The organism is Micromonospora fiedleri, from assembly GCF_016774385.1.
Lineage (GTDB): Bacteria > Actinomycetota > Actinomycetes > Mycobacteriales > Micromonosporaceae > Micromonospora > Micromonospora gifhornensis.
On sequence record NZ_JAETXL010000001.1, the window covers coordinates 802,908 to 860,578 of the forward strand.

Consider the following 57,671-nt stretch of genomic DNA (forward strand, 5'->3'; position numbering starts at 1 on the left):
ACCACGGTGGTCGACAAGGAGACCGGCGAGGTGACCACCTGGCCCCGGGTGCCACCCGAGGTGGTCGAGCAACTCTTCCGCCGTGGTCGCCCCACCGGCCCGCCGGTCCCCCGCACCGTGGATCCGGCCGGCCAACTGCTGCGCGAGATCCGTCGGCTACCGACGCCGACCACCGCGGCACACCTGACCATCGAGGGCCGCATCTTCACCGCGCACGGCGCGAAGGGCGACGTCGAGCTCAACCACCATCCACTGGTCCGCGCGTACCTCGACGGGCTGCCCGCCGGGCACCTGGTCCGTGGCGGCGACCGGCACGCCGAACTGGTCGTCGTCTCCGACGTCCTGCACGAGTACGACCACCGCCGCGCCGCCGAAGGCATCGCCCCGATGGAGGCCAGCGACGCGGAGGCACTGCTCAGCGCGGCTCGATTCGACTGCTACCTCGTCCGGGAGGAGGGCGACCCGGCGGGTGGGCGGGTCGAACGCCCCTGCGACACCTGCATCAACTTCCTCGTCCACTTCAACGTCCTGCCCTGGTCCGAACGCGGCTGGACGGCACCGTGGTATCCGGAGCCCGCACCCGATCCCGAGCCGGGTCGCTTCCCGACCGATGTGACGAACGCACTCGTCGCCGCCGGCTGGCGCCCACACTTCGGCGACGAGGTGGTGGCGACGTCAGCCATCCGAGATGTCAGAGCGGTGCGGGGCAAGACCCATGAACACGCCGTCCCTCCGGCCGCTCTGCGGACTCTGACCGCTTTTCCGAGCCTGGTCGGCGCCAAGCTCGGCCCGGGGCAAGAGGTGTGGATCTCCCGGTTCGACATTCGGCCTCGGCAGGTCGCGCACACCGCTGACACGCTTGCCGACTTCGGGGCGGTGATCGGGGCACGGCTGTTCCCCATCGGTACGGAGAACCAGCACAGCATCATCGCCGTCGACGAGCACGGCCGGATCTTCGCGCTGGATCAGGCCGGCGAGTGGTTCCTCGGCGCGAACATCGACGAGGCCCTCGTCACCCTGCTGCTCGGCCGCGCCCCGGCTCGGGTACGCGACGATGGCAGTTGGTGAGCCGCACCGCGAGCGGACCGCCTACAGCGCCACGCCGGTGAGGACGGTGACCCGGGTGTCGGTGTAGTCGTCCATGGCGCTGCGCAGCCCTTCCCGCCCCACGCCGCTGCCCTTCACTCCGCCGTACGGCATCTGGTCGGCGCGGTACGACGGCACGTCGCCGACGATGACCCCGCCGACCTCCAGGGTGCGGGCCGCCGCGAAGGCGACGTCGAGGCGGTGGGTGAAGACACCGGCCTGGAGCCCGTACGCCGAATCGTTGACGGCGGCGAACCCGGCGGCGTCGTTCTCGACCCGGTCCACGACGAGCACCGGGCCGAACACCTCCTCGGTGCACACCTTCGCCCCCGCAGGAACTCCACTCAGGACGGTTGGTGGGTAGGTCGCGCCGTCCCGTTGGCCGCCGGTCTCGATGGTGGCGCCTGCCGCCACCGCCTCGTCCACCCACGCCTCCACGCGGCGGGCGGCGTCGACGGAGACCAGCGGACCGACGTCGGTCAGCGGGTCGGTCGGGTCGCCGGTACGCAGCTCCCGTACGGCCGCGACCAGGCGGGGCAGGAACCCGTCGTAGAGCCACTCGTGCACGTACACCCGCTGCACCGCGATGCAGGACTGGCCGGCCTGGTAGTTGGAGAAGGTGGCGATCCGCTGCGCCGCGAAGGTGAGGTCCTCGTCGCCGGAGAAGTCTTCGCAGATCAGGGCCGCCGCGTTGCCGCCGAGTTCCAGCGTCACGTGCTTGTCCGGTACGGACCGGCGGATGCTCGCGCCGACCGGCCCGGAGCCGGTGAACGAGACGACCGGTAGGCGGGGGTCGGTGACGAGTTCGGCGGCGCGGTCGTTGGGCAGCGGCAGCACCGCGAACATGCCGGCGGGCAGCTCGGTCTCGGCCAGGATCTCGCCGAGCAGCAGCGCCGAGAGGGGGGTGGCCGGGGCCGGTTTCACGATGATGGGTGCGCCGACCGCCAGCGCCGGGGCGACCTTGTGGGCCACCAGGTTGAGCGGAAAGTTGAACGGGGTGATGCCCAGCACCGGCCCCTTGGGCACCCGCCGGACCAGGGCGATGCGGCCGGTGGCGGCCGGGTCGGTGTCGAGTCGTTGCAGCTCGCCGGAGTAGCGCCGGGCCTCCTCGGCCGCCCACCGGAAGGTCGACACCGCTCGGCCCACCTCGGCCCGGGCCCACTTGACCGGCTTGCCGTTCTCGGCGGTGATCAGAGCGGCGATCTCCTCGGCCCGTTCGGCGAGCCGACGCGAGACGTGGTCCAGCGCCGCCGCGCGGGCGTGCGCGGGCAGTGCGGCGGCCTCCGCCGCCACCTCGGCCGCCGCCGCCACGGCAGCCTCGACCTGGCCGGCGGTGGCAACGGTGGTACGCCCCACCGGGCGCCCGTCGTACGGATGGTGGACGGTCACCTCGTCGGTGCCGTGGCTGGGTCGACCGGCGACGAAGAACGGTGTGAGCTCCACGTTCCGTAGCCTAATCCAGAGCCGAGCCGACGGATACGGTCGCCTAGACCCTTGTCTGCCGCGAATTCAGTAGCGAAGATGGCACGAAGGTTGCGATAACCGCCGCAGCGCGCCCCCGGACCCTTCGGAGTGATCCTGTCATGAGTGACCAGCAGAAGCTGCGCAACTTCGTCAACGGCGAGTACGTCGAGCCGGTCGACGGTGGCTACGCCGACCTGATCGACCCCTGCACCGGGGAGGTCTTCGCCCAGGCCCCGGTCTCCGGGACCGCCGATGTCGACGCGGCGATGCGGGCCGCCGCCACCGCCTTCGAGAGCTGGCGGGACAGCACCCCGGCGGAGCGGCAGAAGGCCCTGCTCAAGCTCGCCGACGCGGTCGAGGCCCGGGCCGCCGACCTGGTCGACGCCGAGGTCCGCAACACCGGCAAGCCCCGACAGCTCACCGCCGACGAGGAGCTGCCGCCCGCGGTGGACGAGTTCCGCTTCTTCGCCGGCGCCGCCCGGCTGCTGGAGGGCCGGTCGGCGGGTGAGTACATGGCCGGGCACACCTCGTACGTGCGGCGCGAGCCGATCGGCGTCTGCGCCCAGGTCACCCCGTGGAACTACCCGCTGATGATGGCGGTCTGGAAGATCGCGCCCGCGCTGGCGGCCGGCAACACGGTGGTGCTCAAGCCGTCGGACACCACGCCGGTGTCGACGCTGCTGCTGGCCGAGATCGCCGCCGAGGTCCTGCCGCCGGGCGTGTTCAACGTGGTCTGCGGTGACCGGGACACCGGTCGTGCCCTGGTCGCGCACCCCACCCCGCAGCTTGTGTCGATCACCGGTTCCACCCGGGCCGGCATGGAGGTCGCCGCCGCCGCCGCGCCCGACCTCAAGCGCACCCACCTGGAACTGGGCGGCAAGGCACCGGTGGTGATCTTCGACGACGCCGACATCGCGGCGGCGGCCGAGGCCATCGCGATGGGCGGCTACTTCAACGCCGGCCAGGACTGCACCGCCGCCACCCGGGTGCTGACCACGCCCGGCGTACACGAGGACTTCGTCGCCGCCCTCACCGAGCAGGCCCGCAACACCAGGACCGGCGCGCCGGACGACGCCGACGTGCTCTACGGCCCGCTGAACAACGCCAACCAACTGGCCCGGGTACGCGGCTTCGTTGACCGGCTGCCCGACCACGCGAACCTGCAGACCGGCGGTGCGCAGGTGGGCGAGCGCGGCTACTTCTACGCCCCGACCGTCGTCGCCGGTCTGCAACAGGCCGACGAGATCATCCAGCAGGAGGTCTTCGGCCCGGTCATCACCGTGCAGCGCTTCTCCGACGAGGACGAGGCGGTGCGCTGGGCCAACGGCGTCGACTACGGTCTGTCCGCCTCGGTCTGGACGCGCGACCACGGCCGGGCGATGCGGATGACCCGCCGACTCGACTTCGGCTGCGTCTGGGTGAACACCCACATCCCGTTCATCTCCGAGATGCCGCACGGCGGCTTCAAGCACTCCGGGCACGGCAAGGACCTCTCGATCTACAGCCTGGAGGACTACACCCGGATCAAGCACGTCATGCACAACATCGAGGGCTAGTGAGCGCGAGGAGTGAGCCGGGGTTGCGAGCCCCGCAGTCGCGAACGAAAGAAGGCACAGCAATCTCATGACGTCTTCAGCGGAGTTGCACAAGCGGCGGGGTTCGGCCGTCGCGCGGGGTGTCGGCAGCGTCATTTCCTCCTATGTCGACACCGCCTCGGGCGGCACCCTCACCGACGTCGAGGGCCGCCGGTGGATCGACTTCGCCGCCGGCATCGCGGTCACCAACGTGGGCAACTCCGCCCCGAAGGTGGTCGAAGCGGTACGCGCCCAGGTCGAACGCTTCACCCACACCTGCTTCATGGTCGCGCCGTACGAGTCGTACGTGGCGGTCTGCGAGCAGCTCAACGAGCTGACCCCGGGCGGCTTCGAGAAGCGTTCGGCGTTGTTCAACTCCGGTGCCGAGGCGGTGGAGAACGCCGTCAAGATCGCCCGACACGCCACCGGGCGGCCGGCGGTGGTGGTCTTCGACCACGCGTACCACGGTCGGACCAACCTGACCATGGCGTTGACCGCGAAGAACATGCCGTACAAGCACCGGTTCGGGCCGTTCGCCGGGGAGATCTACCGGGTGCCGATGTCGTACCCGCTGCGCGACGGTGGCCTGGACGGGGCCACCGCCGCGGCTCGGGCGATCGAGTTGGTGGAGAAGCAGGTCGGTGCGGAGAACGTGGCGGCGTTGCTGATCGAGCCGATCCAGGGCGAGGGCGGTTTCGTCGTACCGGCGGCGGGTTTTCTGCCGGCGTTGCGCGAGTGGGCGACGGCGGCCGGGGTGGTCTTCATCGCCGACGAGATCCAGACCGGCTTCTGCCGCACCGGCGACTGGTTCGCCTGCCAGCACGAGGGCGTCGAACCGGATCTGATCACCCTGGCCAAGGGCATCGCCGGCGGGTTGCCGCTGGCCGCGGTGACCGGCCGGGCGGAGCTGATGGACGCGGTGCACGTCGGCGGGCTCGGTGGCACCTACGGGGGCAACCCGATCGCCTGCGCCGCCGCGCTCGCCTCGATCGACACCATGCACGAGCTGGACCTGGCCGGTGCGGCCCGGCGGATCGAGGCCGTACTGGGTGCCCGGCTGCGGGCGATCGCCGAACGGGATCCGGCGATCGCCGAGGTACGCGGTCGCGGCGCGATGCTGGCCGTGGAGATCGTGCAGCCGGGCACCCTCACTCCCGACCCGGCCGCCACGACGGCGGTCTCGGCGGCCTGCCACGCCGCCGGCCTGCTCACCCTCACCTGCGGCACCTACGGCAACGTGCTGCGTTTCCTGCCCCCGCTGGTCATCGCCGACGACGAACTGTCCCGTGCGATGGAGATCCTCGACGCCGCCTTCGGGTGACACGAGACGGCCGGGTGACTGCCGCGTCCGCACCGCGCGACAGCCACCCGGCCCGGTCTCAACGCAGCAAGCGACATAGACCGTGCAAGCGCCGAGGTCCAGCCTGAGCGGAGCAGACGGCGGGACAGTCGCCGGCCTGATCAGCGGCGAGCGGACATCGCCAGCCTCTCGGAATTGGCAGTTCGCAGAGACCCGACTCCTTCTAGGAAAACGCGCACTTCTTGCCGGCATTCACCGGGGCATGCTAGTCAGCAACCGTGAAAACCAAATTCATTCCACTGCTTGGGTGATAGCTCCAGTTTGCACGGATGTCGCCCCAGTGGCCCGATCGCCTACCATCCAAAGCCCTCGTCGAATCCATTTCGGCAACAACCGAATCTGGCGTCCCCAACTCGGTCAACAGGCAGGCAATTGACGCAATCGGCAGACCCGCATCCTCCTTCCCCTGGCCTCTCACCGTAAGCGTCCGCCCTTCGTCGCCAACCACAACGAACGCAGAGTGGGGGGCGCAGCTCTTTTTGGCCGCCGCGAAGGGCAACGACTCGCTGGAAGAACCTGAGATTGAACCCAGAGGGCTGTCCAGTCCACCGAAGTCGATGACTCCGCCCAGCGCAACTCCAGCGACGAAAATAAGCACTCCGGCTGCACCAGCAATTAGGGCCTTCCTCTGGCGGGGAAATAGTCTTCCTTTGACAGGAACCTGGACCGGATCCCGCATGAGATCGGTGTCCTCTCCGTCAATTTCCAGGTTTCTTACCTGACACTCATTCAAGCCCGAACCCGAGTCAGCCATCTTCGCCCCTGAATTTGATAGCAATTGGGAAAGTCGGCGCGCAAGGACCTTTGTTTCAGCCAATATTCGCTGGGCCGGCCGCAACCGCGTGTCCGGATTCAGCCAAAACGGAACTCTCGCATCACCATCAAGAAACATAGAGACCGGCAGCCCGACTCGCCAATTGGAGAGGGCCACGCCAGCGGGCGGACGTGTCGGCAGCCCGACACTTCATCGTTGCGCTCGCCAGGAACAAACAGCAGCTTGGTGCCCTGACCAGCGGATTCTCGACAACCCTCCCACATACGGCTCCCCTTCGTCTACTTTTCGTCACCTTCGGTCGACCAGACAGCGGAATGTCCGGTCAGATAAGTTGATGGCGATCTAAGAATGCTCGGGCAGGGTCATCGAGGCGTTCGTTGTGGGGACGGACGCGCCATTTCACCTGTGGAGTTTCTTGTGAGTGTTCCGGGACACCCCGACCAGCAGCCGCCATACCAGGTCAACCAGCCGCCTTCTGCGGCGCACTCGTCAGTCCATCACTCTTCGACACCATCGGCTTACCCTGCCCCTGGCAGTCAGCCGGCAATGGGCCAGCCATTCCCGGGCGCTCCGGTCGCACCGGCCCGAAAGAAGCGGTGGCTGATCCCGACTCTGATCGGCGTTGCGGCAACGCTGGTGCTTTGCTGCGGCGGGTCGATGATCGTCGCCCTAGTCGGCGATCCGGCCACCACCGACACCTCTACGGCGGCGGGCTCAGCGCCGCCACCGGTCACCGAGGCGAAGCCGTCGCCAGCTCCTCCGACCACCCCCGATTCCAAAGAGCCGGAGCCGGAGCCAACCGAGGACGAGCCGAAGACGTACAAGATCGGCAAGCCTGTGCGAGGCGGAGACTTCGAGTTCGTTGTGCACGGAGTGAAGTGCGGAATCAACTCGGTCGGCGATTCGTTCCTGAACACGAAGGCGCAAGGAGTGTTCTGCCGAGCCGACATCTCGGTCAAGAATGTGACGAAAAAAGAACAACTCTTCCACGCCGATGGCACGGTAACCGCGCAGGACGGCAGCGGACGCGAGTACGGCGCCAATGGCACCGCCGGCATATACGGCAACAAGGATGGCGCGGGCTTCCTCAACGAGATCAACCCCGGCAATTCAATCCGGGCGTTCGTATACTTCGATGTACCGAAGGGCACCAAGCTGACCAGCATCACCTTTGACGCCGGGCTCTTCACCTTCGCCGAGGACGCCGTCGTCAAGCTGTGACGCGGGTGATATCAGCCGGATCCCAAGGCTGGACATCCTGGACGCCACCATCGCCTGACTTGGGTGGGTTCCGCAGACGCTGCGGAACCCACCCAACTCTTTCCGCATCGACCGTCTCAGCGCAGCAGTTCGACGGTGTTGTTGCGGACCAGGTTCTTGCCGGGTTCCCGGATCTGTTCCATCGCCGCGGAGTTGAGCAGCACGCAACTGCCCGACGGACCGGTCACCGTCACCGTGGTCGACCGGTTGTTGTCCAGGTTGGTCACCCGCAGTCGGGTGCCGACCGGGAACCGGTCGCTGGTGGCGGCCGGGGCGGCGGCTTCCTCGAAGAAGGTGATCGCGCCCTGACAGGCCGACCCGTCGACCGGGCGGACCGCGGGCGGTGACGCGACGCCGGGCCGGTCGGCGACCTGGCCCGGCTGCCTGGGCGGTACGGCGACACCGCCCAGCCGCTCGACCACGTTACGCCGGATGACGTTCTTTCCCGGTTCGCGGACCAGGTCCATCGCGGCGGAGTTGAGCAGTACGCAGCTGCCCGACGGCCCGACCACTGTCACCTCCGCCGTCTTGGCGTTGTCCAGGTTTGTCACCCGTAGCCGGGTCCCGACCGGGAACTGGTTGCTGGTGGCGGCGGGGGCACCCCCTTCGGCCGAGAAGGTGATCGAGCCGGAGCAGACGCTCTGGGCGGTCGGCGTACTGTCGGCGAAGCCGAGTCCGGTGCTCACCGCCAAGGCCCCGGCGGCCACCACCGCCACCCCCGCCGCCAGCATGTGCTTGCGCTGCACCTTCACCTGTCGCCTCCCGTACCTCGGCATCTGCGTTCGGATGCTGGTACGGCGTGGGAGCGCTGTCGGGTTCAGGTGGACCGGAAACAAACCTTCACATCGACGCTCCGACACCGCGCCCGCACAGGATGACGCCACCCCTCACCCGATGCCACGCCCTCACAGCGGACCGTAGCGGGTGTGCGGTGCCCCGGTCATCAGTGCCCAGTAACGGTCGCCGTAGGACCAGTGCCACCACTCGGTGGGGTAGTTGACAAGTCCCGCGCAGGCCAGCGCGGCACCCATGATCCGGCGGTACCGGCGGGCAGGCGCGCCGATCGACGTGGCGGCCGTGAAGCAGGCGTTTCCGCTCGCCTCGGGGGTGGCGTCCACCGCGGTGCCCATGTCCACCTCGATCCCGTCGGCGGTGCACAGGGTCAGGTCCACCGCCCCGCCGGTGCTGTGCGGCGCCACCTCCACCGGGGAGACGAACTTGGTGGTTTCCTCGTACACCCGCTGCGGCGACCAGTCCGGATGGTTGCGGCGCAACTCGTCGCGGTAGGCGGTGAAGATGTTCAGCTGCGCCTCGTACGGCCGGTATCCCTCGATGACCAGCAGGCGCAGGCCGTCGGGCAGGGTGCGCTGCGCGGCCAGCAGCCGGTCCACCACCTGATGACGCAACCGGGCGTACGCCCCGGCCGGATCGGCCGCCCGGTCGTCGAGCCGCAGTTCGGGTACGTCCCGCAGGTCGACCAGGGGGTCACCGTCGTCCACGCCGGGCACCGCCGCCACCCGGGGATCGCAGAGCAGGATCACGCCTGGCCCTCCTCGCTGGTGGGACGGCTCGCCTGCCGTTCGACTGCGAGCGCGACCAGCCGGTCGACGATCTCCTGGTAGCCGACCCCGGCAGCCGCCCACACCTTCGGGTACATCGAGTGCGCGGTGAAGCCGGGCATCGTGTTCAACTCGTTGACGTACAACTCGCCGGCCGACTCGTCGTAGAGGAAGTCGACGCGGGCCAGCCCCCAACCGCCGATCGCGGCGAACGCCCGCAGCGACAGGTCCCGGATCCGCTCGGTCACCTCGTCGGGCAGCACCGCCGGCACCACCATCGGATCGGCGTCGCCGAAGTACTTCTGCTGATAGTCGAACCAGCCTCCGGTGACCCGCACCTCGCCCACGGTGGACGCCTCGGGACGGGTCCCGCCGAGCACCCCGCACTCCAACTCCCGGCCGGTGACACCCTGCTCCACCACCACCAGGTTGTCGTGCCGCAGCGCTTCCTCCACCGCCGCAGCCAGGTCGTCGTCCTCGGTGACCCGGGAGATGCCGATCGACGAACCCATCCGCGCCGGCTTGACGAACAGCGGTCGGCGCAGCCCCACCACCAGCTTCTCCACGTCCTCGGTGGTGCGGTAGGTGTGCTCGTCGAACCAGACGTGCGGGGTGATCGGCACTCCCTCGGCCCGCAGCGCCCGCTTCATCGCCACCTTGTCCATCCCGACGGCGGAGGCGAGGATCCCGCAACCCACGTACGGCACACCCAGCGATTCGAGCAACCCCTGCACCACGCCGTCCTCGCCGTACGGGCCGTGCAGGACCGGAAAGACCACATCGAGTACGGCGTGCACCTCGCCCGGCGACTCCGCCCCGGTGACCAGTGCCGTGCCGGGCCGCTCGCCGGCCCGCAGTTCCACGGCCGCCCCGGTCACCGACAGTCGGTCGTCGATGGCCCGCGCCGCTGCCGTACCGTCGATGTGGGCGGCCAGTGTCTCCTCGGGGACGAGCCGCAGCCGGCCTTGCCGGGTGACGCCGAGCGCCACGACCTGGTACCCGCCGCCGACCAGCGCCCGCGCCACCCCGAGCGCCGAGGCACAGGAGACCTCGTGCTCCGCGGACGGCCCACCGAACAGCACCCCGATCACCTGCGGCCTGCCGCCGTCCCGTCGCGCTCCCCCGCTGTGACGCTCGCTCATGCTGCCGCCCCTTCCTCGATCCGATGCGGGGTCGCCAGTCGGGCGACCAGGTCCGCTTCCACATTTCCGCCGGTCAGCACCACACCGACCGTGTGCAGCCGCCGCGTACCACTCCCGCCTGCGCCCTCTGCCCCGCCCTGACGCTCCGCGTCCCGGCCGCCGGGTTGGTCGGCGGTGCGGCCGGTCAGTCGGAGTACGCCGGCCAGGCCGGCCGCCCCGGACGGCTCGGCCAGCACCTTCAGTTCCAGCAGGAGCAGCCGGAACGCCTCGGCTATCTGCTCGTCGTCCACCCGAATCACGCCGCGCAGGCGGTCCCGGACGATGGCGAACGGCAGCGCACCCACGCAGGACGGCCGAAGACCGTCGGCGATCGTCGGTGCGGGCGTGACCGGGACCGGTCGACCGGCGTCCAGGCTGCGGGCCAGCGAATCGCAGCCGTACGGCTCGACGCCGTACACCTCGATCGGCCGCCCGGCGGCGGCCAGGCACGCCCCGGCCACGCCGCCGCCCCCACCGACGGGCAGCACCAGCGCGTCCAGCGGAGTGCCGGCCCGCTCGGCCTCCTCGATCAGTTCGAGGCTTGCGGTGCCCTGCCCGGCCACCACGTCCGGATGGTCGTACGCGTCGACGATCGGGTGGCCGGTCTCGTCGCTGATCTGCCGGGCCACTGCCAGCCGCTGCTCGACGTCGGTACCGGCGAACACCACCCGCGCACCCGCCGCCCGGGCCCGCTCGACCTTCGTCGTGGGCGCGTCGACCGGAAGCACCACCGTGGCGGCCACCCCGTGTCGCCGCGCCGCCAGCGCCACCGCGACCGCGTGGTTACCGGTGCTCTGCGCAACCACCCCACGGTGCCCGGCCGCCACCAGCCGACCGACCGCGAACAGCCCGCCCCGCATCTTGTACGAGCCGCCACGCTGCAGGTTCTCCGCCTTCATCAGCACCCGCACGCCGGCCAGCCGGTCGATCGCCGGAGACCGCAGCAACGGGGTACGCAGCACCCGGCCGTCGAGCCAGCGGGCGGCCTCCGCCACATCGACCCGGGCTGGGTCGACCTCCGGGGAAGCTGAGCGGGACATGTCGTCTCCTTCTGATTCAGCCGGCGAAACGCCGGTCAGGTGGATGGCAGGCCGGGTGCTGATCACGTCGACGCGGCCTCCCGCCGGGCGGGCAGGTCGGCGCGTCGCCGGGCGGGCAGGTCGAACAGCCACCACGCGCGGGCGGCGAGCAGGGTCCGGTGCACGCCCAGGCTCAGCGCCAGCACGGCGACGGTGAGCGTGAACGGGAAGCCGAAGGCCAGCGCCAGCCGGGCGGGCTCGTCCAGGTCGGCGACCCGGTCGGCGATCAGCAAATGCAGCAGGGCGAGCACCGGCATGTGGATCACGTAGATCGGCAGTGTGTGCCGGCCGAGGGCCGCCAACGGTTCGGCGACCACCGGCCACCGGGTGAGGCGAACCGCCCCGGCGATGCCGAACAGCACCGCGACGGTGGACACCAGCACCGCCACGCCGGGCAGCCGACCGACGTCGGTGGCGAGCAAAACCGCAGACCCGATGCCGTACGCCGCCGCCGCGAGCAGCAGCCGTCGGCCGGTCACCGCCTGCGCCCACCTCAGCACGTACGGCCGCAGGTGCAGACCGGCAAGGAAGAACACCAGATTCTGGTAGAGCCCACCCCGGTTGCCCGGGGTGTCCAGCAACCCGGTGGCCGCGACGGCGGCGAGCGTGCCCGCCGCGCCCAGCAGCACCGCCGGGTGGACCCGACGCAACGCCTTGGCCAGTACGAAGTAGAGCGCCAGTGCGTACAGGTACCAGAGGTTGGACGGGGTGATGGTGAGCTGGGCCAGCAGTTGGCCCACGCTGCTCGCCCGATCGGTGGGGAAGTCCGGGGCGAAGGCCAGCACGGCGGTGTGGATCAGCAGCCAGAGGGCGTACAGGTAGAGGAACTTGGCGACCCGGGAGCGGGCCACCGCCCGCCAGGGCCGGTGCACGGCGGCGGCCGCGAACATGCCGGAGATGGTGAAGAACAGTGGCATCCGCATCGGCAGCAACAGCTCGCCGAAAGCGCCCCAGGCGCCGGGCACCGGCACGGCGAGCCGCCACTCGATCTGCAGGTAGTCCTTCATGATCACGTGCCAGAGCAGGACCAGGACGATGCAGCCACCCTTGGCGACGTCCGCCCAGGCCAGCCGCCCACCGGCGGACCCGCCGTGCCGGTCGTGCACCGACCCGGAACGCCCGCCGTTCGCCGACTCGGCCTCCCCGACCGGCACCAACCCGGACTGTCCGCTGTGGGCCGACCCGGACTCCCCGACCGGCACCGACCCGCACCGCCCGTCGTGGGCTGCCCCGCACCGCCCGTCGTGGGCTGCCCCGCACCGCCCGTCGTGGGCTGCCCCGCACCGCCCGTCGTGGGCCGGCCCGGTCGGAGCCGGGGCAGCGCTGGTGGGCGGTGCCGTGTGCTCTCGGGTGGTCACGATGGTGGTGCTCCTCTCTGCCGGGCAGCGCCCGATTCCGGGCACGCCGAAGGCCGAGTTGCCGCGCTCGGCGGTCGATGTGGGGTGCGGTGCTGTCGGTGTGGGTGCGGTGCGTGGTCGGCTGAACCGGGTCAGGGCGCCTTGGGAAGCTGGACGTCGACTCGTAGACCGCCGTACTCGGCCGGTCGGGCGGCGATCAGGCCGTCGTGCGCCTGGGTGATCGAGCGGGCGATGGCCAGGCCGAGGCCCGCCCCGCCGCTGTGGTTCGTACGGTCCCGGGCGAGCCTGCGGAAGGGCTCGAAGAGCCCGGCCACCGCCTCGGCTGGCACCACCTGACCGCTGTTGACCACGGTCAGCGCCGTTTCCCGGCCGACCGTCACGGTCAGCGTCCCGCCCGGCCGGTTGTACTTGATCGCGTTCTCCACCAGGTTGCTGACCAGGCGTTCCAGCAGTACCCGTTCGCCCATGACCACCCGGGGTGTGAGGTGGCTCTGCACGGTCACCCCGGCCTCCTCGGCCCGTTCCTGGTATCCGGCGAGGACCGTGCCGACGATCTCGTCCAGCCGCTGCGGGAGCCGCGCCCGCAGTCCCTGGTCGCTCTCGCTGAGCGCCAGCAGACCCTCGATCAGCCGCTCGTTGCGCTCGTTGGTCTCCAACAGTTGGCTGGTCAACAGTTCGAGTTGCTCGCCGGTGAGCGAACGGGCCATCCCGACCTCGATCAGCGTCCGCTGCACCGCCAACGGCGTACGCAACTCGTGCGAGGCGTTCGCGGCGAACCTGCGCTGGCCCTCGTAGCCGGCCGCGATGCGTTCCATCATGTCGTCGATGGCACGGGCCAGCCGGGCCATCTCGTCATTGCCGCGCGGCCGGATCCGGTAGCCGAGATTCTGCGGCCCGACGTGCGCGATCGGCCCGGCGAGATCACTCACCGGACGCAGACACCACGCCCCGGCGGCCCAGATCCCGACCAGCGCGATCACCAGGACCACGAGGCCAGTCAACAAGCTGAGCTGGCCGACGACGCTCCCGGCCGCCCCGCACGCCGTGCTCACCCCGGGCACCCCGGCGTCGCAGAGCCGCTGGCCGAAGATCCACACCAGGTTCAGCACCCTCTTCACCACGAGGGGCATGGCGATCCCGACGACCAGGGCGGCCGCGCCGACCACCAGGATCCGCCGACGTGGCGTCATGCTTTCGTACCGCCGATCCGGTATCCGGCCCGCGGCACGGTGTGGATGATCTGCGGCGTGCCGAGCTTCTTACGCAACGTCATCACGGTGACCCGGACGGCGTTGGTGAACGGGTCGGCGAACTCGTCCCAGGCCTGTTCCAGCAGTTCCTCCGCGCTGACCACCCGCCCCTCGGCGCGCATCAGCACGTGCAACACGGCGAACTCCTTCGGACTCAGGCTGACCTCACGGTCGTCCCGGGTCACCGTGTGCCGGGCCACATCCAGCGCCACACCGTGCTGGCGCAACACCGGCGGCACCGCCGGCGCCGAACGCCGCCCGAGCGCCTGCACCCGCGCCACCAACTCGGCGAAGGCGAACGGCTTGGTCAGGTAGTCGTCCGCACCGAGACCGAGCCCCTCCACCCGGTCCCGGATGCCGGCGGCGGCGGTGAGCAGCAGCACCCGCGTGGTGGCCCCGGATTCGGCGAGGCTGCGGCACACCTCGTCGCCGGTGTGTACCGGCATGTCCCGGTCCAGCACGGCGACGTCGTAGCGGTTCACCCCGATCCGCTCCAGGGCACCGCCGCCGTCGTAACAGACGTCGACCGCCATCGAGAACTGGCGCAACCCCTCGGCGACCGTGTCCGCCAGCAAACGCTCGTCGTCCGCCACCAACACCCGCACGTGCACTCCCCCGTGATCCGCAACTGTCCGGCACACGTTCGCAGGCCGGAGTTAAGGGTTCTGTAAGCGCCTGCCGCCGCAATCCTCCACGCCACCGCCCCGACCACAAGTCCAGGCCCTCCCACCCCCTCCAGCCACCCACCCAGCAGCCCCAACCACCCCCAAACACCCCCTCCCCACCCCCTCAAAGTGACCCACCCCACACCCACCACCCCACCCCCGCCCTGCCACTCCGCCCGACCCCGCCCCACTCCGCCCGACCGCCCAGGCCCAGCCCGCCCGGGCTCGGCCCCGCGATCTTGCACTTTGGGTCGCCCATTGGGCTAGTTACGTCCCCTTTACGGCGACAGGAAGTGCAAGATCGCGGGGGCCGGAGCGGCCGGAGCGGACCAGGGCGGGCTGGCGCAGGGCGAGGGGCGTGGTGAGCCGACGGGCTGGGCGCCCAGCGGGGGGTCAAGACCCGGCAGAGGGCGGAAGCGCGGCGGGAGGCGGAAGCGCAGCAGGAGGCGGGGGCGGTCAGGAGAGGGCGGCTCGGATGGTGGCGACGATGTGGGCGGGGCGGCGGTAGAGGTCGCGGTCCGTGAAGTAGCGCATCCGCCAGCCCTGCGCGTCGAGCCAGTTGACGCGCTCCCGGTCGTACCGCAGGGCATCGCGGTCCAGGTGGGTGAGGCCGTCGTACTCGATGCCGACCCTGCGCTCCCGGTAGCCCAGGTCAAGGCGGTAACGCAGCGTGCCGTAGCGGTCCGGGACCCACAGTTGCGGCTCGGGTGGAGGCAGCCGGCCGTCCAGCAGCACCAACCGCAGTTGGCTCTCCTGACGGCATTCCGCCCGACCGTCCGCCAGCGGCACCAGTTCGCGCGCCTGCCGCACCCCACGTAGCCCGCGATGTGCGCACACCTCGGCGAGCAGATCGTCCGGCGTGACCGCCTCGGCGCGCAGCGCCGAATCCAGGACGGGAAGAGCATCGAACCGCGCACCGTACGCGCGAGGTCGACCGCACAGCGCGCCGCCGGTACGCACGGCAGCCCTTGCACGAGCACCGGCTGCACCGGCAGCACGCAGTGATGCACCACCAGCCCCGGCAGCCGGGGCTTCGGTACGGTGGGTGGCACCTGGACGTGCACGAGATCGTCGCGCAGTACGCCGAATCCGTGCCGCCGGGCCGCCGTCTGCCGAGCCAGCATGGTCCCCGCCGGCAGACACAGCAGGAGCGCCCGCAGTTCGTCCTCGTCGTCGACGGGCTGATCGGCGTAGACACCTCGCCGCACCCGGCGCAACTCCTCCCGACTGAGCCGGGTACGAAGCCGACGAGCGGTCAGTGTGCGCATCAGGGTTTCCACCCGCCACAGTTGAGCAGCCATCCCGGCACCCTGCCCCGCACCCCGCCCACCCCTCCACCCCACACCCACCCCCTGTGGACAACCACCCACCCTGTGGATAACCCCCACCCACCCCCTCCCCCGTGCTAGACACGCCCACCCCCACCCTCACCCCACCCACCCCCCACCTCGTCGATCTTGCACTTTGCGTCGCTAATTCACGTCTTATGTCCCGTATGCCCCGACCAAAAGTGCAAGATCGGCGGGGCTGGAGCGCGGGGCGCGCGGGCGTGAGGGGGGCGCAGGGCGCGAGGACGCGCGGGGCGTGGGGGTGGGGTCAGCGGGAGTCTAGGAGGGGTTGGGTGGGGGTCCAGGGTGGGGTGCCGGTGGCGTCGTGGCGGCGGCGGGCGATGGCGGAGAGGGCTTCCAGGACGATGCGGTTGCCCAGGTAGGCGGTGATGTCGGCGTGGTCGTACGGTGGGGCGACCTCGACCACGTCGACTCCGACGATCGGGAGTTCGTAGCAGGCCCGGCGGACCGCGTCGAGCAGTTGGCGGGAGGTGAAGCCGCCGGGCTCGGGGGTGCCGGTGCCGGGTGCCATGCCCGGGTCGACCACGTCCACGTCGACGGAGAGGAAGACTCCCGCGCACTCGTCGGTGGCGATGTCGAACGCCTCGGACAGGCAGTCGTCCAGGCCCCGGGCCACGATCTCGGTCATCTCGTACGAGCGCATCCGCTGCTCGGCCATCCACCGCAGAGTCGAAGGCCCCGGCCAGTAGCCGCGCAGTCCGATCTGGAGGAAGCGGTCGCCGCGTACCGCACCGGATTCGATGAGTCGACGCATCGGTTGGCCGTGCCCGTGCAGGGAGCCGAACTCGATGTCCCCGGTGTCGGCGTGCGCGTCGAAGTGCAGCAGCGACACCCGGCCGAGCCCGTGGTGGCGGGCCACTCCGGTGGCGTCGGGCAGGGCGATGGAGTGGTCGCCGCCGAGGATCACCGGGATCGCGCCGGCCGACGTCACCGCGTACACGGCGGTTTCCAGGGCGGCCAGGGAGCGGTCGATGTCGCCGGAGAACATCTCCACGTCACCGCCGTCGTACACGCACAGGTCCTTGAGGGCGTCGACGCGCATGGCCAGGGACGGGCGGGAGCCGTCGTGCGGCAGGTAGCAGGCCTGGCGGATGGCCGACGGGCCGAACCGGGTGCCGGGGCGGTGGGAGGTGCCGCCGTCGAAGGGCGCACCGATGATGACCACGTCGGCGTCGGCGTACGTCACCGGTTCCTCGATGGTGCACGGCGGCACGCCGAGGAAGGTGACGTCGGGGCCGAACATCGGGCCGTAGCGAGTCATCGTTCCTCCATGCCCCAGGGTGAGCCGTAGTCGGTGAGCAGGTCGAGGAAGGGTTTCGGTGCCAACGCCTCGGGGCCGAGCACTCCGACGCCCGACCAGGCGCCACCGGCCAGCAGTTCCAGGGCGACGACGGGGTTGATGGCGGTCTGCCAGACCACCGCCTGGTGGCCGTACTCGCGCATCGACCATTCGTTGTCGACCACGTGGTAGAGGTAGACCTCGCGGGGGCGGCCGTCGAGGCCGGTGCCGCGTACCCAGGTGCCGGCGCAGGTCTTGCCGCGCATCCGGTCGCCGAGGGTGGCCGGGTCGGGCAGGCAGGCGGCCACCACGTCGCGCGGCGACACCGACACCCCGCCCACCTGTACCGGCGACGTCGCGGAAAGGCCGAGCTTGTGCAGCGTCTTGAGCACCTCGATGAACTCGTCGCCGAGGCCGTACTTGAAGGTGACCCGCTTCGCCGGCACCCAGCGCGGGATCAGCAGCACCTCCTCGTGTTCCACGTTGACGCACTCGACCGGACCGATGCCGGCGGGGAAGTGGAACACCTCCGGCTCGCTGAACGGCTCGGTGGTGAACCAGCCGCGCCCGTCCTCCCAGATCACCGGCGGGTTCAGGCACTCCTCGATGGTGGTCCAGATCGAGAACGACGGCGCGAAGGCGTAGCCGTCGACGGTCAGGTTCGCCCCGTCGCGTACCCCGATCTCGTCGATCTCGGCGAACAGTTCGTCGGCGGCGTAGCGGGCGAAGACGTCGGACAGGCCCGGTTCCACGCCGATGCCGCACAGTGCCAACCGGCCCGCGTCGGCCCACCGCTGCGCCACCGCGAACTGCTCGTCGCCGAGCTTGACGCCGGTCTCCCGGTAGGGCCGGGTCGGGTGCGGCTTCGACAGCGACATCGCCATGTCCAGGTAGTCGGCGCCGGCCGCGTACGCCCCCTCGAAGATCGGCATGACGAAGCGCGGGTCGACCGCGTTGAGCACGTGGGTGATCCGATGTTCGCGGCAGGCTGCGGCGACCGCCTCGGCGGAGCCGGCGTCAAGCGTCGCCGCGGCGAAGCGGGCGTCGCGGCCGGCGACGGCCCGCGCCGCGCGGGCGGGGTCGTAGTCGGCGACCACCATGGTCTCGAAGAAGGCGCGCCGCGCCGCGATGGCGACGACGGCGGCACCGACCCCACCAGCGCCGACAAGCAGGACACGCATCAGGAATCAAACCCCAAACCAACCCGATCGAGCGTACGGAGCCAGAGGTTGCGCCGCCCTTCATGCGCATCGGCGCGGGCCATGGACCAGCGGGTGAGCCCGATGCCGACCGCGCGGGCCGGCTCGGGCGGGAACGGCAGTGGCTTGTTGCGCACCAGGGCGAGCCGGGTCAGCGGGGTGTCCGCCCCGGCGACCAGGTCGAGCAGCACCCGCGCACCGAACCGGGTCGCCCCGACCCCCAGCCCGGTGTAGCCGCCGGCGTACGCCAGCCGCCCGTCGTACGCGGTGCCGAAGAACGCGCAGAACCGGGTGCAGGTGTCGATCACCCCGCCCCACCGGTGGCTGAACCGCACGTCGGCCAGTTGCGGGAAGGTGGTGAAGAAGTGCGTGGCCAGGGCCGTGAAGGTGGCGTCGCGCTGTTCGAGGGCCGGGGCCACCCGGTTGCCGTAGTGGTAGACCGCGTCGTAGCCGCCGAACAGGATCCGACCGTCGCCGGTGATCCGGTAGTAGTGGAACTGGTTGCCGGTGTCCGCCAACCCCTGCCGGTTGCGCCAGCCGATGGCGTCGCGCTGCGCGGGCGTCAACGGTTCGGTCATCAGCGCGTAGTCGTACACCGGCACCACCCAGGCGCGCAGCCGGCGCAGCAGCGGCGGGAACGCGTTGGTGGCCAGCACCACCCGGTCGGCGCGTACCGCCCCGGGCACACGGTCGGCACCTGTGGTCTCGGCGAGCAGCGCCGCACCGGCCCGACGCAGCCCGGTCACCCGGGTGTGCTCGTGGATGCGTACCCCGAGGTCGAGGCAGGCTCGACGCAGCCCCCAGGCCAGTCGCGCCGGGTCGAGCATCGCCACCCGGTCGCGGTCCCACAACCCGCCGAGGTACGTCGGTGAGTCCACCTCGGCCCGTACCTCGTCGGCGTCGAGCAGGCTGACGTCGTGGCCGTACCGGCGGGCCAACGCGACGTCCTCGGCCAACCCGTCGAGCTGGTACGGCTCGACCGCCACCGCCAACTCGCCGGTACGCTCGAAGTCGCAGTCGATGCCGTACGCGGCCACGGTCGCCGCGATGTCGTCCAGGTTCTCCCGACCGAGCCGCTCCAACTCGTCGATCTCGTCGGGGAAGCGTTGCACCCCGTTGGCCAGCCCGTGGGTCAGCGAGGCGGCGCAGAACCCGCCGTTGCGTCCGGACGCCGCCCAGCCGCAGGTGCCCGCCTCCACCAGCAGCACGTCCCGTCCCGGGTCGGCCTGCTTGGCCAGCAGTGCGGCCCACAACCCGCCGTACCCGCCACCGATCACCAGCAGGTCGGCGCTGGTCGGCCCGGCCAGCGGCGGGACCGGGTCGGGGCGCTCCGGCCGGTCGAGCCAGTACGGTGCGCGTACCGCGTCGGTGAGGGCCCGGCCGGGCGGCGGGAGGTTCATGACCGGCTGGCCGCCCGGGGCGTCGGTACGGCCGCCGTGATCACCGACCGGCGGGCCCGCCGCCCCCGCAGCATGGTGGCCAGCACCAGCAGCAACGCGATCGCGAACATGGCCGTGCCGATGACGTTGACCTGCGGCGGGATGCCCCGCTGGGCGGCACCCCAGACGTACATCGGGAACGTGACGGTGGTGCCCGAGTTGAAGTTCGTGATGATGAAGTCGTCGAAGCTCAGCGAGAAGGCCAGCAGGGCGGCGGCGACGATGCCGGGCAGCACCAGCGGCAGGGTGATCCGGCGGAATGTCTGCCATTCGCTGGCGTACAGGTCCATCGCGGCCTCCTCCAGCCGCCGGTCCATCCCGGCCAGCCGCGCCTTGACCGTCACCACCACGAACGACAGGCAGAACATGACGTGCGCGATGACGATGGTCCAGAAGCCCAGCGGCACCCCACCGGCGACGAAGAGGGCGAGCAGCGAGGTGCCCATCACCAGTTCCGGGGTGGCCATCGGCAGGAAGATCAGCACGTTGAGCCCGGAGCGGCCCCGGAACCGGTGCCGGACCAGCGCGAACGCCATCAGGGTGCCGAGCGCGGTGGCGGCCACGGTGGCGAGGAAGCCGATCTGCGCGCTGCGCAGCACCGCGTCGCACATGTCGGAGGTGGCGCACGGGTTACGCCAGTTGTCGAGGGTGAACTCGTTGAAGTCGTACGACAGTCGGCTCGACGGGCGGTTGAACGACAGGGCGGCGACCACGGCGATCGGCAGGAACAGGTAGCCGAGCACCAGCAGGGCGACCCCCATCACCCAGTGCTGGGCGAACCACCGGGAGACACGGCTCATAGGACATCCTCCGTCCCGGCCCGACGCAGGTAGACGAAGACCACCGCGAGGATCGCCGACATCAGCAGGAACGACAGGGCCGCGCCCTGCGGGTAGTCCAGCCGGACCAGGAAGGCCGAGTCGATGACGTTGCCGATCATGTACTGGTTCGGGGTGCCCAGCAGTTCGGCGTTGATGTAGTCACCGGTCGCCGGGATGAAGAAGAGCAGGGTGCCGGCGATCAGTCCGGGCATCGACAGCGGCAGGGTGACCCGCCGGAAGGTCTTCAGTGGGCTGGCGTACAGGTCGCTGGAGGCCTCCAGCAGCCGGTAGTCGAGCCGCTCCAGGCTCGCGTACAGCGGCAGCACCAGGAACGGCAGGAAGTTGTACGTCAGGCCGAGCACCACGGCGATCGGGGTGGCCAGCAGCCGCCCGTCCGGCCCGAGCAGGTGCACGTCACGCAGCAGCCCGACCAGCCAACCGTTGTCCGACAGGATGGTCTTCCAGGCCAGGGTGCGCACCAGGAAGCTGGTGAACATGGGGGCCACCACGCAGACCAGCAGCAGGTTCTTCCAGCGGCCCGCCTTTTGGGCGATCGCGTACGCCAGCGGGTAACCCATCAGCAACGCCAGCACCAGCGCCATGCCGGCGTACAGGAACGATCGGCTGAACTGCGGCCAGTACTGCTGCAGCGCGGTCGGGTAGTTGCCGAAGGCCCAGGTCAGCGCGTACCCGGTGGAGAGCGAGCCCTCCGGGTCGTAGAGGCTGGCCGAGGCGAGCTGCACCAGCGGCAGGGCGAAGAACAGCAACAGCCAGGCCGCGCCGGGCAACAACAGCAGGTACGGCAGGAACCGGTAGCGCGCCGATCGGGCAGCCTGCGGCGGCGACGCCGGCTGCCCGGATCCGGTGGGTACGTGCGCCAGGATGCTCATGAGGAAGCGCCCACCGGCTGGTCGAGCACCGGTGTGGTGCGGTCCTCCTCGTCGGCGCGGCGGCCGAGCAGGAAGGCGTGCCGCGGGTCCCAGTACGCCACGGCCCGCTCCCCGACGGCGAAGCGCTGCTGCGTCCCGCTGTTGGCGACGAAGACGCTCAGCTCCGTACCCCAGCTGGTGCGCAGCAGATACTGGGTGCTCACCCCGACGTACGAGGCGTCGGAGATGGTCCCGTCGAGATGCTGACTGCCGGCGGGCACTTGCACGGCGGCACCGGCCAGGTGCAGCTTCTCCGGGCGTACGCCCAGGTAGACCGGGCCTTTGTCGGTGCGGGCCCGGGCCGACGGTACGGAGAACCGCGCCCCCCGGGCGGTGACCAGGGTGTCGTCGCCGTTGCTGCCGGAGACCTCACCGGCGATCAGGTTGGACTGGCCGAGGAAGTTGGCCACGAACGCGGTGGCCGGGAACTCGTAGATGTCGGCAGGTGCGCCGAGCTGCTCGATCTGCCCGGCGTTCATCACCGCGACCGTGTCGGCCATTGTCATGGCCTCCTCCTGGTCGTGGGTGACGTGCACGAAGGTGATGCCGACCTCGGTCTGGATCCGCTTGAGTTCGATCTGCATCTGGCGACGCAGTTTGAGGTCCAGCGCGCCCAGCGGCTCGTCGAGCAGCAGCACCTGCGGGTGGTTGATCAGCGCCCGGGCCAGCGCGACCCGCTGCTGCTGGCCGCCGGAGAGCTGGGCCGGTCGACGCCGCTCGTACCCGTCGAGTTGCACCAGCGACAGCATCTCGCGTACCTGACTGTCCACCGACCGGATGCCGCGTCGACGCAGCCCGAAGGCCACGTTCTCGAAGATGTCCAGGTGCGGGAAGAGGGCGTAGCTCTGGAACACCGTGTTGACCGGCCGCTTGTACGGGCGCAGCCTGGCGATGTCCCGGTCACCGAGCAGCACCTGTCCGCTGGTCGGCTCCTCCAGCCCGGCGATCATCCGCAACGTGGTCGTCTTGCCGCAGCCGGAGGCGCCGAGCAGGGCGAAGAACGAACCCTGGCCGATGGTCAGGCTGAGGTCATCGACGGCGGTGAACGCGCCGAACGTCTTGGTGAGGTTGGCCAGGCGCAGGTCGCCCGCCGGTGTCTCCCGCGCCATCGTCACGCTCCGATAACCTGCTGGAACTTGGTCTCGTACTCGCGCTCCTGCTTCTCGTCCAACGCCATGAAGACCCGCGCCTTGGAGAGGATGGCCTCGTCGGGGAAGATCAACGGGTTGGCGGCCAGCTCCGGGTCGATCTTCTCCATCTCCGCCTGCGCGCCCTGCACCGGGCAGATGTAGTTGACGTAGGCGGCGAGCTGAGCGGCGACCGCAGGGTCGTAGTAGTAGTTGATCAGCGCTTCGGCGTTGGCCTTGTGGGTCGCCTTGTTCGGCACCAGCATGTTGTCCGACCAGAGCATCACCCCGGAATCGGGCACCACGAACTTGATCTGCTCGTCGTCGAAGCCGAGTTGGATGATGTCACCGGACCAGCCGATGCAGGCCGCGATGTCCCCCTTGGCCAGGTCGGGTGCGTAGTCGTTACCGGTGAACCGGCGGATCTGCCCGGAGTCGACGGCCCTCTTGAGCTTGTTGAGCGCGTCGTCGAACTGGTTGCTGGTGAAGTCCGACGGGTTGTGCCCGTTGGACATCAACATCAGCCCCATGGTGTCACGCATTTCGGTCAACGCGGTCACCTTGCCCTTGAGATCCGGGCGGGTGAGCAGTTCGTCGAGCGTACGGAGCTCGCCGGTGACCCGGCCGTTGTAGGCCAGCCCGGCCAGACCGGACTGCCACGGTACGGCGAGGTGGTTGTCCACGTCGAAGGGGCGGTTGCGCAGCGACGGCAGCAGGTTCGCCTCGACGTTGGGCAGGTTCGCCTTGTCCAGCTTCTGGATCCAGCCCAGCCGGATCATCCGGGCGGCCATCCAGTCGGTGAGCACCATGATGTCCCGCCCGGTGCCCTGACACGCGGCAAGCTGGTTCTGCACCTTGCCGAAGAACTCGTTGTTGTCGTTGACATCCTCGGTGTAGGCCACCTGAATGCCGGTCTTGCTGACGAATCCGTCCAACGAGGGTCGCTTGGCGTTGTCGTCATCGTCGACGTCCATGTACTGCGGCCAGTTGGAGAAGGCCAGCTTCTTCTCCGTACCGGAAAGGTCCTCGCTGACGCAGCCGGCCTCGGTCTGTTGGGCGGCCGGGGTGCCACAGCCGGCGAGGGAGCCACCCGCAGCGAGCAGCGCAGCCGAACCGAGGGTGCCGGTGAGCAGACCACGCCGGGTGAGGGGCCGGAAGGCACTACGCATGTGACGACTCCTATTGATCGGTCGGCGGCGGGACGGGGGTGGCGCGCCGACGGGAGGATCAATGGCGATGGACGACTGATCCTGACATGAGGAACCCTCTCGTACAAGGGATTCCGTTGCCGCATTAGCTTCCGACGACGAATTACGCCAAACTCTCCGATGGCATTAGGCTCAGCCCAGTGACGGACATGGGGAGCGGTCGATGACGAACCGGCAGCACGACAACGGCAACGGCAACGGGGGCCGCCGGGTCAGTGTGCGCGAGGGCGCGAGCCACGCCCTGCTCGACGACGTGGCCAAGCAGATCATCGAACAGCTGCAGCAGGACGGCCGCCGACCGTACGCCACCATCGGCAAGGCGGTGGGCCTCTCCGAGGCAGCCGTACGCCAACGGGTGCAGCGCCTGCTCGACGCCGGGGTGATGCAGATCGTCGCGGTGACCGACCCACTCCAACTCGGCTTCCCCCGACAAGCCATGATCGGCCTTCGTACCGACGGCGACCTGGAGTCGGTCGCCGACCGGATCGCCGAGTTCGACGAGGTCGACTACGTGGTCATCACCGCCGGCTCGTTCGACCTGCTGGCCGAGGTCGTCTGCCGCAACGACGAGCACCTGCTGGAGATCCTGCAACGCCTGCGCGCCGTCACCGGCGTCGTCTCCACCGAAGCGTTCGTCTACCTCAAACTCCGCAAACAGACCTACACCTGGGGCACCGCCTAACCCACCCCGCTTGATCGACTCCGTTTCGCCGGAATGGCGGTATCAGAGCGGCGTCGACCCCGCCGTTACGGCGAAACGGAGTCGATCAGCCAGCCCGACACGGCGACCCGCGACAGTCAGCGGCCAGCTCGGCGCGGAGTGGCGGCGACGAAGGTGCGCCAGACGTCCGGGGTGAAGGTCAGGATGGCGCCGGCCCGGTCCTTGCTGTCGCGCACCAGGATCCGGCCGGGCAGGTTGTCGGCCACCTCGACACAGTTGCCGCCGTTGTTGCTGCTGCGGGTGGCGGTGCGCCAACGGGCGCCGGTCATCTCCATGTCGTCGCCACTTCCCTGATCAGCTCGATGGATTGGCGACGGGGCAGCGCCTCACCGGTGACGCTCTCCCATCTCGCGCTCAGGCTAGCAAGGTCGGCACGCTCGGTCACCACCTGACCGCGCAGCTGATTGTCCAGATAGGCCGCCTCACCGCCGTCCGGCGTACGGGCCAGCACGAACGGCCCGGCCAGCCCGGTGTGCCACGGGTTCTCCGCCGGAATCACCCGTACCTGCACATGCTCCCGCTCGCTCAACTCGGCCAGGTGGCCGAGCTGCCCGACCATCACCGCCCGATCCCCACCCACCTGCCGACGCAGCACCACCTCGTCGATCACCGCCACCAGTTGGAGCGGACTCTCCCGCTCCAACACCCGCTGCCGCGCCATCCGCCCCGCGACGATCTCCTCGACCTCCGTCGGCGACAACAGGCCGCCGGTCGCCAACACCCCCCGGGCGTACGCCTCGGTCTGCAACAACCCCGGCACCAACAGCGGCTCATATGATCGGAGCGAGCTGGCCTTCTGCTCCAGATCCGCCCACTCCCGAAACCACGGCAGATCGCGGCGGCGGAACGGCTCGGGCCAAAGCTCCTCGGCCTGCCGCCCGAGCACCGTGGCCACAGCAACCCTCGTCCGAGGATGCGGAACCCGCCCGTCCGCGATCCACCGACCCGCCGTCTTCGGGTCGACGCCAACCTTCCCGGCCAACGACTCAGCCGTCTCCCCTTTGTTCGCCATCGCCAGCCGCAGCACCTCGTTCATCTCCCAACCTCCACCCCGACCGTGACGTTGCGCAGCACGCTAGCCACCCAGGGTGGCCCTGTCCGCCCGGTCCCGGCGTGTCGCGTAAGGACTGTTTCGCACACTTCAAACGTCCCCGAAACGCCCCCAACAGGCCCTCCCAACCACCACCATGCCTGCACTCCGCACACCCTCGCCGCCCTCGCCCCCCTCGCCCACCCGCCACCACCCACGCACCCGCAGCCAGACACCCGCCAGCCCTCACCCAAACGCCACCAACCCCCGCGCGCCCGGCGCCGAACTACCGCACCTCCCCTCGGCGCCCTTTGCTCTGCTTCAACCCACGCAGCGTTTATCGCCCAGAAGCAGTGCGTCGGTTGAAGCAAAGCAACAACTCCCACCCCCACCTCGGCGCCCTTTGCTCTGCTTCAACCCACGCAGCGCCTTTCGCGCAAAAGCAGTGCGTGGGTTGAAGCAGAGCAAAGGGGGCCAGGAGCAACCTCCCACCCGGCCCGCCCCACCGGCGGACCGCAAACGGCCCAACCGCAGGAGGGGCGCGAGGGGCGCGAGGGGCAGGAGGGGCGGGATCAGGTCGTCTGCGACAGCGGGCCTCGGACCAGACATGCATCACACCCGAATGCGGATTCCGTTGCATGCAAGGCTCACGCTTGCTGAATCCGTTGCTTTGGGCCGCCTGGTCAACTGATTGCACTTGCCATTCGTTGCTTGGCTGTGGGATAACCGTGGGCAGAGCGGCCGGTGACCCCTGACCGGCCCGAGACCGATGGGGCTGACATGGCCAACGCCACCGACCACCTCTGGATGCATTTCACCCGGATGGCGAGCTACTCCGCGGGCGAGGTGCCGACCATCGTGCGCGGCGAAGGAGCGTACGTCTGGGACGCGCAGGGTCGCCGCTACCTGGACGGGCTCGCCGGGCTCTTCGTCGTCAACGCCGGCCACGGGCGCACCGAGTTGGCGGAGGCCGCGGCCAAGCAGGCCGGCGAGTTGGCCTACTTCCCGCTCTGGTCGTACGCGCACCCGACCGCCGTGGAGTTGGCGGAACGGATCTCCAGCCTGACCCCCGGCGACCTGAACCGGGTCTTCTTCACCACCGGCGGTTCCGAGGCGGTGGAGGCGGCGTGGAAGCTGGCTCGGGCGTACTTCAAGCGGGTCGGCAAGCCGACCAAGCACAAGGTGGTCAGCCGGTACATCGCCTATCACGGCACCTCGATGGGCGCGCTGTCGATCACCGGTCTGCCCGGCATCAAGACGGACTTCGAGCCGCTGGTGCCGGGTGGCATCAAGGTGCCGAACACCAACTTCTACCGGGCGCCGGAGCACGGCGACGACCCGGTGGCGTTCGGTCGCTGGGCCGCCGACGAGATCGCCCGCGCCATTGAGCGGGAGGGGCCGGACACCGTCGCGGCGGTCTTCCTGGAGCCGGTGCAGAACTCCGGCGGCTGCTTCCCGCCGCCGCCCGGCTACTTCGAGCGGGTTCGCGAGATCTGCGACGCGTACGACGTGTTGCTGGTCAGCGATGAGGTGATCTGCTCGTGGGGGCGGCTCGGCGAGTACTTCGGCGCGGTCCGCTACGGCTACCAGCCTGACATCATCACCACCGCCAAGGGCATCACCTCGGGGTACGCCCCGCTCGGCGCGATGATCGCCAGCGACCGGCTGATGGAGCCGTTCCTGACCGAGACCGGCATGTTCGCTCACGGGGTGACCTTCGGCGGCCACCCGGTCTCCTGCGCGGTGGCCCTGGCCAACCTGGAGGTCTTCGCCCGTGAGGATCTCGTCGGGCACGTACGGGCCAACGAGGGCGCATTCCGTTCGACCCTGGAGAAGCTGCACGACCTGCCGATCGTCGGCGACGTGCGGGGCGACGGCTACTTCTACGGCATCGAGCTGGTCAAGGACAAGACCACCCGGGAGACCTTCGACGAGGCCGAGTCGGAGCGGCTGCTGCGCGGCTTCCTCTCCACCGCCCTCTTCGACGCCGGGCTCTACTGCCGGGCCGATGACCGGGGTGACCCGGTGGTGCAGCTCGCTCCGCCGCTGATCGCCGGGCAGCAGCAGTTCGACGAGATCGAGCAGATCCTGCGCACCGTGCTCACCGAGGCCTGGTCCCGCCTCTGACAAAAGCCGGGCCGCGCCAGCGTCCATCGTGGTCGGGCCGGGCTGTCAGGTCCGGTCCGACCAGCAGCGTCGGGAGTCACCGTGTCCTACCACGACCTGTCGTACTGGCTGTCCACCGTCGACGAGCCGCTGACCCCGCGTCCGACGCTGGGCGGTGACGCCGACGCCGACGTGGTGATCGTCGGTGCCGGCTACACCGGGCTCTGGACGGCGTACTACCTGGCGCAGGCCGACCCGACGTTGCGCATCGTGGTGCTGGAGCGTCAGGTGGCCGGGTTCGGCGCGTCGGGGCGCAACGGTGGCTGGTGTTCGGCGCTGCTGCCCACCTCGCTGACCGGGCTGGCCCGTCGGCACGGTCGGGACGCCGCGATCGCCATGCAGCACGCCATGCACGACACGGTGCGCGAGGTCGGCCGGGTGGTCGCGGCCGAGGGCATCGACTGCCATTGGGCGTACGCCGGGACCGTCGTGCTTGCCCGCAGCGCACCGCAACTGCAGCGGGCCCGCGCGACGGTCCTGGAGGCGCGGGAGTTCGGTTTCGGCGCCGAGGATCTCGCCCTGCTCGGTCCCGACGAGGCCGAGGCCCGGTGCGCCGCCGAGGGGGTACGGGGTGGCACGTACACCCCGCACTGCGCGACAGTGCACCCGGCCCGGCTGGTCCGCGGGCTGGCCCGGGCGGTCGAGCGACGAGGGGTGACCATCCACGAACGGACCCCGGTCACCCAGATCCGTCGGGGCGCCGCGGTGACCCCGCACGGGACGGTACGCGCGCCGGTGGTGGTGCGGGCGACCGAGGGGTACACCCCGGGGCTGCCCGGGCAGCGGCGGGCCATCGCTCCGGTCTACTCGCTGATGCTCGCCACCGAGCCGCTCCCGCCGGCCACCTGGGCCCACATCGGCCTGGTCGAGCGGGAGACGTTCACCGATCTTCGGCACGTCATCATCTACGGCCAACGCACCGCCGACGGTCGGCTCGCCTTCGGCGGGCGGGGTGCGCCGTACCATTTCGGCTCGCGGGTGCGGGCCGCGTACGACCGGGAGCCGCGCGTCTTCGCGGCGTTGCGTCGCACGCTCACCGAACTCTTCCCGGTGCTCGGCGCGGACCTGCCCGTGTCACACACCTGGGGTGGGCCGCTCGGGGTGACCCGGGACTGGACCGCCTCGGTCGGCTACCACCCGAGCGAAGGGCTGGCCTGGGCCGGCGGGTACGTGGGTGACGGTGTCGGCACCAGCAACCTGGCCGGACGCACCCTGGCCGACCTGATCCGGGGTGAGCAGACCGAGCTGACCGCGCTGCCCTGGGTCAACCACCGTTCTCCGCGCTGGGAGCCGGAGCCGCTGCGCTGGCTGGCCGTCAACGCCGGCCTACGGGTCATGTACTCCGCCGACGACGCCGAGAGTCGCACCGGCCGCCCGTCCCGCCGAGCCGAGACCTTCTCCCGCCTGCTCGACAGCTGAGCCTTTCCGTCCCACCTCGCAAGCCGGGGCGGGTCAGTGGGTCGGGGGGATCACCCGGAGGTGCCCGCGGCGGGAGGTCGCGGAGGGGGGCGTATTCGCCTGGGTGTTGGGTTTCTGGTCGTCCTGGGGCGGACGGGGGGCGGGGCGGGCGGCCTCACGGACCGCCTCGGCGAGGGCGACCAGGTCGTCGGTGGTGGGCGGCGGGGGCTCGAACTCGCCCTCGTGCCGGACCACCTCCCAACCCCGGGGGGCGGTGAGGCTGCGGGCGTGCGGCTCGCAGAGGTCGTACGTGTGTGGTTCGGCGAAGGCGGCCAGCGGGCCGACCACGGCTGTCGACTCGTTGTAGACATAGGTCAGCGTGGCGACTGCTTGCCGGGGGCAGCCGTTGCGGGAGCAGCGCCGTGGTGACCTCACCGGCGCAGGGTATCTCCATTACCGGGTCCGGCGCACCGCTTCGCGTTACGACACGCCCGTCTTGGTGATCACATTTCCCACACGAGGGTCCGGCGCGCCACGTGCCGACGCAGCTGTGACCTGCCCCGGGCGGGGGCTACCCTTTGGCTCATGACGAGCCCGGAGAACCGCCGCCCCGGCGGCAGCCGGCGCGGGCACCGCGACCGGCATGGTCGTGGCCTGCGCGGACGGCTCGTGCCGGCCACCGTGCCGCTGGCGCGCACCAAGGCCGAGATCTTCGACGACCTGGTGCTGGACACCGTCGAGACGCTGGAGCGCCGGTTCGCCAAGGAGCTGGCCGGCGTGGAGTTCGCGGTGGAGGACGTCCCGCCGGAGCTCAATGTCTACGACTCCGACGTGCTGGAGGACGGCGAGGTCCCGCTGGCCCGGTTGCTGCCGGGTCGGCCCGGCCGCCAGGAGGTGCCGCCCCGGATCGTGTTGTATCGACGCCCGCTGGAGTTCCGGGCGATGGACCGGGAGGACCTGGCCGACCTGGTGCACGACGTGATCATCGAGCAGGTGGCGAACCTGCTCGGCGTCGACCCGGACGAGCTGGCCTGACGCCCGGGTCCGAACGACTGTCGCGGCCCCCACCGCGACACACCGTCCCAGTCTGGGCGGGGCGGTCCCCCACCGCCCCCACCCGACGACGGATCAGGCGGCGCGCCGCTTGATCTTGCGACGCTCCCGTTCGGAGAGCCCGCCCCAGATCCCGAACCGCTCGTCGTGTCCGAGAGCGTATTCGAGGCACTCCGTCTTGACCTCACACCGCGAGCAGATCCGCTTCGCCTCGCGGGTCGAGCCGCCCTTCTCGGGGAAGAACGCCTCCGGGTCGGTCTGCGAGCACAACGCCCGCTCCTGCCACTCCGGCGCGTTTCCGAGCAGGTCGGCCGCCTCGAGTTGGCCGTCCATCAGTTGCCTCCTTGTCGCGCACCGGCGTCATCGCCGCTGCAACCCCCCACGCGAAAGGCGTGTTTGTCCGTCCGGCCCCGTTTTGTTGCGTTCCGCGCGAACAACCCCATTCAAATTACACGCGTGTAATGCGTGCGCCGTCAAGCCAAACTTGATAATGGAGTCGCCCTCCCGACACGCCCCCGGACGGCCGTCCGGACCACCCGGTCTCGCCCTGCCCTATCGATTCAGACCCCGGCCGAGTAACGCCCCTCCCGGCGAGTTGCACGAGTTTTCTCCCGTGGCGCTCGTTCCTCGGCCAGCCCCGTCAGGCCGCGCGCAAGCGCTTCCGGCAGACTCCCCGGCAAACCTTTGATCTTGATCCGCAAGGTTATCCCGACTTCGCCGGCGCCGCCCGTCCGCGACAAACGCGACGGCCGCACCTCGTCCACATTGTGGACCAGGTGCGGCCGTCGGCAGGGCGCGCAGAGTCAGTCGGTGGGTGGAGAATCGCTGGTGGGCCAGACGAACTCGGCCACACCGCCACCGGTCACGGTGACCGCGCCGGCCGGCTGCGTTTCGTCCCACCAGACGGTATACAAACCGGCGGGGAGATCCGGATACACCGCACTGTGGAACGTCCCGTCCTGGACCGGGCGTTCCCGCACGGCAGCATGGGTACGCGGTCGATCGTCCTCACCCAACGGGCTGATCTCGATTTCCCGGCCGAGCAGTTGACGCCCGGTGTAAATGATCAGAGCACCGGTGTCGCCACCCAGGTCGAGCAGGACGGTTCCGCTGCCCGTCGGCCCGTACGCGTGCACGTGATCGGTCATCCGACACCCCCGGCTCAGGCCTGCACCGACGGGTTGTTGAACCCGTCGTACGGCGTACCAAGGAATGGGAAATTGCGCAGGAACGGCGCGGTCACGTCCGCCTCGGTCAGGCCCGGCGTCACCGCCGCGGCGGCATCGTCCGGAGTGAACTTCCGGTCCACCAGCGGCACGGTGAGGCCGGCGATCGCCCTCAGCGCGATGGTCACCACGTCGTCGGTGACCCGCCGGCCGTTGGGGTAACCCGCCAGGTCACCGCCGAGCACACCGAGCCGGTTCGGTCGACGGGCCGGCGCGATCGCGGTGTTCAGCCGCAGCATGTCGGCCCGGGTGTCCCCGGTGGTGTTGGTGAAGCCCCTGATCAGCCCTTCCGGGATGCCGGTGAGCAGGATGGCGACCAGGTCCGCCCGCGCCTTCTTCGCCTTGTTCAACTTCTCCAGGTTGGGGAAGACGCCCGGGTAGAGCACCGGCAGCAGCGCGGCCAGCTCCGGTTGCTCGACGAACTGCGCGAACCGCTTGTCCTCCGACGGCGGCAGGGTGTTCCACAGATCCTTCTGCGCCATCGGCACGATGACCTCATTGAACAACGGGTTACCCAGCCGGGAGACCTGGGTGAACGGGCCGGTGCTGGTGTCGGCGGCGACCTTGTCACCCAGCACCCGCACCTGACGCCGGGAGGCCGACGTCCACACCCCGATCACCGACGCCGGCTCCTGCCAGTGGTACCGCTCGGCACGCCGGCGCAGCTTACCGACGGGCACCTGGAGGGCGATGCTGTGCACGTTCATCCGGTCGAGCGCGTTGACCGGCTCACCGGCGGCCTTGAAGATCTTCTTTCCCGCCACGTGCAGCTGCTGGAACGGACGCAACGTGCCGAGGTCGAAGATCGCCCCCAGGTCGACGTAGAAGCCGTCCGCCCGCTGCCCGGCGAAGACCTTTTCACCGGTGGAGAGGTTGAAGGTGGCCTGGCGCACCAGGTCGCCGTACTTCGGAGTGGACAGTGGGCCCACGTTGCTCGGCGGGCAGGGCAGCTTGCGGGCCAGCACCTGCTCCTTGCCACCGGCGATCCGGGTCAACCGGTAGAACTGCCGCCGGTTCCAGTTCTTGCTGTCGAGCGCCTCGATCGGGCCGGTGTTGTAAAGGAAGCTGTTCGGGTTCGTGATCTCGGTGCTGAACTCGAAACGGTAGGTGACGTCCGGTCGACCGTCCCCATTGTTGTCAATGTGGATTTCGTACCGCACGTCGTCGCCGAACTCGAAGAAGTTGGGCCCGCCGGAGGGCAGTTGCAGCGGCACATAGTTGGCGATCAGCGTCACGGTGTCCGGGCGGTCCGGGGTGACGAACGCGTACAGGTCGGAGGAATCGGCGACCGGATCCTTGGCGATCTCCGGTGCCTCACGGTGGGAAGACATGGCGCAGCCACCTCACTGAGCGAAAGAAAGGGGATTTCGATGACCGGTGGGGATCAGCGCCGAGCGGCGCGCCGCAACCGATCGGCCAGGCCACGGTCCCGAACCTCGATGCGGGACTCACCGACGAACACGTCCATCGTTCCGGAGCGGCCGTCCCGCAGGTGCACCACGATCGTCTCGTCGACACCGGCGGCAGCGCCCTTGTCGTCACCGGCGGACGACAGACCCGGCACGGCGAGAGCGGCGGCGCCGAGGGTGGCGCTGGCCGCCGCTGTCAACGTCTGCCGGCGGGTCAAGCGCGGCCAACGCCGCTTGCGCGTCTCAGTTCTCATGGCAACCTTTCCGGCAGCGGCGCACACGGCCCGCGGTGGCGGACGGACCGACACGACGACGCGCGCCGGCTCCGTGAGGGAGTTGCCGGCGGCGATCCTCGCCGCTACCGCCGCCGGCATCGACAGGTACGGCCGGCGGCTGACGAAGGTTCGACGTCAGGCTTGAACGTGACCGTACGCAGTCGTACGCCTACGCGCCGGTCGGCCCGCTGCCGCCGCGATCGCCCGCAACTGCTCCTCGGTACGCGCCGACCCGTTGCCCGAGCCCGCCATCCGGGAGATGGTCTCCTCCATCAACGTGCCGCCCAGGTCGTTGCAGCCGCTGCGCAGCAACTCCGCGCTGCCCTCGTCGCCGAGCTTCACCCAGGAACACTGGATGCTGTCGATGCGGCCGTGCAGCAGCACCCGCGCCATCGCGTGCACCGCCCGGTTGTCCCGCCAGGTCGGCCCCGGCCGGGCGATGCCGGCGAGGTAGATCGGCGCGTTGGTGTGCACGAACGGCAGCGCCACGAACTCGGTGAATCCACCCGTACGATCCTGGATCCCGGCCAGCACCCGGAAGTGGGTCAGCCACTGGCCCGGATGATCCACGTGTCCGTACATCATCGTGGAGCTGGACCGGATGCCCAGCTCGTGGGCGGTGCTGACCACCTCGACCCAGGCGGCGGTCGGCAGTTTGCCCTTGGTCAGCACCCAGCGCACCTCGTCGTCGAGGATCTCCGCGGCGGTGCCCGGGATGGTGTCCAGCCCGGCTTCGCGCAGCCCGCTGAGCCACTCACGCACGGACACACCGGCCTTGGCGGCGGCGGTGGCGATCTCCATCGGCGAGAAGGCGTGCACGTGCAGCTGCGGCACCCGCGCCTTGATCGCCCGGATCAGGTCGGCGTAGCCGGTCACCGGCAGCTTCGGATCGATCCCGCCCTGGAGGCAGACCTCGCTGGCACCGGCCTGCCACGCCTCCTCGGCCCGGTCGGCGACCTGCTCCACCGACAGCCGGTACGCGTCGGCGTCGCGCTCACGCTGGGCGAACGCGCAGAAGCGGCAGCCCACGTAGCAGACGTTCGTGAAGTTGATGTTGCGGTTGACGACGTAGGTGACGTCGTCCCCCACCGCGTCGCGGCGCAGGTCGTCGGCGGTACGGCAGAGTTGGTCGAGTGCCTCGCCGTCGGCGGCGAACAACGCCAGCGCCGCGTCGGCGTGCCGGGGCTCCAGCAGGGCCGCCGGCTCCTGCGCGGCCAACCGCAGCCCGGCGCGCAGGTCGGCGTCGCCGACGCCCGCGGTGGCCGACCGGCCGGCCGCCCCCGCCGGGCCGTCCTCCGCCGCCCGGGTCGGGGGTACGACGGCCTTGGCGGCCACCTCCGACCAGTCACCGTAGACGTGGTCGAAGTCGCCCCGCCGGTCGCCGGTACGCCCCGTGGTGTCGATGGTGATGTGCAGGTCGGTACGCCCGCCGTACGCCTCGTCGGGCTCCTGCCACGGCCGACCCACCGGCCGGGCCGACTCCACGGCCAGCCCGGTCACCGGATCGGCCAACGCACCGACGTGCGGCAGCAGCCGCGGATCCAGCCACGGGTCGCCGGCCCGCACGTACTCCGGGTAGATGGTCAGCCGTTCCCGCAACGTGAACCCGGCCCCGGCGGTACGCGCCGCCAACTCGTCGAGCTGCGGCCAGGGGCGCTCCGGGTTCACGTGGTCCGGGGTCACCGGGGACACCCCGCCCCAGTCGTCGATGCCGGCCCGCAGCAGCAGGTCGTACTCGCCGGCGATCAGGTTGGGCGGAGCCTGGATGCGCGCCTTCGGCCCGAGCAGCACCCGGGCCACCGCCACCGTCGCGGCGAGATCGTGCAGCTCCGCGTCGGGCATCGACCGCATGGCGGTGTCCGGCTTGGCGCGGAAGTTCTGCACGATCACCTCCTGGAGGTGGCCGTACTCGCGGTGCGCCCGGCGGATCGCGAAGATCGCCTCCACCCGCTCGGCGAGGGTTTCGCCGATGCCGATCAGGATGCCGGTGGTGAACGGGACGCCGACCCGGCCGGCGTCGTCGAGCACCCGCAGCCGTACCGCCGGCTCCTTGTCCGGTGAGCCGTAGTGCGGGCCACCCGGCTCCGACCAGAGCCGGGTCGCGGTGGTCTCCAGCATCATGCCCATGCTCGGCGCGACCGGCTTGAGCCGCTGCAATTCCGACCAGGAGAGCACGCCCGGATTCAGGTGCGGCAGCAGGCCGGTCTCCTCCAGCACCGCCACCGCGCAGGCCCGCAGGTAGTCCAGGGTCGACTCGTAGCCCCGCTCGTCCAGCCACTGCCGGGCCGCCGGCCAGCGCTCCTCCGGCCGGTCACCCAGCGTGAACAGCGCCTCCTTGCACCCCTGCGCGGCACCCGCCCGGGCGATCTCCAACACCTCGTCGCGGTCGAGGAACGCGGCCGGCAACCGGTGCGGCACCGTGGCGAAGGTGCAGTAGTGGCAGCGGTCCCGGCACAGCCGGGTCAGCGGGATGAAGACCTTCTTGGAGTACGTCACCACACCCGGCCGACCGGCGTCACGCAGACCGGCATCGCGGATCGCCCCGGCGATGTCGAGCAACTCGTCCAGCGCCGCGCCGCGCGCGGTCAGCAGTGTCGACGCCTCCTCGACGTCGAGCGCCCGCCCGGCCGCAGCCCGGCGCAACGCCCGGCGCACGCCGGCCTCGCTCGACACGGGCCCGCTCCCGTCAACCATCCGCTCAGCCTATTCGCTGCGGCCCGTCCCTTTGCGCTGGCGTGGGCAACCACACCGTTGCGTCACGCGTCAGGTCGACTGCCCGCCCAGATCGATGCGCCGGGTACGGTCATCGTCACCGTCCGGCCGGGGCAGCGCCTGGGTCGGCTCGGCGCTGGACGTCGCCTCGCTCGGACGCGCGATGGCCTCGGTCGGCTCGGCGCTGGACCTGGCTTCGGTCGGGCGTGCGATGGCCTCGGTCGGGTCGGCGCTCTGGCGCGCGATGGTCTGGGTGGCGTCGGCCGACGCGGGCTGACCGAACGGCGGCGCGGAGGGCTGCGGCGCGGACGGTGGCGACTGCGGGGGGACGGCCGGCTGACCGTGCGGCGGCCAGGTGTGCGGGGACGCGGACGACTCCGAGGAAGACGGCGCCTGCCCGGCCATCGGCCACCCGGCACCGGTCTCCTGACCCGCACCGGTACTGCTCGGCTGGTCACCAGCGGACCACCCGCCGCTCGACCACCCACCGGCCGGATAACCGGACTGCCCGCCCGCACCGGAACCCGGCTGACCCGGATAGCCGGACTGGCTGGGCTGGCCGGAACCAGGCTGACCCGGGTATCCCGACTGGCCGGGACCCGGCTGGCCCGGGTACCAGGGCTGTCCCGCGCCGCCGCCGGGCTGGCCCGGGTTGCCCGGCCAGCCGGGCTGGCCCGGGTTGCCCGGCCAGCCGGGCTGCGGAGTGCCGTACACGCCGGGCTCGGCCTTGGGCCGGGGCACGTGGTAGAGCCGCCGCCAGATGCTCCACACCACGTACGCGGCCAGCCCGAACAGCGCCACCCAGGCGGTCCGGGTCAGCATGCCGGTGAGGGCGTCGAAGATCTGCGCCTCGGCCAGCCGACCGACCATCCAGATCAGCAGGGTCAGCCCGCCGAGCACGGCGCTGACCGCGTACTCCACGAGCGCGACCTGTGTGATCAGCTTCGCCTTCGGGACCGCCGGGGCGATGTGCGTGGCCAGCAGCACGGCCAGCAGCGGCAGCACGACCGCCTCCAGCCCGATGAAGGCGAAGAAGGCACTGCCCGCACGGCCGGTCACCGTGCTGTAGGCGCCCTGGGGGGTCACCAGCCGGATCAGACCGACGAAGAGGAGTACGGCGTTCGCAGCGAGGAGCACGAGGGCGGCGAGTTCCCGCAGTGGCCGGGTCACCTGACCGGCCGGCGTCGGGGTGTGGGGCGGAGGCTCGGCGGGGCTGGTCACGAACTCTCCCTGGGGGCGAAAGCGGACAGATGCCGACGTGAGCCTAGTCTCCCGGGGCGACTCTCCGCCGCAGGCGTCAGGTAGGCGAGGATGGTCGGATGCGCATCGTGGTTCTGACCGGGGGAATCGGCGGAGCCCGCTTCCTGCTCGGGGTGCGGGCCTACGCCCGGGAGGTGGGCGCGGAGGTTACCGCGGTGGTCAACGTCGGCGACGACCTTCGCCTGCACGGGCTACGCGTCTGCCCGGATCTGGACAGCGTCATGTACACCCTCGGCGGGGGCGCCGACCCGGAGCGGGGCTGGGGCCGGACCGGGGAGAGCTGGACGGTCAAGGACGAGTTGGCCGCGTACGGCGCCGAGCCGAGCTGGTTCGGGCTGGGCGACAAGGACCTCGCCACCCACCTGGTTCGTACCCAGATGCTGGACGCGGGCTATCCCCTGCACGAGGTGACCGAGGCGTTGGCGACCCGCTGGCAGCCGGGCATCCGCCTGCTCCCGGCCACCAACGACCGCCTCGAAACCCACGCCATCGTGAGTGCGAGGAGCGAGCTTGCGAGCCCCGCAGCCACGAACAACACCAGCACCGTGAGTGCGAGGAGCGAGCTTGCGAGCCCCGCAGTCACGAACAACACCAGCACCGTGAGTGCGAGGAGTGAGCTTGCGAGCCCCGCTGCGAGGAGTGAGCCTGCGAGCCCGGCAGCCACGGACGACGCGGATGGTGTCGAGTTCGGCGGTACCCAGCGGGCGATTCACTTCCAGGAGTGGTGGGTGCGGCATCGGGCGCAGTTGCCGACGCACCGGTTCGTGTTCGTCGGGGCGGACGCGGCGAAGCCTGCGCCCGGCGTGACCGAGGCGATCGCCGAGGCGGACGTGGTGCTGATCGCGCCGAGCAATCCGGTGGTCAGCATCACCCCGATCCTGGCCGTGGCGGGTCTGCGGGACGCGGTGGCGACCGGGCCGGCGCCGGTGGTGGGCGTGTCGCCGATCATCGGTGGCGCGCCGGTGCGGGGCATGGCGGACCGCTGCCTGGCGGTGGTCGGGGTGGAGTGCAGCGCGGCCGGTGTCGGCCAGTTGTACGGCGCACGGTCGGCCGGTGGCCTGCTCGACGGCTGGCTGGTGGCGGAGGAGGATGCGCAGACGCTGGTGCCGCAGGTGTCTGTGCGGGCGGCACCGCTGCGGATGAGTGACGAGGCGGCGACGGTGGCGATGGTCCGCGCCGCAGTGGGGATGGCATGAAACTGGAGATCCTGCCGGTGCCCGGCATCGGCCACGTGACCGAGGGCGACGACCTGGCCGCACTGATCGCGACGGCTGCGCCCTGGCTGCGCGACGGCGACGTGCTCGTGGTGACCAGCAAGATCGTGTCCAAGGCGGAGGGCCGGTTGGTCGACGTCCCGGCCGACGGCCCGGAACGGCAGGCCGCTCGGGACGAGATTCTCGCGGCCGAGACCGCCCGGGTGGTGGCTACCCGGGGCGCGACCCGGATCGTGCAGACCCGGCACGGCTTCGTGATGGCCTCGGCCGGCATCGACGCCTCCAACGTCGACAAGACGCGGCTGGTCCTGCTTCCCGAGGACCCGGACGCCTCGGCCCGCGCGCTCCGTGCCGACCTGCGCGACCGGTACGGCGTGGAGGTGGCCGTCGTCATCAGCGACACCATGGGTCGGCCCTGGCGTAACGGGCTGACCGACGTGGCCCTCGGCGTGGCCGGGATGAGCGCCATCCGCGATCATCGGGGTGAGGTCGATCCGTACGGCAACGAGTTGGTGCTGACGCAGATGGCGGTGGCCGACGAGTTGGCCGGGGCGGGCGAACTGATCAAGGGTAAGTGCGACCAGATGCCGGTGGCGGTGATCCGGGGCTACCTGAACGCGACCCCGCCCGACGACGGCGAGGGTGCCCGGGCCCTGGTCCGGGACGCCTCGATGGACCTGTTCGCGCTCGGTACCGCCGAGGCGACGGCTGCCGGGCTGGCCGCTGCCGCCACCATCGCCGACCGTCCCGGTGACACCGCCCCCGATCCGGTGGCGGTCGATCGGGCGATCGCCGCGGTGGCCGACGTGGTCACTCCCGGCACGGTCTTCACCCAGGTCACCGACAGCGATGTACGCAATGGTCTGGTCGCCACCGTGGCCGGTTGGCCGGCCGGGGCGACCGCCCTGGTGCTCTGCTCCCCACCCACCCCGGTCGGCCCCGTCCAGTTGGTCCGTTTCGGCACCGACGTCCAGCGCCTCCGCACCGCCCTCGCGGCCCAAGGCGTCCCCTCCCAACTCCTCCCACCCCCCGCCCACACCACCGCCGCCGCCGCCCTGGCCCTCTAACCCCACCCCCACCCACCCCCCACCCCCTCCGTTGATCATGAGGTTGACGGCACTAGTTGATCTCCGGAGTGCCGCCAACCTCATGATCAACGGAGGGGGTGGGGGGTCAGGTGTTGAGGATGGCGCGGCCCAGGGGGGTGAGGGTGTGCAGGACGGTGTTGCGGTCACGGTGACTGACCAGCAGGCCGGCATTGCGCAGGACGGTGGTGTGCTGGCTGACGGCGGCCGGTGAGATGTACAGCCGGCGGGCCAGTTCACCGGTGCTGCAGCCGTCGTCACTGGCGGCGAGCACCGCCGCGCGGGTGCGTCCGAGCAGTGCGGCCAGGGCCGTGGTGGATTTCTCCGGTTTGCCCGACGCCAGGCCACCCAGCCGGTCCACCGGGTAGACCAGCACCGGCGGCAGTTCCGGATCGAGCAACGCGACAGGCATGTCCGCGCAGAAGAACGACGGCACCAGCAGCAGGCCGCGTCCTTCCAGGTGCAACTCGCGGCTGTTCGGATAACCGGGGATCTCCAGGATGCCCGAGTCCCACCGCACCCCCGGCCGCAGACCGGTCAGCAGCCCTTTGACGCCACCGTCGAGCAGGGTCCGCGCCCGCCGGGCCCGGTCGGCCTCCACCGCCGCCTGGACGTGCGTCCAGTACGGCCCGAGGGCCAGCTCACGGTAGCGGCCCATCGCGGTCGTCAGCTGTTCCAGGGCATCCGGCTCGCCCCGCGCCAGCGCGCCGGCGTCGGCGGGCAGGCTTCGGGTGTTGGCCACCAGGGTGAGGTCGCGGTGCAGCAGCGACACCGGGGTACGCCGGACGGCCTCCATGCCCGCCTCGAACCCGTCCATGCTCTCGTACGGAGTGAGGAAGTCCGGAAAATATCCACGTGGCGGATTCAGCGCCAGCAACAGCCGCAGGCCGTCGATGTTCTCCTCGCGGTACAGATCACGCAGGACGTCGCGACGCCACCCGGACAGCAGCGGATCCCCGGTACGTTTCGGCAGCAGGTGCAGACTCAGCACCGCTTCCCAGACCGGATTCGCCGCCGGAGCCACCCGGGTCCGGAGGATGTCCTCGCCGGAGAAGTGGATCTTCAGCATGGAACGTCTCCCCGTCGCCTGGTTAGGGACGCCTGGCGACCTTCCGCACTTTACCTGGAGCGTGTCCGACAAGGGATGTTAAGCCTGGGCTAAAAGACCTCGACGGGCTCCGATCGAGTACGCCATAGTTCCCATGTCGCACGGGTGCGACGCTCCTCGGACGTGCCGCAGGCACGACCGAGGTCGGGGGAAGGGTTGAACGGGCGGCGCCGTACGAGGGTCTGCGGCGGATATATTCCGCAGGGGTGCCGTCCGTTCGCCAACCCCGTGAAGGAAGGGCTCGATGTCAACGCCTCCAGTACTGGCCGGGCCTCCTCTGCAACACGACGACGGCTGGGCGGCGCTGCACGCCGACGCCCTGACGGTGCTCACCGACTGGCAGCCGACCTCCGCGGAGGCCGCGACGGCCCGCGATCGTACGCTCGACCTGCTGGCCGCCGGGACGATCGCGATGAGCCGCACGCACCGGGCCGGTCACGTCACCGCGAGCGCCCTGGTCTTCGACTCGACCGGCACCGAGGTGCTGCTCTGCCTGCACGGCAAGATGAGCATGTGGGTGCAGCTCGGCGGGCACTGCGAGCCCGGCGACCGGACCCTGGCCGGGGTCGCGTTGCGCGAGGCGACCGAGGAGTCCGGCATCGACGGCCTGTGGATGGACCCGCTGCCGATCGACGTGGACGTGCACTCGGTCGCCTGCCAGGGCGGTTCACTGCACTACGACGTACGCTTCGCTGTTTTCGCCCCGCCGGCGGCGGTGGCGCAGGTCAGCGCGGAGTCCGAGGAACTCGGCTGGTTCCCGCCGGACCAGCTGCCGCAGCCGCTGGCCGGCGGGACGGCCCGGCTGGTCGCACCGGGCCGGGCCGCGTTCAGACGAGCTTGTCCTCGCCCCGCTCCTTGAGTTCGTCCACGATCGCCTTGACGTCCTGGGCCCGGTCACGTGGGCAGACGAGCAGCGCGTCGGAGGTGTCGACCACGATCAGGTCGTGCACCCCGACGGTGGCCACCAGCCGGCCGGACTGCGGCACCACCACCAGGCCGCTGCTGTCGCGCAGCAGCACCTCGGCCTTGTCGTCCATGCCGAGCACCACGTTGCCGTCGGCGTCGGCCGGCAGCACCTCGCCGAGGGTGTGGAAGTCGCCCACGTCGTTCCACCGGAAGTCACCCGGTACGGTCGCCACCCGGCCCGCGCTGGCCGCGCCCTCCATCACCGCGTAGTCGACGGAGATCTTCGGCAACGTCGGCCAGACCGCGCCGAGGACGTCGTCCTGCTCGTCGCTGCCCCAGGCCGCCGCGATGCTTGTCACCCCGGCGTGCAGGGCGGGCTGCTGTCGGGCCAGTTCGGCGAGGAACGCCGACACCCGCCAGACGAACATGCCGGCGTTCCACAGGTAACGGCCGGAACGGACGTACGCCTCGGCCACCTCGGCGTTCGGCTTCTCCTTGAACTCGGTGACCGGTCGCATCGGACCGTCACCGACCGGGTCGCCGGTCTGCAGGTAGCCGTAACCGGTCTCCGGCCGGGTCGGCGTGATCCCGACGGTCATCAACAGCCCCTGCTCGGCGCCCCGGATCGCCGCCTGCACGGTCTCCACCCAGCTCTGCGGGTCACCGATCAGGTGGTCGGCGGCGAACGAGCCCATGACCGCGTCCGGATCCCGTACGGCGATCACCGCCGCGGCCAGCGCGATGGCCGCGCAGGAATCCCGGGGCGAGGGCTCGACCAGGATGTTCTCCTCCGGTAGGCCGGTCAGTTGGCGGGCCACGGCCGCGGCGTGGGCCGCGCCGGTGACCACCATGGTCCGCTCCGGTGTGGTCAGCGGCGCCGCCCGCTGCACCGTCGCCTGGAGCAGCGAAGCGGACGTACCGGTGAACGGATGGAGAAACTTGGGATGGCCGGCCCGGGACAGCGGCCACAACCTTGTGCCGCTGCCACCCGCCGGAATGACGACATAGATCACCAGGACATCATGCCCGAACCGCCCGGAGTGAGCGCCCGGGTTGCCCCGGGTTGCCGGCGTCAGGGCCGGGCCCGGGACCAGGCGGCGATGTGCACCTCGGCACTGGACTCCCAGGTGAACTCCTTCGCCCGGTCGAAGCCGGCCTTGGCCAGCGACAGGCGACGAGGCTCGTCGTCGAGCAGGGCCGCCAGGTCCGTGGCGATCTGGTCCGGGTCCTCGCTGGTGTACGCCACCGCGTCGCCCCCGACCTCGGGCAACGACAGCCGGGGCGTGGTGAGCACCGGGGCGGCGCACGCCATCGCCTCCAGGATCGGCAGCCCGAACCCCTCGCCGTACGACGGGTAGGCGGCCACCAGGGCACCGCCGAGGAAGCCGGGCAGGTCGGCGTAGCGCAGATAGCCGGGACGCAGCAGCCGCAGGTGCGAGGGCACCTCCGCCACCGCGCGGTCGATGTCGTCGTCGTGCCCCTGGCCCCCGGCGACCACCAGGGCCGGCGGGTCCTGCCGGTCGGCCACCGCCCGGGCCCAGCCCCGGATCAGATTCGGTACGTTCTTGCGCGGCTCCTTGGCACCGAGGAACGCGACGTAACTGCTGCTGCCGAGGCCGAGTCGAGCCCGTACCCGCGCCTTCTCCTCGTCGCCCGGGGCGTGGAAGGCGGAGGGATCGACGCCGTGGTACGCGACGTCGATGCGGGTCGGGTCGGCGTCCAGCAGCCGGATCAACTCGTCCCGGGTGGCCTTGCTGGGCACGATCACCCGGTCGGCGCGGCGCAGCGAGGTCTTGATCGCACTCCGGAAGAACGTCCGACGGGACTTGTCGTAGTGCTCCGGCTCGGTGAAGAAGGTCGCGTCGTGCACGGTGACGGTGACCGGACAACCGGCCCGCAACGGACAGGTGTAGAAGGGCGCGTGCAGCACCTCCGCGCCGACCTGCTGGGCCAGCAGCGGCAGGCCGGTCTGCTCCCAGGCCAGCCGGGCGGGACGGTGCGCGACGGCGGCCGGTGCAGGGACGATCTCGGCGCCCGGCAGCATCCTGCGATAGCGCTCCAGGTCGGTGCGGAGACTGACAACGACCAGGTCCACCGCCGACCCGCACACCTTGCCGAGGGCGCCGAGCAGGCCATCGACGTATCTACCGACGCCGCCACGGTCGGCGGGGACACTCGTGGCGTCGATGAGCACGCGGGGCGGGCGGCCGGCGGTCACGGGGCGACTCCTTGCGAAGGCGGGACTGTGGGGAACAACACTTCCGGCAAGCCTACGCCGGAGCCGGGTACGGACGCTGACTGCGACCCGACCGTACGCCGACTTGTCGTTGCCATCGAGTACGGCTGCCGGCCGCGTATCGTTCGCGTCGATGGCCGACAACATTGCCCGGGTGTTCGCCGACGCGATCGCGACCGACCCGAACCGACCCCTGCTGACCTGGTACGACGACGCCACCGGCGAACGCACCGAGCTTTCCGGCGCGACGCTGGCGAACTGGGTGGCCAAGACGGCCAACCTGCTCACCGACGAGTTGGCGCTGGGACCGGGTGGCACCGCCGCCGTACTGCTGCCGCCGCACTGGCAGACCGCCGCCGTACTGCTGGGCTGCTGGGCAGCCGGGCTGACCGTGGCCGAGCAGCCGGGTGACGTGGACGTGCTCTTCGCCGCCGCGGACCGGGTCGCCGAGGCGGATGCCTGGTCGGCCGACGAGCGGTACGCCCTCGCGCTGCACCCCTTCGCGCTGCCGCTGCGGGAGGTACCGGCCGGCTTCGCCGACTACGTCACCGAGGTACGGGTGCACGGCGACCACTTCGGCGCGTACCCGCCGGGCGGCCCGGCGCACACCGCGCTGATCGAGCGGGCGAGAGCACGCGCCACCGAGTTGGGCATCTCCCCGGCCGACCGGGTCCTGATCGACGTGGACCGCCACCCGGATCCCCTCGACTGGCTACTGGCCCCGCTGACCGCCAAAGCCACCCTGGTCCTCTGCGCCCACCCCGACGCCACCCTCCTCCCCACCCGCCAATCCACCGAACACACCACCCACACCCTTTCCTAACCCCAAACCATCTCCCCTCCACGCCCACGCCCACGCCCACGCCCACGCCCACGCGACGCCCACGCGACGCCCGCGCCCGCGCCCGCGCCCGCGCCCGCGATCTTGCAGTTTCGGTCGCCGATATGCCCTTTACGCGACTTATGCCGCGACCAAAAGTGCAAGATCGCGGGGGCGAGGCCGTGGTGCGGGAGGCAGGGGCGTGGGCGAGGGCAGGGGTGGGGTTAGGGGGTGCGGTGGTGGGCGAGGGTGGCGAAGGCGGTGAGGGACTCGGGGTTGGCCAGGGCGCCCTTGGCGGCGGCCTGGTCCACCGGGGTGCCGGTGAGGATCTTCTTGACCGGGACTTCGAGCTTCTTCGCCGACAGGGTGCGGGGGACGGCGCGTACCTGGTGGATCTCGTCGGGCACGTGCCGGGGCGACAGGGCGGTACGCAGTTCCCGGCAGATCTTTTTGCGCAGCTCGTCGTCGAGGGTCAGGCCGTCGGCGAGCACCACGAACAGCAGCAGTTCACCCGCGCCGCCCTCGTCGTCCTCCAGGTGCACCACCACCGAGTCGACGACCTCGTCCAGCGCCTCCACCACCGAGTAGAACTCGGCGGTGCCCAGCCGTACGCCGCCGCGGTTGAGGGTGGCGTCGGAGCGGCCGGTGATCACACACCCGCCGCGTGAGTTGACGGTGATCCAGTCGCCGTGCCGCCACACGCCCGGGTACACGTCGAAGTACGCCTCCCGGTAGCGGATCCCGTCCGGGTCGTTCCAGAAGCCCACCGGCATGCTCGGCATCGGCTCGGTGATCACCAGCTCGCCGAGTTCACCGAGGACCGGGGTGCCGTCGGCGGAGCGGGCCTCGACCTTGGCGCCCAACGCACGGCAGGTGATCTCGCCGGCGTACACCGGCAGCAGCGGCACCCCGCCGACGAATCCGGTGCACACGTCGGTGCCGCCGGACAGGGACTGGAGTTGCAGGTCGCGGCCGACGGTGTCGTACACCCAGGTGAAGCCCTCGGCGGGCAGCGGCGCACCGGTGGAACCGACCCCGCGCAGCGCGGACAGGTCGGCGATCTCGCGCGGCACCAGGCCGGCCTTGCGGCAGGCCAGCAGGAACGGCGCGGAGGTGCCGAAGTAGGTGGTGCCGGACTCCTGCGCGAGCCGCCACAGCGCGCCCAGGTCGGGGTGGCCCGGGTTGCCGTCGAACAGCACGATCGCCGCGCCCACCGCCGGGGCGGAGACCAGGAAGTTCCACATCATCCAGCCGGTGGTGGTGAACCAGAAGAACCGGTCGGCCGGGCCCAGGTCGTGGTGCAGGGCGAGCATCTTCAGGTGTTCCAGCAGGATGCCGCCGTGGCCGTGCACGATCGGCTTGGGCAGGCCGGTGGTGCCGGAGGAGTAGAGCACGTAGAGCGGATGGTCGAAGGGCACCGGCGTGAAGGTCAACGGCTCGTCGGTCGCCGTCGCGAGCTCGGCCCAGGACAACGCGCCGTCCGGCGCGGGTGCCGCCGGGTCGAGGTAGGAGATGCCGACGGTGTGCCGCAGCGACGGCAGCGCGGCCCGGATCGCGGCCACCTCCGCCGAGCGGTCCACCGGCTTGTCGCCGTAGCGGTAGCCGTCCACCGCCACCAGCACCTTCGGCTCGATCTGCTGCCAGCGGTCGGTGACGCTGCGGGTGCCGAACTCCGGCGCGCAGGAGGAGAAGATCGCGCCGAGGCTCGCGGTGGCCAGCATCAGCACGTACGTCTCGGGGATGTTCGGCGCGTACGCGGCCACCCGGTCGCCGGTGGTGACGCCGAGCCGGCGCAGCCCGGCGGCCACCCGGCGGACCTGGTCGCGTAGCTGCGCGACGGTCAGCACCTCGGGCTCGCGGGTTTGCCCGTACGCGAGCACCACCGGGTCGTCGTCGGCCCGACCGGGCATCCGCAGCACGTTCTGCGCGTAGTTGAGGGTGGCGCCGGGGAACCATCGCGTCCCCGGCATGTCGCGCCCGGACAGGGTGGCGGTCGGCGGGGTGTGCGCGATCACCTCGAAGTGGTCCCAGATGGAGCGCCAGAAGGCGTCCAGATCGGTGACCGACCACTGCCACAGCGCGTCGTAGTCGGCGAACTCCAATCCCCGGTGCTCGGCCAGCCAGCGCAGGTAAGCCCCGATCCGCGACCGCTGGAGCACGTCCGCCGGCGGCGTCCACAGCACGTCAGTCACTGCTCACTCCTCCCCTGGCCCGGCACGACGCTGTGCGGTGGGCCGTGGCGCCATCTTGCCCTACCCCGAAGCGCCATTCTCCGCAGCCGAACCCCGCGGACGCATGTGCCCGGCCCACACGAGCGGGACCGGTGCGGTGGGTGCGGGCGAGGGATCAGCCCGCCCGGTGGGCCTGGATGGCACGGCGGCGGGCCAGTCGGTGCTCGCGGCGGATCTCCGCCTCCCGCCAGCGCCGTTCGTCCTCAGCGGTCTCCGGCAGCACGGGTCGCACCGGCCGTGGCGCGCCGCCGACCTCGACGCCGACGAAGACGAGGTACGCGGTGGCCACCCGTACCGGCTCCTGCTCGGCCGAGTCCCAGCGCTCGGCCATCACCCGTACGCCGATCTCCATCGAGGTCTGCCCGGTCCAGTTCACCTGGGCGTACGCGTGCACCAGGTCACCCACCCGGACCGCCTCGGAGAAGACGATCTCGTCGATGGCGGCGGTGACCGCCGTACCGCCGCTGTGCCGGGCCGCCGCCGCGCCGGCCACGTCGTCGACGAACTTCATCAGCACGCCGCCGTGCACCGTTCCGTAGAGGTTCACGTCGATCGCGGTCATGATCCGACTGAGCGTGACGCGGGAGTACGACGTGGGTTTACCTGGCATGGCGGAGAGGTGCTCGGTCATGTCGAAAACGGTACGGTGCGCGGATGCGACATCTGTGGAGCTTCCTCGCCGGTTTGGTGGTGGCGCCGGTCACCTGGGTGTTGGTCACTCTCGGGCAGGACGGGTCGGCCAGCACGGTGAACCGGTGGGTGGAGATCGGCACCTCGAACACGGCCAATCTCATCGAGCCGGCCGTCTACCTCGCGGTCGGCGGCATCGTGCTGGGCCTGCTCGGCACACTGCGCATCTCACCGCTGGGCCCGCTGGTGGCCGGGCTGCTGCTGGTCACCCCGTACATCGGGATGTTCGTCACACCGTTCGGGGTACGCGACCGCATCCCGGCGGACTGGGAGTTCCTCGGTGATCCGCTACCGCTACGCCTGCCGGTGGAGAACGGCACCCTGTTCCTGATCGGCATGCTGCTGCTGGTGGCGACGTTCAGCGGTCAACGCTGGCGCCGCTGGCCACAGCCAGTCGCCGCACCGATGCCAGCCTCGGCCGCACCGCCGGCCCAGGCCGCAGCCCCGGAGCAGACCCTGACGGACTGGCCACCGGTCGAGTCGAACGAGCAGGACACCCCGCTCACCCTCGGCTACCCGGACCCCACCCCGACCGAGCCGCTACCCCGCCGTACCGGCCACACCTCACCCTGGTCGGCCCCACCCGGCAACCTCCCCCGCCACGACGACACCCCCCACTGACCCACCCACCCCCCCACCCCACCCCATGTTGATCATGAGGTTGACGGCAGAGATGGATCTTTAAATCGCCGCCAACCTCATGATCAACCCGAGCTGGGGGTGGGCGCGCGGGGCGGGGTGGGGGTGGGGTGGGGTGGGGGTGGGGTCAGTCTTTGAGGAGTTGGCGGGCCATGACGATGCGCTGGACCTGGTTGGTGCCCTCGTAGATCTGGGTGATCTTGGCATCGCGCATCATTCGCTCGACCGGGTAGTCGCGGGTGTAGCCGTAGCCGCCGAGGAGTTGGACCGCGTCGGTAGTGATCTCCATGGCGGCGTCGGAGGCGAAGCACTTGGCGGCCGCACCGAAGTAGGTCAGGTCGGCGTCGCCACGCTCGGAGCGGCCGGCGGCGGCGTACGTGAGCTGCCGGGCGGCTTCCAGCTTCATGCCCATGTCGGCGAGCATGAACTGCACGCCCTGGAACTCGGCGACCGCCTTGCCGAACTGCTTGCGCTCGGCGACGTACCCCTTGGCGTAGTCGAGCGCGCCCTGGGCGATGCCGACGGCCTGGGCGGCGATGGTGACCCGGGTGTGGTCCAGGGTCTGCATCGCGGTGGCGAAACCGGTGCCCTCGGCACCGATCATCCGGTCCGCCGGGATCCGCACGTTGTCCAGGTAGACCTCGCGGGTCGGGGAGCCCTTGATGCCGAGCTTCTTCTCGGGTGCGCCGAAGCTCACCCCCGGATCGGACTTCTCGACCACGAAGGCGGAGATGCCCCGCGACCGGGCAGTGGGGTCGGTGACCGCGAAGACGGTGTAGAACTCGGAGACACCGGCGTTGGTGATCCACCGCTTCACGCCGTTGAGCACCCAGTGATCACCATCACGTACCGCGCGGGTGGTCATCGAGGCCGCGTCGCTGCCAGCCTCCGGCTCGGACAGGCAGTACGAGAACATCGCCTCGCCGGACGCCACCGGGGGCAGGTAACGGCGCTTCAACTCCTCCGAACCGGCCAGCAGCAGCGGCATGGTGCCCAGCTTGTTCACCGCCGGGATGAGCGAGGACGAGGCGCAGGCCCGCGCCACCTCCTCGATCACGATGGCGGTGGCCAGCGCGTCCGCCCCGGCACCGCCGTACTCGACGGGGATGTGCGGGGCGTGGAAGTCCGCCGCGCGCAGCGCGTCGTACGACGCCTTGGGGAACTCTCCGGTCTCGTCCGCCTCAGCGGCGTGCGGCGCAACTTTCGCCGCACAGACTTCACGCACCGCCTCTCGGATTGCTTCATGCTCCTCGGGCAACCGATATGCGTCGAACGACTGTTCTGCGGCCATGTCGGCCCCTCCCCTTCACGGCTATCATGCGCAGTCTGTAGCGTCACGTGGACGCCCCCCGCGCAGACTGAAGGATAGCGACCACAGTTCAGCCGATGTTACCGGCGCGTAGGCTTGGCCATCACGGTGTACGCCGCCGCTCGGCGATGATGGATGACAGAACCACAAAAAATAACCCCTCCGGCGCCGGCCCGGCGCCGCTGCGGAACGCGACGCGATTGCGCGCCGCCAGTGCGAGCGGAGAGACAGGCGTGACCATCCCGTACCCGAACACCCAGCCGATGCCCGTCATCGCCGCGGTGACACCCCCCTCGGGTGCCTCCCGCCCTCGGGTGACCTTCCTCGGCACCGGCTATCTCGGCGCGACGTACGCCATCTGCTACGCCGAACTCGGCTACGAGGTGCTCGGGTACGACGTCGACCCGGACAAGATCGCCAAGCTGAACGCCGGTGAGGTGCCGATCCACGAGCCCGGCCTCGACGAGCTGCTGCGGCGCAACCTCGCCGCCGGCCGGCTGCGGTTCAGCACCGACATCGCCGAGACCGCCGACTTCGGTGACGTGCACTTCATCTGCGTGGGCACCCCCCAGCGCGCCGACGGCATGGGCGCCGACCTGTCGTACGTCGAGGCGTCGGTGACCAGCCTGGCCCAGCACCTGACCCGCAAAGCGTTGATCGTCGGCAAGTCCACCGTCCCGGTCGGCACCGCCGACTGGGTCGAGCAGCTGGTCAGCAAGCACTCCCCCGCCGACCTCGGGGTCGAGGTGGCCTGGAGCCCCGAGTTCCTCCAGGAGGGCTTCGCCGTCGACGACGTGCTGCGCCCGAACCGGATCGTGGTCGGCGTCAAGAGCGAGTGGGCCAACAGCATGCTCTACGCGGCGCACAAAGGCGTGTTCGACCTGGCCGCCACCGAGGACCGCGAGGTGCCCCTGGTGGTCACCGACTTCGCCACCGCCGAGTTGGTCAAGGTCGCCGCGAACGCCTTCCTGGCCACCAAGATCTCCTTCATCAACGCGATGGCCGAGGTCTGCGAGGTCGCCGGCGGCGACGTCACCCAACTGGCCCGGGCCATCGGCTACGACCCCCGCATCGGCAACCGGTTCCTCCAGGCCGGGCTCGGCTTCGGCGGCGCCTGCCTGCCCAAGGACATCCGTGCCTTCCAGGCCCGCGCCCAGGAACTCGGCGCCGGTGAGGCGCTGCGCTTCCTGCACGAGGTCGACCTGATCAACCTGCGTCGCCGTACCCGCGTACTCCACCTCGCCGCCGAACTGCTCGACCGCCGCTACGGGCCCGCGGGCCCCGACCTGTCCGGCACCCGCATCGCCGTACTGGGCGCGACCTTCAAACCCAACACCGACGACGTACGCGACGCGCCGGCCCTCGCCGTCGCCGCGCTGCTGCGCAAGGCCGGCGCCGACGTGCACGTCTACGACCCGCAGGGCATCGACAACGCCCGCCGGGCGGTACCGGAGCTGACCTACGAGCCGGGCATGGCCGAGGCGGTGACCGGCGCCGACCTGGTCTGCGTACTCACCGAGTGGGCCGACTTCCGCAACGCCGACCCGACCGTCCTGGGCGAACTGGTCGCCGGGCGGCGGGTGGTCGACGCCCGCAACTGCCTCGACTCGGCGCTGTGGACGCAGGCGGGGTGGGAGTACCGGGGGTTGGGGCGTCCCTGACCTTTCTGGGTTTCTCTGGGGTGGGTTTTCCGGGGGAGCCCACCCGCTCCGGGCGGTCAGGCTTGATCCCTGCGCGGGTGGGCTCCCCCGGAAAACCCTGACTTCCACGGCCACCGTCGTTGTGTCCTGGTCAGGGATGCGGGGTGGGCAGCTGTGAGGTCACCTGCCGCCGGTGGTGGTTGCTCTTCCGGGGTGCTGGGGTCGACGTCGAGTTGGTGGGTCGACGGGGCGGCTCGTGGGGCGGGTGGGGTTTGTGGGGTGGGGGTGACCCGCCGACAAGTGTCGAATTCCGGGGCCGCATTGGGCATGCTGCGACAGTGGGAATCCACAGTGTGGGTGGAGGGGTGTCGTGGCGACCTTTCAGTGCTCCTCGTGCGAGCAGGAGATCAAGCCGGCGGTCCGTTGCCCGCGCTGCGGCGCACACCAGCCACAGTGGGCCGAGCACCTGGCGGAGATCGAGCGGTCCATCGCGGAGATGAAGGCGCGCGAGGCCGCGATCGCCAGCGAACAACGGCAGCTCGCGTCCAAGATGCAGGCCGCCATCTTCCAGCGGGACACCCTGGCCCACGCCGGTAACGTCGGTGACGGTCGGACCCGGCAGGCCGGTCGGCCCCGCCGGGTGCTGCGCCGCCGACCGGTCTACAAGTCGCCGGGTGCCGGCACCGTCCCACCGACCCGGCGCAAGCCGAGCGACAGTGCTCCACCGCCACCGCGGGTGCCCCGGCAGGACGCCACCGACGGTGCCGAGGATCTGCCGCCGAACACGCCGATCTGGCTGGACGCCGACAATCCGGAGCATCCGCCGGAGGCCTCCTCGCGGGAGGTCCAGAACATCCCCCTCGGCCTCGGCGCGCTGCTGCTCGGCGTGGCCGCCGTGGTCTTCGCGGTCCTCGCGACCAGCTCGATGGATGCGCTGACCCGCCTCGGCATCCTGCTGCTCGCCACCGTCCTCATGCTGCTCGCCCCGCCGGTGCTCACCAAGCGCGGGCTGACCTCGACCGCCGAGACCATCGCCGCGGTGGGACTGCTGCTGGTGCCGCTGGCCGGGTACGCGCTGTGGGCGGTGGACCGGATCGGCGGCGACTCCGGAGCCCTCTTCGCCGGCGTGATCTTCGCGGTCACCGCCGCCGTCTCCGTCGGGTACGCCGGACTGACCCGGCTCCGCGCTCCCCGCTTCGCCGCCGTACTGGCCGCCCAGCCGGTGGTGCCACTGCTGGCGTACGAGCGGATCAGCGGCCCCGCCGGCTGGGCGCTGGTGCTGACAGTGGTGGCCGTGCTCGACCTCTGGCTGGCGCGCTCGCCGGTCACCGTGCAACGACCGGCCGTCGACGGGTCGGACGATGCCGCACCGGCTCGGGCGGCCACCCCGCGCCAGCGCACCGCCGACGGGCGGCCCGAGGGCGCGCCGGAGGAGGCCGGTGAGCTGATCGACCCCGTCGTCGGCACCCCGGCCGTCGCACCCGCGCAGCCGGTGCCGGGGCTACGGGAGCTGACCTGGGCACTGCACGGCGTCGCCGTCGTGCTCGCCCTCGGCTACGCGGTGACCGCCCTGCTGCGCACCGACACCGTGCCGGGCGCGATCGGCGCCGGGCTGGTGCTGCTGCTCGCCGCCACCGTCTGCCTGGCCGGCACGCTGCTGCTGCGCCGCCCGCCGCTGCCCGACATCGGCGCGGGAGTGCTCACCCTCGCCGTCATCGGCGCCCTCGGCCGGGTCGCCTCGGTGGCGTTGCCCGGTCGCTCGCTGCTGCTGATCGCGGCCGTCATCGCGGCCACCGGTCTGGTGGTGCGGGCGGTGCCCGAGTCTGCCCGGCGCGGCCCACAACTGGCCTCCGCGATAGCGCTCACGGTCAGCGGAGTGGTGGTGGCCGGCAGTGCCCTGCGCGCCGGGATCGCACCCGTCGAGGCCGCGCTGCCGGCCTGGGCCGCCGACCTCGACCGGTACCCGGCCGAACTGGCCGCCGCCGCGGGACCTGCCGGCTGGCAGCTCGCCGCCAGCGCCTTCCTGCTGACCGTGGCGGCGGTGGTGGCGCTGCCCGCCGAGATCCGCCGCGAGTTCGCGGTGACCGGTGCCGCGTTGACCGCCCTCGCCGTACCCGCCTCGTTCGGGTTGAGCTGGTCGGTCGCGCCGTGGCCGATGGTGCTGACCGCGATCGGCATCGGTGCGATCGGGTTGTCCGCCCGTACGACCCGGGCCGCCCGGGCGCACGCGGTGGCGGCTGCCGTCGTCGGTCTGGCCGGTGCCGGAGCGGCGTTGGCCCGGCCCGCGCTGACCGCCGCCGTGCTGCTCACCTTCGTCGTGGCCGGCGTGCTGATCGCCGTCGCCCCCCGGATCCGGCTCGCGCCGGCCGCCGCCGACGAGATCTCCGCCTGGGCGGCCGGCGGCGCGGCCTTCGCCCTGCCCGGGGCGGTGGCCGCGTTCGTCGCCGCCCTGCGGTACGGCGAACCGACGTTGACGCCGGCGAGCCTGCGCGAGGCGACCGTGCCGGTGCTGGCCGCCAGCTTCCTCGCCGTCTGCGTGACGCTCGGCTACGCCGCGATCGTCCAGGTGTCCCAACGGCACATTCCGATGCCGCTGTCGGTGGGGGCAGGCCTCGGTGCGCTGGTGGTCGCGGCTGCCGGATTCGGGGCACCCGGTGCCACCGTGGCTGACGCCTGGGTCAGCGCGTTGCTGCTGGTCGCCGCCGTACTCCTCTTCCTGGCCCCGTCGATCGACGCCGGACGTCGCTCCGACCTGACGATGGACGGCTCCGACCTGGCCGCCGCGGCGGTGACCGCGGCCCTGGTCGCCACGCTGCTGAGGATCGGCACGGTGCTCGCCCCCGGCGGACAACTCGCCGTCGCCGCGGCGCTGGTCCTGGTGGTCGCCGTCGCCGCGCGGGCGATGCCGGAACAGTGGCGACGCGGTCCGGTGCTCGGCCTCGCCGTCGGCGGCGTGCTGATCGGTCTGCTGGCCGGCTGGATGGCGCTGCGCGGCGGCGTCGGCGTCCTGGCCACCCCCGGTCCGATCTGGAACGGCGACCTCAGCGGATGGCCGGCCGCACCGACCGGTGGCACCACCTGGCAGGCCCCCATCGCGTTGGGCCTGCTGGCGCTCTCCGCCGCCATCCTGCTGCCGCCACCGTGGCGCTACGACGTGGCCGGCGTGGCGGTGGTCCTGGCCACCATCGGCGCCCCGGCCGCGTTCGACCTGTCCTGGTGGTCGCCGGTCGTGATCGGCGGCATGGTCGCCGCCGTGGTCGCGATGACGGCCGTCGCCTCCGTCGACCCCCGCGCCGCCCTGTCCAGGATCACCGTCGCCGGGGTGATCGCCCTGCACGCCGCCGGTGCCGGCCTGGTCCGCCCGTGGACCACCGCGCTGGCGCTGACCAGCGTCGTGGTGATCGGTGCGGTGGTGGCGGCGCTGGCCCGTTCGATGTCGGCCTCCCTCGTCGAGGACATCCAGGCCGAGGGGATGCCGCCGCACCTGGCGCAGATCGGCGGAGCGGCCGTGGGAGCGGCGTTGCTGGCGTTGCCGGGTGCCACGGCCGCGCTGGCCGCCGAGTTCGGCCACCCCCCGCAGGCCATCCTCACCGCCGGTCTGGCCGCCACCAGCCTCGGCCTGGCCGTGGTCGCCGGGGTCCGCGGGCAGATCCCGCAGTACCTGCCCTGGGCGAGCGCCGGTGTGGTCGGCGGCGCGGTGGTGACCGCGCTGGCCGCCGTACCGCTGGGTCTTCAGGTCGGGGTGTACGCGGCCGCGGCCGCCCTGCTCGGGGTGCTCGCCGAACTGGTCCGCGAGGCGACCGATCCTCCCGCCGATCCGATCCAGCCACCGCGCCGCTGGACGGTGCTGCTGGACGGGGCGATCCGGCGGACGCCCGACGATGGTCTGCGTCCCCGCTGGCGGGTGAGCCCGGCTGCGGGTGCGCTGGCCGCAGCCGCCCTGCCGACCCTGCTGGCGGTGATCTCCATCGCGCCGGCGTTGTCGGCCGCCCTGGTCGACCCGATCCGTACGCTCCGCCGGGTCTGGCAGGGGCCCCCACCGGAGTTGCTCGACCCACCGGCGGCGGCGGTCAACCCGACGCACGTGCTGACCGCGTTGCTGCTGACCGCGACGGCGGCGCTGGCGGCCACCGGATTCAGCGCCGGTCGACGCTCCCGGGCGGTGCCGGTGGTGCTGCCGGGCGCCGCGATCACCCTGTTGATCGCCCCGATCGCGTTGGGCAGTGGCTGGCCGATGAGCACCCGGGCGGCCCTCGTGGTGTTCACCATCTCGATGCTGGGGCTGGCGTTGACGCCACCACCGTCCCTCGTGGAGCGGGCGCGTTCGCTGCGGCTGGCCCGGGTACTCGTCTTCCTGATCGGCCTGGCTGCCGGCGGGGCGGGCCTGGCCGGCAGCCTCGCCACCCGGGAGCTGACCCTGCTCAGCCTCGGCGGTGCGGTCGGGGTCGGCGTCGTGGCGGCGTTGTTCGGCACCACCTCGCGGGCCCGCATCCTCGGCTGGTTGTTCGCCTCGCTGATGGCGCAGCTGTTCGTGCTCACGGTGGGCCTGGTGGCCGGGCTCGCGGCGGTGTGGTCCGCCTTCGGGGTGCTCGCGGTCGGTGCCGCGTTGCAGATCTTCGCCGCCCGGCTACCTCGGCTGCGTCGCCCCGAGGCACGGGTGGAGGCCGCCACCGTGGAATGGAGCGGCCACGCCGCCGCCCTGATCGCGCTGGCCCTGGCCTTCGACTCGCCGCGGCACATCGCCGCGCTGCTGGCCGGCTGGGGTGCGGTGCTCGGCGTCGCGGCGATGCGGCCGGGGCGTCGACCGGTGGAGCGGCGGATCCTGTTCTGGGCGGTGGTGATCTGCGAGATCACCGCCTGGTGGATCCTGATGTGGGTGGCCGACGTGGCGCTGCCCGAGGCGTACACGCTGCCGTTCGCCGCGTTGGCCCTGCTGGTCGGCGTCCTGGAACTGCGGCAGCGGGCCGACATGAGCAGTTGGGTGGCGTACGGTCCGGCTCTGGTGGCCGCCTTCGTACCGACCCTGGCGATCGTGCTGGCCACGGATTCGAGCACGCTGCGTCAGGTGCTACTGCTGCTCGGTGCGGTGGCCGTGCTGGTCTTCGGGTCGATGAGCCAGCAGCAGGCGCCGGTCATCGTGGGCGCGGTGGTGACCGCCATCGCGGCGGTGCATGCCCTGTTCAGCCTCGGCCCCTGGCTGGCGTTGATCCCGGTCGGCTTCCTGCTGCTGATCCTCGGCGCGAGCAACGAACGTCGCCGGCGCGCCCAGGAACGCCTCCAGACCGCCTTGCGGGGCATGCGCTGACCCGTCGGCAGCCGCTACCGCGCCGCGCGTAGTCGGAGGAGGTGCGCGGCGGTGTGCGCGACGACCGGGTCGGCGTCCGCCGACAGGTCGGCGAGGGCCTGCGCGGCGGTCTCCCCCGGGATGTCCGCCAGCGCGGCCACCAGCCGGCGACGGGTGGCCGCGTCGCCGACGGCATCGAGGCGTCCGACCAGCCGGGCCGCGATCTGCTCCGCCAGGGCGGCCTCCCCCGCCAGCACGCTCAGCGCGTCGGCCGCGTCGACGTCGCCGGCCTCCTCGACGACCATGTCGACGAGGGTGGGAACCGCGTCGGCGACGCCACGGCCCCCGAGTGCCAGGGCCGCGTACCGGCCGACCGCGAGGTCGGAGTTGGCGAGGGCGTCCCGCAACAGTACGGTCGCAGCGGCGCTCGGGATCTCGGCGATGGCTTCGACGGCCCGCCTGCGTACCTCGGCCGTCGGTGCGTCGAGGCCTTCCGCCAGCAGCGCCAGTCCACCGTCGCCCGACTGCACCAACGCCCAGCGCAGGGCGCCGGCGACGTTCGGGTCCGCTTCGCTCAGCACCGCCTCGACCAGCGCCTCCACCGGCATCGGGGCCGCTCGTGGCAGCGACAGGGCCGCGCGTTGGCGTTCACCGGCGCTGTCCGACCGCAGCGCCTGCAGGAGCGCCACGATCTGGAGCACGTCCGCCCAGTCGGCGGGTTCCGCAGCACCGACGCGGCGGAGTCGGGTGAGCAGGTCCGTTTCGGCCGCGATGCGGTCCCGGGTCTGCCGGATGAGGTCGTCCACGAGCGCCGCAGGCGCGAAACCGGGGTCGTCGAGGGCCCGCCGGACCTCCCGCAGCGACAGCCCCAACGACCGCAGGCTCTCGATGTGGAAGATCCGCCGGATGTCCTCGTCCGCGTACTCCCGATAGCCGGACCCGGTCCGACCCGTCGGCCGCACCAGCCCGAGCGCCTCGTAGTGCCGCAGCATCCGGGCACTGACCCCCGACCTGCGGGCCACCTCACCGATCAACACCGCCCGTCCCCCATCCAGCCCGTCGCCCTTCCCGGCCGTGACCCCTTCTGGCCGTCAGCCTCCTGGGCCGAGGGCGACGATCCGTTTCGCCTCCTCGACGGCGAAGTCGAATCCGGTGTCCGGGTCGCGCCAGAGCCGCTCGGTGGCGATCGCGTGCTGGCGTACCCGCGGGTCGGAGTGGGTCGTCGCGGCGCGCAACACCGGCATGATCACCTCGCCGAGCCCGACCAGCGCCCGGCTGAGGCTCAACTGCGTCTCCC

Annotated in this window: 49 protein-coding genes (2 of these 49 cut by a window edge); 15 read left to right on the forward strand and 34 right to left on the reverse strand. The window is 71.1% G+C overall.

The window, feature by feature from the left end; genetic code table 11:
- Window positions 1-1,068: the 3' portion of an SUKH-3 domain-containing protein gene (locus JMF97_RS03715; protein ID WP_203220209.1), read on the forward strand. The gene continues 165 nt to the left of window position 1, outside the view; 1,068 of the gene's 1,233 nt are visible here — the last part of the coding sequence; the start codon falls outside the window, past its left edge; the stop codon is at window positions 1,066-1,068.
- Between the two features lie 21 nt (window positions 1,069-1,089).
- On the opposite strand, the gene JMF97_RS03720 is transcribed toward JMF97_RS03715, so the two are convergent.
- Window positions 1,090-2,529 (reverse strand): aldehyde dehydrogenase family protein, encoded by a 1,440-nt coding sequence (locus tag JMF97_RS03720; protein WP_203220210.1) that lies wholly within the window; start codon window positions 2,527-2,529, stop codon window positions 1,090-1,092.
- A 140-nt stretch (window positions 2,530-2,669) separates the two neighbouring features.
- Here JMF97_RS03720 and JMF97_RS03725 point away from each other — a divergent pair, with 140 nt between their 5' ends.
- Window positions 2,670-4,106, forward strand: coding sequence for a gamma-aminobutyraldehyde dehydrogenase (locus JMF97_RS03725; RefSeq protein WP_203220211.1), 1,437 nt, complete (start codon window positions 2,670-2,672; stop codon window positions 4,104-4,106).
- Window positions 4,107-4,173: 67 nt separating this feature from the next.
- Complete coding sequence (gabT, locus tag JMF97_RS03730) at window positions 4,174-5,445, forward strand: 4-aminobutyrate--2-oxoglutarate transaminase (protein WP_203220212.1); 1,272 nt, start codon at window positions 4,174-4,176, stop codon at window positions 5,443-5,445.
- A gap of 244 nt (window positions 5,446-5,689) precedes the next feature.
- On the opposite strand, the gene JMF97_RS03735 is transcribed toward gabT, so the two are convergent.
- Window positions 5,690-6,415, reverse strand: coding sequence for a hypothetical protein (locus tag JMF97_RS03735; protein ID WP_203220213.1), 726 nt, complete (start codon window positions 6,413-6,415; stop codon window positions 5,690-5,692).
- A gap of 390 nt (window positions 6,416-6,805) precedes the next feature.
- Between JMF97_RS03735 and JMF97_RS03740 the strand changes: the two genes are divergently transcribed.
- A complete protein-coding gene (locus tag JMF97_RS03740; protein WP_238358523.1) occupies window positions 6,806-7,480 on the forward strand; it encodes a DUF4352 domain-containing protein in 675 nt (224 codons plus the stop codon).
- Between the two features lie 116 nt (window positions 7,481-7,596).
- On the opposite strand, the gene JMF97_RS03745 is transcribed toward JMF97_RS03740, so the two are convergent.
- The 15 genes from JMF97_RS03745 to JMF97_RS03810 all read right to left on the reverse strand — a co-directional run bounded on the left by JMF97_RS03745 (window position 7,597) and on the right by JMF97_RS03810 (window position 23,923).
- Complete coding sequence (locus JMF97_RS03745; protein WP_203220214.1) at window positions 7,597-8,271, reverse strand: RlpA-like double-psi beta-barrel domain-containing protein; 675 nt, start codon at window positions 8,269-8,271, stop codon at window positions 7,597-7,599.
- A 153-nt stretch (window positions 8,272-8,424) separates the two neighbouring features.
- A complete protein-coding gene (locus JMF97_RS03750) occupies window positions 8,425-9,060 on the reverse strand; it encodes a M15 family metallopeptidase (protein ID WP_203220215.1) in 636 nt (211 codons plus the stop codon).
- Complete coding sequence (locus tag JMF97_RS03755; protein WP_203220216.1) at window positions 9,057-10,220, reverse strand: D-alanine--D-alanine ligase family protein; 1,164 nt, start codon at window positions 10,218-10,220, stop codon at window positions 9,057-9,059. The genes JMF97_RS03750 and JMF97_RS03755 overlap by 4 nt, the downstream gene beginning before the upstream one ends.
- Complete coding sequence (locus JMF97_RS31040; RefSeq protein WP_238358524.1) at window positions 10,217-11,299, reverse strand: threonine ammonia-lyase; 1,083 nt, start codon at window positions 11,297-11,299, stop codon at window positions 10,217-10,219. Before JMF97_RS31040 ends, JMF97_RS03755 begins: the two co-directional genes overlap by 4 nt.
- Window positions 11,300-11,361: 62 nt before the next feature.
- On the reverse strand, window positions 11,362-12,540 hold the full coding sequence (locus JMF97_RS31045; RefSeq protein WP_307816749.1) for an acyltransferase family protein: 1,179 nt from the start codon (window positions 12,538-12,540) through the stop codon (window positions 11,362-11,364).
- 287 nt (window positions 12,541-12,827) lie between these two features.
- Window positions 12,828-13,886 (reverse strand): sensor histidine kinase, encoded by a 1,059-nt coding sequence (locus JMF97_RS03765; protein WP_203220217.1) that lies wholly within the window; start codon window positions 13,884-13,886, stop codon window positions 12,828-12,830.
- Window positions 13,883-14,551 carry a response regulator transcription factor gene (locus JMF97_RS03770; protein WP_203220218.1) on the reverse strand — a complete coding sequence of 223 codons (669 nt, stop codon included), beginning with the start codon at window positions 14,549-14,551 and terminating at the stop codon, window positions 13,883-13,885. The genes JMF97_RS03765 and JMF97_RS03770 overlap by 4 nt, the downstream gene beginning before the upstream one ends.
- Before the next feature lie 516 nt (window positions 14,552-15,067).
- Window positions 15,068-15,571 (reverse strand): endonuclease domain-containing protein, encoded by a 504-nt coding sequence (locus JMF97_RS31910; protein WP_307816750.1) that lies wholly within the window; start codon window positions 15,569-15,571, stop codon window positions 15,068-15,070.
- A 636-nt stretch (window positions 15,572-16,207) separates the two neighbouring features.
- Window positions 16,208-17,221, reverse strand: coding sequence for an agmatinase (gene speB / locus JMF97_RS03780; protein ID WP_203220219.1), 1,014 nt, complete (start codon window positions 17,219-17,221; stop codon window positions 16,208-16,210).
- Entirely contained in the window at window positions 17,218-18,420 is a 1,203-nt protein-coding gene (locus JMF97_RS03785; RefSeq protein ID WP_203220220.1) for a saccharopine dehydrogenase family protein, read from the reverse strand. Before JMF97_RS03785 ends, speB begins: the two co-directional genes overlap by 4 nt.
- Window positions 18,420-19,838: an NAD(P)/FAD-dependent oxidoreductase gene (locus JMF97_RS03790; protein WP_203220221.1), complete on the reverse strand. Its 1,419-nt coding sequence runs from the start codon at window positions 19,836-19,838 to the stop codon at window positions 18,420-18,422. Before JMF97_RS03790 ends, JMF97_RS03785 begins: the two co-directional genes overlap by 1 nt.
- Window positions 19,835-20,677 (reverse strand): ABC transporter permease, encoded by an 843-nt coding sequence (locus JMF97_RS03795; protein ID WP_203220222.1) that lies wholly within the window; start codon window positions 20,675-20,677, stop codon window positions 19,835-19,837. The genes JMF97_RS03790 and JMF97_RS03795 overlap by 4 nt, the downstream gene beginning before the upstream one ends.
- Entirely contained in the window at window positions 20,674-21,588 is a 915-nt protein-coding gene (locus JMF97_RS03800) for an ABC transporter permease (protein ID WP_203220223.1), read from the reverse strand. Before JMF97_RS03800 ends, JMF97_RS03795 begins: the two co-directional genes overlap by 4 nt.
- The gene (locus JMF97_RS03805) at window positions 21,585-22,736 is read right to left on the reverse strand and encodes an ABC transporter ATP-binding protein (protein WP_203220318.1); all 1,152 of its coding nucleotides are present in this window, start codon (window positions 22,734-22,736) and stop codon (window positions 21,585-21,587) included. Before JMF97_RS03805 ends, JMF97_RS03800 begins: the two co-directional genes overlap by 4 nt.
- 2 nt (window positions 22,737-22,738) lie before the next feature.
- Window positions 22,739-23,923, reverse strand: a complete 1,185-nt coding sequence (locus JMF97_RS03810; protein ID WP_013731696.1) for a polyamine ABC transporter substrate-binding protein — start codon at window positions 23,921-23,923, stop codon at window positions 22,739-22,741.
- Between the two features lie 202 nt (window positions 23,924-24,125).
- Between JMF97_RS03810 and JMF97_RS03815 the strand changes: the two genes are divergently transcribed.
- Window positions 24,126-24,644 (forward strand): Lrp/AsnC family transcriptional regulator, encoded by a 519-nt coding sequence (locus JMF97_RS03815; RefSeq protein WP_013731695.1) that lies wholly within the window; start codon window positions 24,126-24,128, stop codon window positions 24,642-24,644.
- Between the two features lie 116 nt (window positions 24,645-24,760).
- Here the strand turns inward: JMF97_RS03815 and JMF97_RS03820 are convergent, their stop codons facing one another.
- Window positions 24,761-24,958: a DUF397 domain-containing protein gene (locus JMF97_RS03820; protein ID WP_203220224.1), complete on the reverse strand. Its 198-nt coding sequence runs from the start codon at window positions 24,956-24,958 to the stop codon at window positions 24,761-24,763.
- The gene (locus JMF97_RS03825) at window positions 24,949-25,719 is read right to left on the reverse strand and encodes a helix-turn-helix domain-containing protein (RefSeq protein WP_203220225.1); all 771 of its coding nucleotides are present in this window, start codon (window positions 25,717-25,719) and stop codon (window positions 24,949-24,951) included. Before JMF97_RS03825 ends, JMF97_RS03820 begins: the two co-directional genes overlap by 10 nt.
- A gap of 774 nt (window positions 25,720-26,493) precedes the next feature.
- On the opposite strand from JMF97_RS03825, the gene JMF97_RS03830 reads away from it, so the two are divergent.
- Both JMF97_RS03830 and JMF97_RS03835 read left to right on the forward strand, forming a co-directional pair.
- Window positions 26,494-27,840 carry an aspartate aminotransferase family protein gene (locus JMF97_RS03830; protein WP_203220226.1) on the forward strand — a complete coding sequence of 449 codons (1,347 nt, stop codon included), beginning with the start codon at window positions 26,494-26,496 and terminating at the stop codon, window positions 27,838-27,840.
- 81 nt (window positions 27,841-27,921) lie between these two features.
- Entirely contained in the window at window positions 27,922-29,298 is a 1,377-nt protein-coding gene (locus tag JMF97_RS03835; RefSeq protein WP_203220227.1) for an NAD(P)/FAD-dependent oxidoreductase, read from the forward strand.
- Between the two features lie 33 nt (window positions 29,299-29,331).
- Here the strand turns inward: JMF97_RS03835 and JMF97_RS03840 are convergent, their stop codons facing one another.
- On the reverse strand, window positions 29,332-29,712 hold the full coding sequence (locus tag JMF97_RS03840) for a DUF3499 domain-containing protein (RefSeq protein ID WP_203220228.1): 381 nt from the start codon (window positions 29,710-29,712) through the stop codon (window positions 29,332-29,334).
- A 150-nt stretch (window positions 29,713-29,862) separates the two neighbouring features.
- On the opposite strand from JMF97_RS03840, the gene JMF97_RS03845 reads away from it, so the two are divergent.
- Window positions 29,863-30,312, forward strand: coding sequence for a metallopeptidase family protein (locus tag JMF97_RS03845; RefSeq protein WP_203220229.1), 450 nt, complete (start codon window positions 29,863-29,865; stop codon window positions 30,310-30,312).
- A 93-nt stretch (window positions 30,313-30,405) separates the two neighbouring features.
- On the opposite strand, the gene JMF97_RS03850 is transcribed toward JMF97_RS03845, so the two are convergent.
- The 6 genes from JMF97_RS03850 to JMF97_RS03875 all read right to left on the reverse strand — a co-directional run bounded on the left by JMF97_RS03850 (window position 30,406) and on the right by JMF97_RS03875 (window position 37,173).
- On the reverse strand, window positions 30,406-30,663 hold the full coding sequence (locus JMF97_RS03850; RefSeq protein WP_203220230.1) for a WhiB family transcriptional regulator: 258 nt from the start codon (window positions 30,661-30,663) through the stop codon (window positions 30,406-30,408).
- A 470-nt stretch (window positions 30,664-31,133) separates the two neighbouring features.
- Window positions 31,134-31,478: a phospholipase gene (locus JMF97_RS03855; RefSeq protein ID WP_203220231.1), complete on the reverse strand. Its 345-nt coding sequence runs from the start codon at window positions 31,476-31,478 to the stop codon at window positions 31,134-31,136.
- A 14-nt stretch (window positions 31,479-31,492) separates the two neighbouring features.
- A complete protein-coding gene (locus JMF97_RS03860; RefSeq protein ID WP_203220232.1) occupies window positions 31,493-32,887 on the reverse strand; it encodes a DUF4331 domain-containing protein in 1,395 nt (464 codons plus the stop codon).
- A 53-nt stretch (window positions 32,888-32,940) separates the two neighbouring features.
- Entirely contained in the window at window positions 32,941-33,219 is a 279-nt protein-coding gene (locus tag JMF97_RS03865) for a hypothetical protein (RefSeq protein ID WP_203220233.1), read from the reverse strand.
- 156 nt (window positions 33,220-33,375) lie between these two features.
- Entirely contained in the window at window positions 33,376-35,934 is a 2,559-nt protein-coding gene (locus tag JMF97_RS03870) for a bifunctional FO biosynthesis protein CofGH (protein ID WP_203220234.1), read from the reverse strand.
- Between the two features lie 69 nt (window positions 35,935-36,003).
- Window positions 36,004-37,173 (reverse strand): hypothetical protein, encoded by a 1,170-nt coding sequence (locus JMF97_RS03875; protein ID WP_203220235.1) that lies wholly within the window; start codon window positions 37,171-37,173, stop codon window positions 36,004-36,006.
- 98 nt (window positions 37,174-37,271) lie between these two features.
- Between JMF97_RS03875 and JMF97_RS03880 the strand changes: the two genes are divergently transcribed.
- Entirely contained in the window at window positions 37,272-38,408 is a 1,137-nt protein-coding gene (locus JMF97_RS03880) for a 2-phospho-L-lactate transferase CofD family protein (protein WP_203220236.1), read from the forward strand.
- Complete coding sequence (locus JMF97_RS03885) at window positions 38,405-39,493, forward strand: coenzyme F420-0:L-glutamate ligase (RefSeq protein ID WP_203220237.1); 1,089 nt, start codon at window positions 38,405-38,407, stop codon at window positions 39,491-39,493. Before JMF97_RS03880 ends, JMF97_RS03885 begins: the two co-directional genes overlap by 4 nt.
- A gap of 106 nt (window positions 39,494-39,599) precedes the next feature.
- On the opposite strand, the gene JMF97_RS03890 is transcribed toward JMF97_RS03885, so the two are convergent.
- Complete coding sequence (locus JMF97_RS03890; RefSeq protein WP_203220238.1) at window positions 39,600-40,580, reverse strand: ArsR/SmtB family transcription factor; 981 nt, start codon at window positions 40,578-40,580, stop codon at window positions 39,600-39,602.
- A gap of 283 nt (window positions 40,581-40,863) precedes the next feature.
- Between JMF97_RS03890 and JMF97_RS03895 the strand changes: the two genes are divergently transcribed.
- Complete coding sequence (locus JMF97_RS03895) at window positions 40,864-41,478, forward strand: NUDIX hydrolase (RefSeq protein WP_203220239.1); 615 nt, start codon at window positions 40,864-40,866, stop codon at window positions 41,476-41,478.
- On the opposite strand, the gene JMF97_RS03900 is transcribed toward JMF97_RS03895, so the two are convergent.
- Both JMF97_RS03900 and JMF97_RS03905 read right to left on the reverse strand, forming a co-directional pair.
- The gene (locus tag JMF97_RS03900) at window positions 41,447-42,538 is read right to left on the reverse strand and encodes a mannose-1-phosphate guanylyltransferase (protein WP_203220240.1); all 1,092 of its coding nucleotides are present in this window, start codon (window positions 42,536-42,538) and stop codon (window positions 41,447-41,449) included. The genes JMF97_RS03895 and JMF97_RS03900 overlap by 32 nt on opposite strands.
- A gap of 59 nt (window positions 42,539-42,597) precedes the next feature.
- A complete protein-coding gene (locus JMF97_RS03905) occupies window positions 42,598-43,743 on the reverse strand; it encodes a glycosyltransferase family 4 protein (protein WP_013731677.1) in 1,146 nt (381 codons plus the stop codon).
- 151 nt (window positions 43,744-43,894) lie between these two features.
- Between JMF97_RS03905 and JMF97_RS03910 the strand changes: the two genes are divergently transcribed.
- Window positions 43,895-44,584, forward strand: a complete 690-nt coding sequence (locus JMF97_RS03910; RefSeq protein ID WP_203220241.1) for a TIGR03089 family protein — start codon at window positions 43,895-43,897, stop codon at window positions 44,582-44,584.
- Window positions 44,585-44,805: 221 nt separating this feature from the next.
- Here the strand turns inward: JMF97_RS03910 and JMF97_RS03915 are convergent, their stop codons facing one another.
- Window positions 44,806-46,773: an acetoacetate--CoA ligase gene (locus JMF97_RS03915; protein ID WP_203220242.1), complete on the reverse strand. Its 1,968-nt coding sequence runs from the start codon at window positions 46,771-46,773 to the stop codon at window positions 44,806-44,808.
- Between the two features lie 154 nt (window positions 46,774-46,927).
- Window positions 46,928-47,443, reverse strand: a complete 516-nt coding sequence (locus JMF97_RS03920; RefSeq protein WP_013731674.1) for an acyl-CoA thioesterase — start codon at window positions 47,441-47,443, stop codon at window positions 46,928-46,930.
- Window positions 47,444-47,466: 23 nt separating this feature from the next.
- On the opposite strand from JMF97_RS03920, the gene JMF97_RS03925 reads away from it, so the two are divergent.
- Window positions 47,467-48,123, forward strand: coding sequence for a hypothetical protein (locus JMF97_RS03925; protein ID WP_203220243.1), 657 nt, complete (start codon window positions 47,467-47,469; stop codon window positions 48,121-48,123).
- A gap of 145 nt (window positions 48,124-48,268) precedes the next feature.
- On the opposite strand, the gene JMF97_RS03930 is transcribed toward JMF97_RS03925, so the two are convergent.
- The gene (locus JMF97_RS03930) at window positions 48,269-49,432 is read right to left on the reverse strand and encodes an acyl-CoA dehydrogenase family protein (RefSeq protein ID WP_203220244.1); all 1,164 of its coding nucleotides are present in this window, start codon (window positions 49,430-49,432) and stop codon (window positions 48,269-48,271) included.
- A gap of 251 nt (window positions 49,433-49,683) precedes the next feature.
- On the opposite strand from JMF97_RS03930, the gene JMF97_RS03935 reads away from it, so the two are divergent.
- Together JMF97_RS03935 and JMF97_RS03940 are read left to right on the forward strand one after the other, a co-directional pair.
- Window positions 49,684-51,111, forward strand: coding sequence for a UDP-glucose dehydrogenase family protein (locus tag JMF97_RS03935; RefSeq protein ID WP_203220245.1), 1,428 nt, complete (start codon window positions 49,684-49,686; stop codon window positions 51,109-51,111).
- 349 nt (window positions 51,112-51,460) lie between these two features.
- Complete coding sequence (locus tag JMF97_RS03940; protein WP_203220246.1) at window positions 51,461-56,395, forward strand: SCO7613 C-terminal domain-containing membrane protein; 4,935 nt, start codon at window positions 51,461-51,463, stop codon at window positions 56,393-56,395.
- 14 nt (window positions 56,396-56,409) lie between these two features.
- On the opposite strand, the gene JMF97_RS03945 is transcribed toward JMF97_RS03940, so the two are convergent.
- A complete protein-coding gene (locus tag JMF97_RS03945; RefSeq protein ID WP_203220247.1) occupies window positions 56,410-57,411 on the reverse strand; it encodes a MerR family transcriptional regulator in 1,002 nt (333 codons plus the stop codon).
- Window positions 57,412-57,465: 54 nt separating this feature from the next.
- Window positions 57,466-57,671 carry the final stretch of a HEAT repeat domain-containing protein gene (locus tag JMF97_RS03950; protein WP_307816752.1) on the reverse strand. 418 nt of this gene lie beyond the right edge of the window, so the window shows 206 of its 624 coding nt (coding positions 419-624); its start codon lies off the right edge, out of view; it ends in the stop codon at window positions 57,466-57,468.

Coding starts and splice junctions, on each gene's coding strand:
- speB (WP_203220219.1), bottom strand. CDS start 17,221: ATGACTCGCTACGGCCCGATGTTCGGCCCCGACGTCACCTTCCTCGGC.
- JMF97_RS03805 (WP_203220318.1), bottom strand. CDS start 22,736: ATGGCGCGGGAGACACCGGCGGGCGACCTGCGCCTGGCCAACCTCACC.
- JMF97_RS03785 (WP_203220220.1), bottom strand. CDS start 18,420: ATGCGTGTCCTGCTTGTCGGCGCTGGTGGGGTCGGTGCCGCCGTCGTC.
- JMF97_RS03815 (WP_013731695.1), top strand. CDS start 24,126: ATGACGAACCGGCAGCACGACAACGGCAACGGCAACGGGGGCCGCCGG.
- JMF97_RS03845 (WP_203220229.1), top strand. CDS start 29,863: ATGACGAGCCCGGAGAACCGCCGCCCCGGCGGCAGCCGGCGCGGGCAC.
- JMF97_RS03740 (WP_238358523.1), top strand. CDS start 6,806: ATGGGCCAGCCATTCCCGGGCGCTCCGGTCGCACCGGCCCGAAAGAAG.
- JMF97_RS03830 (WP_203220226.1), top strand. CDS start 26,494: ATGGCCAACGCCACCGACCACCTCTGGATGCATTTCACCCGGATGGCG.
- JMF97_RS03885 (WP_203220237.1), top strand. CDS start 38,405: ATGAAACTGGAGATCCTGCCGGTGCCCGGCATCGGCCACGTGACCGAG.
- JMF97_RS03880 (WP_203220236.1), top strand. CDS start 37,272: ATGCGCATCGTGGTTCTGACCGGGGGAATCGGCGGAGCCCGCTTCCTG.
- JMF97_RS03860 (WP_203220232.1), bottom strand. CDS start 32,887: ATGTCTTCCCACCGTGAGGCACCGGAGATCGCCAAGGATCCGGTCGCC.
- JMF97_RS03825 (WP_203220225.1), bottom strand. CDS start 25,719: ATGAACGAGGTGCTGCGGCTGGCGATGGCGAACAAAGGGGAGACGGCT.
- JMF97_RS03895 (WP_203220239.1), top strand. CDS start 40,864: ATGTCAACGCCTCCAGTACTGGCCGGGCCTCCTCTGCAACACGACGAC.
- JMF97_RS03855 (WP_203220231.1), bottom strand. CDS start 31,478: ATGACCGATCACGTGCACGCGTACGGGCCGACGGGCAGCGGAACCGTC.
- JMF97_RS03725 (WP_203220211.1), top strand. CDS start 2,670: ATGAGTGACCAGCAGAAGCTGCGCAACTTCGTCAACGGCGAGTACGTC.
- JMF97_RS03925 (WP_203220243.1), top strand. CDS start 47,467: ATGCGACATCTGTGGAGCTTCCTCGCCGGTTTGGTGGTGGCGCCGGTC.
- JMF97_RS03800 (WP_203220223.1), bottom strand. CDS start 21,588: ATGAGCATCCTGGCGCACGTACCCACCGGATCCGGGCAGCCGGCGTCG.
- JMF97_RS03870 (WP_203220234.1), bottom strand. CDS start 35,934: ATGGTTGACGGGAGCGGGCCCGTGTCGAGCGAGGCCGGCGTGCGCCGG.
- JMF97_RS03765 (WP_203220217.1), bottom strand. CDS start 13,886: ATGACGCCACGTCGGCGGATCCTGGTGGTCGGCGCGGCCGCCCTGGTC.
- JMF97_RS03930 (WP_203220244.1), bottom strand. CDS start 49,432: ATGGCCGCAGAACAGTCGTTCGACGCATATCGGTTGCCCGAGGAGCAT.
- JMF97_RS03790 (WP_203220221.1), bottom strand. CDS start 19,838: ATGAACCTCCCGCCGCCCGGCCGGGCCCTCACCGACGCGGTACGCGCA.
- JMF97_RS03795 (WP_203220222.1), bottom strand. CDS start 20,677: ATGAGCCGTGTCTCCCGGTGGTTCGCCCAGCACTGGGTGATGGGGGTC.
- JMF97_RS03755 (WP_203220216.1), bottom strand. CDS start 10,220: ATGAGCGAGCGTCACAGCGGGGGAGCGCGACGGGACGGCGGCAGGCCG.
- JMF97_RS03890 (WP_203220238.1), bottom strand. CDS start 40,580: ATGCTGAAGATCCACTTCTCCGGCGAGGACATCCTCCGGACCCGGGTG.
- JMF97_RS03920 (WP_013731674.1), bottom strand. CDS start 47,443: ATGACCGAGCACCTCTCCGCCATGCCAGGTAAACCCACGTCGTACTCC.
- JMF97_RS03910 (WP_203220241.1), top strand. CDS start 43,895: ATGGCCGACAACATTGCCCGGGTGTTCGCCGACGCGATCGCGACCGAC.
- JMF97_RS03850 (WP_203220230.1), bottom strand. CDS start 30,663: ATGGACGGCCAACTCGAGGCGGCCGACCTGCTCGGAAACGCGCCGGAG.
- gabT (WP_203220212.1), top strand. CDS start 4,174: ATGACGTCTTCAGCGGAGTTGCACAAGCGGCGGGGTTCGGCCGTCGCG.
- JMF97_RS03810 (WP_013731696.1), bottom strand. CDS start 23,923: ATGCGTAGTGCCTTCCGGCCCCTCACCCGGCGTGGTCTGCTCACCGGC.
- JMF97_RS03865 (WP_203220233.1), bottom strand. CDS start 33,219: ATGAGAACTGAGACGCGCAAGCGGCGTTGGCCGCGCTTGACCCGCCGG.
- JMF97_RS03820 (WP_203220224.1), bottom strand. CDS start 24,958: ATGGAGATGACCGGCGCCCGTTGGCGCACCGCCACCCGCAGCAGCAAC.
- JMF97_RS31040 (WP_238358524.1), bottom strand. CDS start 11,299: ATGTCCCGCTCAGCTTCCCCGGAGGTCGACCCAGCCCGGGTCGATGTG.